The following is a 57671-nucleotide window of genomic DNA, read 5'->3' as shown; positions in this document are numbered from 1 at the left end:
TTGAGTAATGATGCTTGGTTTAAAGAACAATATATTACTCCACATCACTTTTATAATGCAAGATTAATGAGTGTTATTACCAGAAAAGATATGGTAATAAGTAATAATTGTGGTTACAATGCAATAATTAAAGGTTCTGGTGAGATCATTAATAAATCAAAAAAAAATACTAAAAGTAATATTACAGGTAATTTAGTAGCTAATACATCTGCATCTTTAAAAACACAATATCCCTTACTTTTTGCTATACTATTAAACGTGTTTTTAATAGTAAGCCTATTTTTTTTAAAAAAACAAAATTAAAACCAAACATTACAATTACATAAAATTATGAAAAACAAATTACTTTTTATTTTCTTATTTTTTATTTGCAGTAGTGCCTTTGCAAACACTACAGTTACAAAATATAGATGGAGAAATGACAATGGCTCAGAAACAACAGCCACTTGGAAAGCCAATCTAAATACATCAACTATTTTAGATGGTAGTCCTATAAGATTAAGATTTGAGGTTGAGTCAGATCCAATAGATCCAGTTAATAGAGGAATTCAGTTACAATATAAAAAAGTTGGCGAAACTACGTGGGTAGATGTTACAAATGACGCTACTACGAATCATTTTGTTTACACAACTTCGCCAAACGTATCTAATTTACAAAATACTACCCAGCAATTAAACAGTGGATCTTTTACGAGTGGAGGTTATAGTAAAATTGTTTCAAGTACAAATAGTTCTCAAATACCCATTAGTGCTGGTAGTATACTAGAGGTTGAATATGTTTTCAAGCCAACAGCTAATGCGTCTTTATCAACAGAATATGAATTTAGACCCTCATCTCATAACACGTTTAATGTTATTGCTAAAGGAACAACTGCGCCTAATTTAGTGTTTCTTCCTGATTTCGAAAACAGCACACCTTCTGCTTCGTCAATTAATAAAACTAGTTTTATATTAGAAACAGATATTAACCAAGCAGGTACCATTTATTATGTGGTAGTTGCAGATGGCGCAACTGCACCAACAATATCAGAGATAAAAGCAGGAACAGGTAGTGGTGGTTCAGGAGAAATTACAAAAGGAAATGCTACTATAAGTATTGGTAATTTTACACAAAATTTTAATGTTACAGGTCTAACATTAGGAACAAATTATGATGTATATGTAGTTGCAGAAGACACTCAAAGTACGCCAAATGTACAAACAGCAGCTACAAAATTAGATGTTACAACAACATTAGGGCTACAACTATGGCTAAAGGCTAATGATGGTTTAACAAAAAATGCTTCTAACGAAGTTACAGCTTGGGTAGACCAATCTTCATTTACAACTTCGGTTACACCAAATGGAATGCCAAAACAGACACATAGTATTAATTTTAACCCTGTTGTTTCTTTTGATAATACAGATACACAATATTTTAATATCGATTTAAGTGGAATCGATAATACCGATTATAGTTTAATTGCAGTTGCAAAAAGAACAAGTAACATTTCAAATAACCATATTTTAGGCACTAGTCCTGCAGGACCTAATAAAGGACTTCATTTTGGTTATAAGTTAAATGGAACAGCAACCCAATCGCATTTTGCGAACGATTTAGATATGTCTGTCTCTAATTTCGATGCTCCAGAAATTGCTCCAGTATTACTACATGGTCAATTAGACAAATCTGTTGGTAGAAAGCTATCTCAATTAAAAGCAGGTACCTTACAAAGCAAGACAGATACCAATACAGCTTCTTTGTCAGGTTTTACAGCATCCACCTTAGGTAGAGGCTTTAATAGCGAAAGTTTTGAAGGTGAAATTGCAGAAGTAATCGTTTACAACGCAACACTACCAAATACAGAGGTTGCTAAAATATATTCTTATTTAGCCATTAAATATGGCTTAACATTAGATAATACTGGTGGTTTCGAGAATGGAGATTATGTTGCCAGTGATGGCACAACACTTTATTGGGATGCATCAGAAAATACAAGTTATTATAACGACATTACCATTATTGCAAAAGATGATGATTTTGACTTACACCAACCAAAATCTAAAAGCGAAAATAGCAATGCACTTTTAACCATAGAAAAAACAGGTGGTATTACGAACGATAAATCTGCCATTGCTATTGGTAATAACAACCAAGCATTCGCTTTTTCTGCTACAAATGCTCCAACAGGTTTTTTAACTTCAGATAGAATCTGGAAAATGCAAAAAACAGGTGCTTTAAATACCATAGACATAAGTGTTGATGTAGCAGGAAACTCTGGTGTTTTAGCTGATTATAAATTGTTAGTAAATTCAAGTGCTGCAACTTTTTCTTCGGGAACAACTACTTTTAATGCAACTAGTATTTCAGGAAATACAATTACGTTTGGTAACATTACCACAACAAATAATGCTTACTTTACTGTTGCAGAAGCAAGTATAGATAAAACGGCTTTATTACCTGCAAATAATGCTACAAGTATTGCATTAAGCACCAATTTAGAAATAACTTTTAATAAGAATGTCTCTAAAGGTACAGGAAATATCACCATTTTCGATGCTTCAGATGACAGTGCTATACAAGTAATAGATGTAACATCTACAAATGTTGTAACTTCTAATAACAAAGCTACCATTCAAACAAATGGTAATTTATTAAAAGGTAAAAGTTACTATGTACAAATAGCCTCTGGTGCATTTAAAGACTCAGATAATAATCCTTTTCTGGGTGTTTTAGACAAAACAACATGGTCTTTTTCAACAATAGCTAATGTTGCTCCAACTTTTTCCTCAACACCAACAACAAGTGCTAGTGCCAATAACTTATATTCTTATGATATTGCTATAAATGATACAGATGATGCCAATACAATTTTAGATATTGATGCTACAACATTACCAAGTTGGTTAACATTTACCAAAAAAAAGGTAACTACTTTAGCAGGTAGTGGTAATTATGGTTTTAAAGATGATACAGGTACAAACGCCGATTTTATAAATATTGAAGACATTGTTACAGATTCAAATGGAAACATTTATGTGATGGACAATCTAAGAATTCGTAAAATTACCCCAGCTGGTGTAGTAACCACATTTGCAGGTAGTGGAAATTTAGGAAACATTAATGGTACTGGTACCAATGCAAGTTTTCAAAATATGAGAGATTTAACAATTGACTCTAATGATAACTTGTTTTTATTAGAATCTAATGTTATAAAAAAAATTACACCTTCTGCTGTGGTAACTACCTTTGCAGGTTCATCATTCGGTTATACAGATAGTACAGTTGGTACCAATGCAAAATTTTCTGTTTTAACCAGTATTGGTATCGATGCTAATGATAATTTATATGTCACAGAAAGAACTACTTACGGACGATTGCGTAAAATTACACCTACAGGTGCAGTAACTACAGTAGTAGCCAATAATATACATAACATTTACAATGCTGTAAGTACTGGTTTGGTGGCAAATTCCGATGGCTCAGAAATTTATATTTCTTACCAAAACTACAACTTAATTATAAAAATAACCAATGGTGTTGTAAGTACCTTAACTAATAGCGCATTTGGTTTTGCAGATGGTACTTTAAGTAGCGCACAATTTAACAGACCTTCCGAATTATTTTTAGATGATAACAATAACCTTTTTGTTTCAGACGTATTTAATAGAAAAATAAGAAAAATAACTCCTGCAGGTGTTGTAAGTTCTGTTATAGGAAGAGACAGTGGAGATTTAGATGGAAATGAAAACAACGCAAAATTTACTCAAATAAATGATTTTACAATAACCAAACAAGGTATTTTATACTTAGCAGATGTAAGAAAACTTAAAAAAATAGTGCCAGAATTTAAGATCTTTGGAACACCAAATGGAACACATGTAGGATCAAATGCAGTTAATTTAGCACTTACAGATGGTGTTGCAACTACCAACCAAAATTTTACAATTACAGTTTCAGATGCTGTTTTACCTACTGTAGCAAATTTGACACCTTCTGATGATGCTACAGAAGTAGCAACTGGTGATGCTTTAATTGTAAGATTTAATGAACCCATAAAAAAAGGAACAGGTAGCATTACGTTACAGAATACAACTACAAGTACAACAGAAACAATAAGTGTAGGTAGCACTAATGTAACTATTAATGGCAATCTTTTAATTATAAAACCAGCAAACAGATTAATAGACAATAATAGTTACTATGTAAACATACCTAATACAGCTATTTTAGACTTAGCGAACAATGCATTTGCAGGTTTTACAGATGCTACTACTTGGAATTTTACTACAGAAAATAATACAGCTCCTACCATTTCTTCAGCAACTTCTGCAACTGCAGAGGTAGGTTCTCCTTTTAAATATGAAGTAGCAATTTCAGATCCAGAAAAAGATTTCATTGCAACTACAATTACTGGCTTACCAAGTTGGTTGCAAAATAAAGAAGAATATAACGTTACTACAATTGCAGGTAGAAACTCTGGTGCTACAGATGGCACTGGTACAGATGCACGTTTTTCCTTTCCAAATGAGACTGTTGTAGATAAAAATGGAAATATTTTTGTTGCGGATTATGGAAATCATAAAATACGAAAAATAGATACTAATGGAGTTGTTACAACTTTCGCAGGTTCAGGAACAGCAGGTAATGCAGATGGTGTAGGCACAGCAGCTTCTTTTAATTTACCTACAGGTATAGCTATTGATAAAGAAGGCTTTTTATATGTTACAGGTTTACTATCTCATAATATTAGAAAAATTTCACCAACAGGTCAAGTAACAACAATTGCTGGTACAGGAGCTTCTGGAAGTAATAATGGTCTTGGAACCAGCGCAAGTTTTAATCAACCAAGAGGTATTGTAGTGGATGCGAGTGGAAACATTTTTGTAGCAGATACACAAAATCACATGATTCGTAAAATAGATCAAAGTGGACAAGTTACCACATATGCAGGGAGTACATCAAATGGTAATGTCGATGGCAATGGAACCAATGCTTCTTTCTCTCAACCCTATGGAATTACCATAGATTCAAATGGTAATTTATATGTAGCTGATTATATAAATCATAGAATACGTAAAATTGACATCAACAGAAATGTAACAACAATAGCAGGTTCAAGCTCAGGTAATATAGATGCAAATGGAACTTCTGCAAGATTTAAAAATCCACGAGGAATTACCATAACTCCAAATGGTATTATATACGTTTCAGATACATATAATCATTCCATTCGTAAAATAGCTACAAATGGCGATGTTACTACTGTCGCAGGCAGTGGTTTTAGAAGTTTTAGAGATGGTATTGGGGCTAATGCGTATTTTTATGAACCCTATGGAATCGCTTTAGGAGAAAACAACGATTTAATTGTTGGAGATGCAAGAAATAATCGAATAAGAAGAATAAATATAACACCCGTTTTAGAGGGTACACCTGCTCTTTCAGATGTTGGTACTGCATCTATTGCTTTGAATGCTGATGACTTAAAAGGTGCTACAGCTAACCAAAATTTAGCATTAACTATTGCAAATTTAGTACCAACTATTTCAGATTTAGCACCGTTAGATAATGCAACAGGTATAGCTATAGATAGTATTTTAAGAATTACTTTTAGTGAAAAAATATTTAAAGGAACAGGAAACATAAATATACACGATGCTTCAGATGATAGCGTTGTAGAAACCATAGATGTAACTACAAATAAGGTAAAAATAAATAATTTGGTTGTAAACGATACAAGTGTAGATATAGAAACATCTAAATTAACCTACAACAAAAACTATTATATAAATATGCCAAGTGGTGTATTTAAAGATGTTGTAAATAATGATTTTGCGGGTATTGCCGATAAAACTACTTGGAATTTTACATCAGAAATAAATTTAGACCCAACTTTTACAAGTACACCAGTAACTTCTGTAAATGAGAATGCCTCTTATAACTATACTATTACAACTACAGATCCAGAAGGAGATAACCAAACAGTAACTTCTAATACGTTACCAACATGGTTAACCCCAAAAAAGAGTGTAAGTACAGTTACTACTTTAGCAGGAAGTGGAAATTATGCAGATGTAAATGGTATAGGCACAAACGCTTCCTTTAGAGGGAATTTAAGAGGAATTGTAGTAGATAGTAATGATAATATTTTTGTTTCAGTACAACAAAATAGAAAAATTAAAAAAATTACGCCAACAGGTTTAGTTTCAGATTTTGTTGGTAATGGATCTTATGGTAATTCTGCAGGTACAGGTACTAATGTGGGGCTTGCAGATCCTACAGGAATGACAATAGATAGTAACGATAACATATACTTATTAGATAGAAATGCAAATTCATTAAAAAAAATAACTCCTACAGGTGTAGTTACCATTTTAGCAGGAGGTGGGTGTTCTGGTGATGTAGATGGAACATTACCTGCAGCAAAATTTAACTACCCAGATGGTATTGCTTTAGATAGTAATAACAATATTTACATAGCAGATACAGGGAATCATAAAATACGTAAAATAACACCTTCAGGAACTGTAACTACTCTTGCAGGAAGAGGAAGTATTTTCAGTGGAGATGCAGATGGAACAGGAACAGATGCGCAATTTAATAGGCCAACTGGTATTGCTATAGATTCAGATGGTAATGTGTACGTGGGTGATGGCTCTAATAGAAAAATTAGAAAGATTACTCCAGCAGGTGTAGTAACTACATTTGCTGGTAATGGTTCTTATGGAAATACAGATGGTACAGGTACTAATGCTACTTTTTCTTCAGAGTTAGATGATATTGTAATCGATAAATTCAATAATTTATACGTAACAGACCAAGGGAATAATTCTATTAGAAAAATTACTTCAAATGGGGTAGTTACCACGCTTGTTGGAAATGGTTCTGGAGATTTAGATGGGCCAGTTGCTACAGCTAAATTTGCTGAACCTAGAGGTATTACATTAGATAAAGAGGGTAATTTTATTATTTCTGATCAAGGCAATTACAAAATCAGAAAAATAAATAATACTATAAATTCTTTAGAGGGTAACCCTACAACAGCAGAAATTGGAAACTATCCTATACAACTAACAGTAAAAGATGGTAAAGGAGGTAGTTCTCAGCAAAATTTTACTATTGCAGTAAAAGATATTACAGTGCCATTAGCTACTATTTATTCGCCTTTAGACGACGCTACTAATGTTTTAATAAATAGTAATTTACAAATTACATTTAATGAAGATATGGCAAAAGGGACTGGGAATATTAAATTTTATGATGCATCGGATGATAGCGTGCTGCATACTATAGATGTTACCAGTAGTCAAGTTAGTATAAATAATAAAGTAGTTACTATAAACCCTTCTTTTAGCTTATTAAAATCTAAAAATTACTACGTACAAATAGATTCAGGCGCCCTTACAGATGTTGCAGGAAATGATTTTGTAGGAATTTCAGATAAAACTTCATGGAGTTTTGGAACAGAGCAAAAAGTAGCATCCACTTTTAGTTTTGCAGATATTTCTAAAACTTATGGAGATGCAAACTTTAATTTATCGGCAAGTACAAATTCTACAGGAACAATTTCTTACAGTATTGTAGCAGGAGGAACAGGAACTGCAACTTTATCTGGTACCAATAATGCAACTCTTTCAGTAGGAAATGTTGGTACTGTAAAAGTAAAAGCAACTTTAGCAGAAGATTCAAATTATTTTAGCGCATCAAAAATAATTACGCTAACGATTACTCAAAAAGCAATCACAATAACAGCAGATGCAAAAAGTAAAGTGTATGGAGAAACAGACCCAACTTTAACTTACAAAATTACAACAGGAAGTTTGGTTGGAAGTGATGCCTTCACAGGAAGTTTAAGCAGAGCAACAGGCGAAGATGTTGGAACGTATGCAATAGCATCAACATTAGCGAACAGTAATTATAATATCACATTTGTAGCTGATAATTTAAGCATTACTCAAAAAGCAATTACAATAACAGCAGATGCAAAAAGTAAAGTGTATGGAGATGCAGACCCAACTTTAACTTACCAAATCACCACAGGAAGTTTGGTTGGAAGTGATGCTTTCACAGGAAGTTTAAGCAGAGCAACAGGCGAAGATGTTGGAACGTATGCAATAGCATCAACATTGGCGAACAGCAATTATAATATCACGTTTGTAGCAGATAATTTAAGTATTACTCAAAAAGCAATTACAATTACTGCTGATGCAAAGAGTAAAGTTTATGGAGATTCAGACCCAACTTTAACGTACCAAATTACCACAGGAAGTTTGGTTGGAAGTGATGTTTTCACAGGAAGTTTAAGCAGAGCAACAGGCGAAAATGTTGGAACGTATGCAATTGCATCAACTTTAGCGAACAGTAATTATAATATCACGTTTGTAGCAGATAATTTAAGCATTACTCAAAAAGCAATCACAATTACTGCAGATGCAAAAACGAAAGTGTATGGAGAAGCTGACCCAACTTTAACCTACCAAATCACCACAGGAAGTTTGGTTGGAAGTGATGTTTTCACAGGAAGTTTAAGCAGAGCAACAGGCGAAAATGTTGGAAATTATGCCATTTCATCAACATTAAATAATGCGAATTACAACATTACATTTACTTCTGCAGATTTAAGCATTACTCAAAAAGCAATCACCATAACAGCAGATGCAAAAAGTAAAGTGTATGGAGATGCAGACCCAACTTTAACCTACAAAATTACAACTGGAAGTTTGGTAGGAAGTGATGTTTTCACAGGAAGTTTAAGCAGAGCAACAGGCGAAAATGTTGGAACGTATGCAATTGCATCAACATTGGCGAACAGCAATTATAATATCACGTTTGTAGCTGATAATTTAAGCATTACTCAAAAAGCAATCACCATAACAGCAGATGCAAAAAGTAAAGTGTATGGAGATGCAGACCCAACTTTAACTTACCAAATCACCACAGGAAGTTTGGTTGGAAGTGATGTTTTCACAGGAAGTTTAAGCAGAGCAACAGGCGAAAATGTTGGAAATTATGCCATTTCATCAACATTAAATAATGCGAATTACAACATTACATTTACTTCTGCAGATTTAAGCATTACTCAAAAAGCAATCACCATAACAGCAGATGCAAAAAGTAAAGTGTATGGAGATGCAGACCCAACTTTAACCTACAAAATTACAACTGGAAGTTTGGTAGGAAGTGATGTTTTCACAGGAAGTTTAAGCAGAGCAACAGGCGAAAATGTTGGAACGTATGCAATTGCATCAACATTAGCGAACAGTAACTATAACATCACGTTTGTAGCAGATAATTTAAGCATTACTCAAAAAGCAATCACAATTACTGCAGACGCAAAGAGTAAAGTGTATGGAGAAACTGATCCAACTTTAAGCTACCAAATTACATCAGGAAGTTTAGAAACAGGAGATTCTCTAACAGGAAGTTTAAGCAGAGCAACAGGCGAAGATGTTGGAACGTATGCAATTTCATCAACTTTAGCGAACAGTAACTATAACATCACGTTTGTAGCAGATAATTTAAGCATTACTCAAAAAGCAATCACAATTACTGCAGACGCAAAGAGTAAAGTGTATGGAGAAACTGATCCAACTTTAAGCTACCAAATTACATCAGGAAGTTTAGAAACAGGAGATTCTCTAACAGGAAGTTTAAGCAGAGCAACAGGCGAAGATGTTGGAACGTATGCAATTTCATCAACTTTAGCGAACAGTAATTATAACATCACGTTTGTAGCAGATAATTTGAGCATTACTCAAAAAGCAATCACCATAACAGCAGACGCAAAAAGTAAAGTGTATGGAGAATCAGACCCAACTTTAACCTACCAAATCACCACAGGAAGTTTGGTTGGAAGAGATGTTTTCACAGGAAGTTTAAGCAGAGCAACAGGCGAAAATGTTGGAAATTATGCCATTTCATCAACATTAAATAATGCGAATTACAACATTACATTTACTTCTGCAGATTTAAGCATTACTCAAAAAGCAATCACCATAACAGCAGATGCAAAAAGTAAAGTGTATGGAGAAGCTGATCCGACGTTAACCTATCAAATCACCACAGGAAGTTTGGTTGGAAGTGATGTTTTAACAGGAAATTTAAGCAGAACAACAGGCGAAGATGTTGGAAATTACGCAATAGCATCAACTTTAGCGAACAGTAATTATAACATCACATTTGTAGCTGATAATTTAAGCATTACTCAAAAAGCAATCACCATAACAGCAGATGCAAAAAGTAAAGTGTATGGAGATGCAGACCCAACTTTAACCTACCAAATCACCACAGGAAGTTTGGTTGGAAGTGATGTTTTCACAGGAAATTTAAGCAGAACAACAGGCGAAGATGTTGGAAATTACGCAATAGCATCAACTTTAGCGAACAGTAATTATAACATCACATTTGTAGCTGATAATTTAAGCATTACTCAAAAAGCAATCACCATAACAGCAGATGCAAAAAGTAAAGTGTATGGAGAAGCTGATCCGACGTTAACCTACAAAATTACAACTGGAAGTTTGGTAGGAAGTGATGTTTTCACAGGAAGTTTAAGCAGAGCAACAGGCGAAGATGTTGGAAAGTACTCAATAGCATCAACTTTAGCGAACAGTAATTATAATATCACGTTTGTAGCTGAAAATTTAACGATTACAAAGGCAATTTTAACGGTTACAATTACTTCTGGACAAACGAAAGTTTACGGAACTCCAAATCCAACAAATTTCAATTTTACGGTTACAGGTTTTGTAAATGGAGATTCTTTAGCAGATATTAATACTACAGGAATGAAAATTTCTAGAGAAAGTGGAGAAGATGTTGGTACTTATAAAATAAGTATTACTGGAATAGCAGATCTAAATTATGATATAAATCTAATAACAGCTGTATTTACAATAACAAAAGCTAACCAAACCATTACTTTTGGACCTTTAAGTCACTCAGATAAAGATAGTTTTGAGTTAAAAGCAACAGCATCTTCTGGTTTGGATGTGGTTTATACAAGTTCAGATACATCTATTGCAACCATTTCTGGGAATATAATTAACGTTATTAGCACTGGTACTGTTACAATTACAGCATCACAACCTGGGAATATCAATTACAATCCAGCTACAGATGTTGGTCAGCAATTAGTAATTACAGTACTAAGTGTTCAGGATGAAATTTTAAGTGATAAGAAGGTATTTATATATCCAAATCCTGCAAAAAATACTCTAAAAATTAGTTTAGGTATTGAAAAGGCAAGTGTTACTATTTACGACATTAACGGAAAACTAGTTAAAAAACAGCGCAATTATATATCAGATAGAATGTTAGATATTTCTAATTTACCAATAGGTGTATATTTAATTAAAATTAAAAGCGATAATAATATAATTACTAAGCGTTTGGTAAAAGCAGAGTAATATTGAATAGTGGTAATTTAAAAGAAGCTGTTTCAAAAGTATTAAAATTTGTCATTTCTGACTGTATTGAAGAAATCTTATGTATTGAATTCCAATATGAGGTTTTTCGACGTCGCTAAAAATGACAACCAAATTTACTTTTGAAACTGCTTCTTTTTTTTGTTTTTTAAAAATATCATATAGATTATTAAGAGTAAAAAGTGTTGGTTTTTTACTTCAATAAGTACACTATTTTAAAAGTTTTTATAAGTTTCTACTTATAAGCACAACAACAGAAAAAGAGTTTTTACTGGCAAGTTTTTTCTAATAGTTCTTTAGAAACTGCATATCCTTTTTTCTTTGAGAGTTTTAAATTTTCACAGGCTTTTTCTCTATTATTTGCCTTTAAATATGCTAACGCCTTATAGTATAAAACCTCTCCATTTTTGTTGTTTAAAACGTCTGTAACGTAATTATAATCTTTTATGGCTTGTGCTGTTAAATTTAGTTGTGTAAAACTATAAGCTCTAGACAATCGTGCTTTTTCTAAAGAAGGATTATTTTTTAATACTTCTGTTAATACAGTATTAGCATCTGTAAATTTAGATAAATTTATAAGTATCATTCCTTTATGAAGCATTGCTTTTTCAAGATTTGGTGCTAAAGTTAAAATTGCATCGTATTTTTTTAAGGCTTCTGCAAAATTTCCTTTAGAAAAAAGAGAATCTGCTTTAGTAGTTAGTTTGTGAATGTCTGCACTGTAGGGGTCATTTATTTGACTTAATAGTTGTTTTCTCAGTAGAGCTTCACTTTTCGGATTTATGGCAATAGCACTATCATAATCTACCAAAGCACTATCTAAAAGATTTAATTTTTCGAATAAAAGCCCTCTTTGAAAAAAAGCTTTCGCTTTTTTACTTCCGTTTGCTTTTATTACACGCTCAAAATCTATCTTTGCGTAGTTTAAATCTCCTTTTTCTTTAATTGCCAAACCTCTGTAATAATAAACCTCTGGTAAATAAGGGTTTATCTTTATAGCATTATTATAGTAAGAAATGGCTTTAACATACTCTTTTCTTTGCTGATATTCGTTGCCTAATTCCTGTAAAGGATAAGTATTATTAGGATTTTTTATAGCATTTTTCCAAAGACTAATTCGATCTTTCCAAATATAACTTTGGGTTCTGCTTTTGTATGCGTACACGCCTAAACTTAAAAAAAGGCCTAGATAAATTATATTTTTAAAGTATTTATTCGATAAAAATTCTGTTAGAAGTAATCCAATACAAATAAAAAGACCAATAAGAGGAATATACATATAGCGTTCTGCCCACATCGTAGGTCCAAAAGGAGTAAAATTAAGATACAGTCCAATATGAATTATAAAAATACCACAACCTAACAACCATTGTTTTTTAAATATATCTGATGATTTTAAGTAAATATAAATTGTTAATATTACCAGTAAAATTAAAAGAATTGGAGATATTAAATAAATTAGGTCTAAACTCTCTGCGTCTTTTATCTTTAAAGGATATGGGTAAAAAGTAACCAAATCGTTTGGCAATATGCCTTTCCAAACATATTTAAGTATGGTGTAAGAAGATATACTTATTTTTTCGAGAAAAGTGTAATAGCTTTTAAAATCATCTAAAGAATCTAATACTCTTCTAGAGTCTAAACTTACTAAACCAATCGCTATAGAACCTATAAAAAACGGAATTTTGTATAATACCATTTTTAAGTTTAAACGATCTTTATAATAGTAATCTAAAAGCAGTAAAACTAGTGGTAAGGTTACAGCAGAAGATTTTGTAAATAATGATAACACAAAAAATAAGCTACAGATAATAATATACTTTCTTTTTCTGTGGGATTTAATATATAAAATGTAAGAAAGAACTGCAGATAAGTAAAAAAACATTCCTAACAGCGTGCTTCTTGTAGAAACCCAACCTAAAAGTTCTGTTTGTAAAGGATGAAAAGCAAATACCAAGGTAACTAACCAAACGATAACTTTTTTCTTTAAAAATAACCTGTTTATAATGTTATAAACCAGTATAATATTTAATAAATGAAAAATAAGGTTGGTAATATGATGCACTTTTGCATTTGCTCCAAAAAAGTAGTATTCTAACCCAAAAGTTAGCGATGCTAAAGGTTGATAGGAAGCAACGTAATAAGTAGAAAAATAATTTTTAATACTTTCCCAAGAAAAATTTAAAACATCTGCATTGTTTAAAATTTGTTGATCATCATCCCAACCAACAATATAATTTCCATTAGTAGCAGGCCAATATATAAAAGTCGTAAAAATAACGACGATAAGAATTGGAAAATGTGTTTTAAACAGGTTGTATTTTGTAAAAAAAGCTTTCAAAAAAGTAAGGTTAATTATTTTATATAAAAATAAAAAAAAATGAACGAACTTTACAGTCCATTCATTCTTTTATGTATCTATTTTTTAATAAGATTTAAAAGGAATTAAAACTTTACTCTACTATTTTTAAAGAACTCGCAACAAATCTTCCATCAACAACTTTTCCAGTAATTTCTCCTTTTCGAACTACATTACAAAACCCGATTTTCTCATCGTGAGCATCTCCAAAATCGTCGATATTAAAACCATCCACAAAATAAGCTTTATCGTCTAAACGAACCGCTAAACTGCATCCATCTTCAGAATCTAAACCGAATTTGCATTGTCCACATGAAACCTCTGCAACTTGTGTTACTTCTTTCTTATTTCCACAAGAAAAAGCAATCATAAATAGGGATAAAAAAAGGATTTTTTTCATAATTATATACATTTATTAGTTCTCGACTGCGCTCGAACTGACATTTTTAAAAAACTTCCAACTTCCAACTTCCAACTTCCAACTTCCAACTTCCAACTGAGACTGAAAACAGAGACTTAACTAAATAGTAACCATCCAACTTTCCCCTTTGGGGAAATGTCCTTTTTAGGACAATGGGGATTTCCAAGAATCTCTCAATCCAACAGTTTTATTAAAAACTAATTTATCAGATGTAGCATCATTATCCACATTAAAATAACCCAAACGTTGAAACTGAAAACGCTCGCCAATTTTAGCAGTTTGCAAACTTGGTTCCACAAAAGCATTGATAATTTCTAAAGAATTAGGGTTTATAAACTCCATATAATCTTTGTCTTTATGCGAATCTGGTGCTTCATCTAAAAACAATCTGTCATACGCTCTTACTTCAGCATTAATAGCATGTTTAGCAGAAACCCAATGCAAAGTACCTTTTACTTTACGTTTACTTTCTTCAGTATCCATTCCAGATTTTGTTAATGGGTCATAAGTACACTGAATTTCAGTAATATTTCCATCAGCATCTTTTGTACAACTTTCAGCTTTAATAAAATATGCATTTTTTAAACGCACTTCGCTTCCTAATTTCAAACGGAAAAATTTCTTATTTGCTTGCTCTCTAAAATCTTCTCTTTCTATATAAATTTCTCTCGAAAATGGTACTTCTCTGCTTCCAAAACCTTCTGCATAATCATTATAATTGGCATCCAATATTTCTTCCTTTTCTTCAGGATAATTGGTAATTACCACTTTTACAGGATCTAAAACTGCCATCACTCTTTTGGCTGTTTTGTTTAAATCTTCACGAATTTTAAATTCTAAAAGCGCCACATCAATTACGTTTTCACGTTTAGAAACTCCAACTGTTTCTATAAAACTTCTAATGGATGCAGGCGTGTAACCACGTCTTCTTAAACCAGAAATTGTTGGCATTCTTGGGTCGTCCCAACCAGCAACAATTCCGTTTTCAACTAAAGTCAACAATTTACGTTTACTCATAATGGTGTAACTCAAATTTAAACGAGAAAATTCACGTTGTTTTGGCGGATTTGGATACGAATCTTTGCTATATTCATATACATTGTCTCTGAACCAATTGTACAATTCTCTGTGAGGTTTAAACTCTAAAGAACACAAAGAATGCGAAATTTGCTCTAAATAATCACTTTCGCCATGCGTCCAATCGTACATTGGGTAAATACACCAATCTGTACCAGTTCTGTGGTGCGATTTGTACATAATTCTATACATTAAAGGGTCACGCATTAACATATTATCATCAGCCATATCAATCTTGGCACGTAAAACGTGTTCTCCTTCTTTAAATTTGCCATCTTTCATTCCTTGAAATAATTCCAAGTTTTCTTCCACAGAACGATTGCGAAAAGGACTATTCGTTCCAACTTGAGTTGGTGTTCCTTTTTGTTCACGCATTTGTTCTGAAGATTGCGAATCTACATAGGCTTTACCATCTTTTATCAATAAAACTGCCCAGTTATATAATTGTTGAAAATAATCCGAAGAATAACATTCTTTCTCCCATTTGTAACCCAACCAAGAAATATCTTCCTTAATGGCATCTACATATTCTTGTTCCTCTTTTGTTGGGTTTGTATCATCAAAACGCAAATTTACAGGCGCATCGTATTTCTGCCCTAACCCGAAACTAATTCCAATTGCTTTTGTATGACCAATATGCAAATATCCATTTGGTTCTGGCGGAAAACGAAAACGTAAATTTTCTTTCGGCATTCCATTGGCCAAATCTTCCTCTATAATATGCTCTATAAAATTGAGCGATTTTTTCTCTTCAGACATTGTTTTATTTGAAAAAATTAGAACACAAAATTACGTAAAATAATGCATTGCCATTGTTGGTTTTGTAACAAAATCGTTTTTCGAGCAACTAATAAATAAACACTACAAATTATGAGCAACCAAATTAGAAACTATACCTGCCCCAAATGCAATTGCAAAACCTATAAATTAGGACAATTAAGAGCCACAGGAGGCACATTATCCAAAATTTTCGATGTTCAAAATCAAAAATACACCAGCGTAACTTGTGAAAAATGTACATACACAGAATTTTACAAAACCAAAACAAGTGCAATTAGTAACGTTTTTGACTTTTTTACGAATTAAAAATAATAGTGAGTTTTATTATTTGGGCGTTCCCTTTCAGGTCAGGCTTTCGCACTCGCTTTTTTTGTAAAAAAACAAAAAAGAGCTCAAACAATTGCTCAATCCTTAACGCAGGCATATTTGCTAGCTAAGTTTTTTAAAAGGAAGTTTTACTACTTATTTATTGTTGTATTTTTGCAATATTAAAAAATACATATGTATTCCTTTTTATTAGACCACATTGCACTTTCAGTAAAAAACGTTGATGAATCTGTTACTTTCTATCAAAAAGTTTTACAACTTAAAGAAATTGAAAATACAGCATCTAACTCTAAAACAAGATGGCTCTCTTTAGGTGAAGGAAAGCAATTGCATCTAATTCCTCGTCCAAATTTAGAAGTAAAAACAAATAAAGCAGTTCATTTTGCTTTATCTACCTCAAATCTAAATACATTCATTCAACATTTAAAAGATTTAAAAATAGAATATTCAGATTGGAAAAATACAGCAAATAAAGATTATATAAGAAAAGACGGAATTCAACAATTTTATTTCCAAGATCCAAGTGGTTATTGGATTGAAGTAAATAATGCTATTTAGTAGAAACAATAACTTGTTTTAAAGTAAATTTGCAAATAATGAAAAAAGATAGTAAAAAACCAGATTTAGTTGTTTTTAACGAAGAAACACAACAATATGATGCTTCTTTAAAACCCTATGGAACTTCGTCAAGTTCGCCAGTAATTAAACCATTAAATACGGCAAGTTGGAAAAACGACGGGATTCAGCGAGTTAATAAACAATTAAAATCGAAATTCGACGAAGTTAAAAAAGAATACGAAGCTTTAATGGAAAAGTTTCAGTATAATGATTTAATTTACAATGCAAAATTTAGTTTCGAGCCAATTTTTGGCGAGAATTATCACTTATACAACAATAAAAAAGGCGAACCATTTTTATCTATAATTGAACCAGAACAATGTAGTTTCGAGTATGTAGGTTCTTTTCGGCTAAATACGGATAAAATGTGGGAGAAAATAGAATCGTAAAATCAACCCCTAAAGGGTTTGAAACCCTTTAGGGGTTAAATACAAAATATGGGAATCATAAAAGTAAATAACATAAAACTCTACGCTTTTCATGGCTGTTTAGATGAAGAAGCAAAAATTGGAAGCGAGTATAGAGTAGATGTTGCAATAAAAGCCGATTTAAAAAAATCTGCAAAAACAGATAATTTAGCAGATACTGTAGATTATGTGCATCTAAACCGTATTGTAAAAGAAGAAATGGCAATTCGTTCGGAATTATTAGAGCAAGTTGCTCAAAGAATTTTAGATCGTTTTTTCCGAGAAATTAGAATGATTCGAAAAGCAACAGTTTCAGTCTCAAAAATAAACCCACCAATTGGCGGAAATGTAGAAGAAGTGGTTATAATTCTTACAAAAAAGCGATAACTCAAAAAAAATACTTGCAATACTTGTAAATTTACGTAAATTTGCAATCCAATTATAAAAGGTGTCTTGGCCGAGTGGCTAGGCAATGGTTTGCAAAACCATGTACAGCGGTTCGAATCCGCTAGACACCTCTAAAACGTTTCAAGAAATTGAAACGTTTTTTTGTTTATTAAACTTTGCCATGTTTTAATATTAAGTCTTATATTTCTAAAAACTTAATTTTTAGTCTAAATTAGTAGTATATCTCTAATAAAATCAATTTTATGAAACAATTATTTAAACTTTTTTTCCTTTTTAGTATGTGTTTTGGTACCAGCTTTTTTGCTCAGGAATTAGTTGCGAAAAAAGGAAGTTTTGGAGTGGATACAAAAAACAAAATTATTGTTTGGCATGTTGCTAATTTAGAGGTTTTAAAATCTGTAAATAAAAATGCGACTGCTATAAGATTTAATAAGAAATTCAATTTAAAGGAAACTACAATTAAGAGTTTTTCATATACGAATAACATTCCAGTTTCTAACGGAAATAATTATAAATTATATATTACTAAACTTCCATTGGTTCATTTAAAAGTAAATACTTCTAAAATGGGAAATGTTTTTAAATTACCATTTAATTTTTCATTTTTTAATGATAAAAATTATATCGAAAGTACTGGAGGTGTAAGATATCGTGGAAATTTATCGTTGTCTTTTCCTAAAAAATCGTTCGATTTAGAATTTTGGAAGGATAGCATTACTCGCGAAAAAAAAGATGTAAAATTAGCAGGTTTACGATCTGACGACGATTGGATTCTAGATGGTCTTTTTAACGAACCTTTACGTTTACGTTCTTATGTTGCAACGAATTTATGGCATAAAATCCATAAACCTTATTACTTAAAAAAGGAACCTAAAGCAAAAAGTACATTTAGAGCAAAGTTTGTAGAGGTTTTTAAAAATAATACATATTATGGTATTTACCAGCTTTCGGAATCTGTAGATAGAAAGCAGCTAAAATTAAAAAAGAAAGATAAAACTGAAATTAGAGGCGAATTATTTAAAGCCAATTCTTACAAAGGTGGTCCAGATTTTACAAAATCTCCTGAAAATTATGACAATCAAACAATTTTTTGGAATGGTTGGGTAACACGTTATCCGTCTGATATAAATGAATTTAGTTGGAAAAATTTAGTTGAATTTTCAAAATTAGTTGTGCAGGGTTCAGAGGAAGATTTTATTAAAAATATAGAGAGTAAGTTTCAAATTTCGAATGCGATAGATTACTATTTATTCGTTAATTTATTAAAAACTACAGATAATTTAGGTAAAAATTATTATTTAGGAAAATACGACAAAAACGAACCCTACTTTTTTATTCCTTGGGATTTAGATGGTTCTTTTGGAGTTGTGGTAGATGGGGCAACTAAATTAGAAACAGAGGGAGTGCTTCAAAACGGACTTTTAAAAAGGTTGTTAGAAACAAATCTTAATGGTTACAAAGAGAAAGTAAAAAAAAGGTGGACAGAATTAAGGTTGAAAGAATTTAGTAACGAGGCTTTATTTTCTAAAATTAATGAAATTTATAACAGCTTTACAGAAGAAAAAATTTACGAACGAGAACATTTAGTTTGGACAAATAAATTAAATGAAACTACAAACGAGAATCATTATAAATATTTTGAAAAATGGTTAACAGAAAGATTAAATTACTTAGATAACCACTTTAATAAATTATAGAACTATTTTAAAGGTTTCTTTGTAAAGTTGGCGTTAATAATAAATTCTTTATTATTTTCAACTAGCAAACCTTGGGTTTTACTGGAGAATTTTTCTTTCCCGTGAATTACGTCGGTTCTAATTACCTTTCCGTTAAAATCTGTAGATAGTTTTTTAACGTGCGTATGTCCAATAACTATTTTTTTTGCATTGTAATAATTTAAAATAGTATCCAATTCCGTAAGCGTAATTTTCTTGTAATTTCTTGTTTTAAAAAAGAGACCTCTGTACCAAAAAGGACCTTTGGAGCCAAAGAGAAACTTAGTAGTGCTATTTTTCGATTTTTTCTTACTTCGAAATTCTGAACGTGCAATATTATTTATCTTTCTTAAACTTAACTTATAATTTAAAATAGTAGGATGTAAACCAGCATGTACAAAAATATAATTGCCTATTTTTTCGATTATATTTTTTGTTTTTAACCATTTTCCTAATTCAGAATTTACTGAATACAGATATTTTAAAGCTTCTTTTTTGTTTTGAATCTTACTTATTTCTTGGGCAGCTTTTATGTATTTTTTACGATTATATCTATAATCGCCATTAAAATTCATAATCTCGTGGTTTCCTAAGATAAAATGTACCATTCCTTTTTGCTTTTTTGCTTGTTGCTCTAATTTGTAAATCAACCACAAAACCTGAGTTACATTTTTACCTCTATCAAAAAAATCTCCAACTAAAACTAAATGTCCATCACCAAACATCCAATTATGGTTGTCGTCGATTACTTTATTGGCATATAAAAAACCAGAAAAAGCATCGTAATTTCCTTCAATATCAGATATTACTATCATTTTTTTCGGTAAGCTGTAGTTGGTTTTTGGAATTCTATACTTCCTTTCTAAAGAAATAGAAAATTCATCGTTGTCTTTATTATCAACACGAACAATTATAGAGTCTTTATTAAATTTGGGGATAATAACCAATCTATTTTGCGAGTCTACCTGAAATAAAGTATCGTTAATTATGTAAGGTCCATCATTACCAGAATATACTGGAACGATTTTTTCTTTTTTCTTAATTTTAGCTTTGTAAACACTGTCTTTTTTAAGTGATTCGTGTAAACTTTCTTTTTGTGCAAAACAATTATTATTAGCTATAAACAAAAAATATATTATCAAAAAATAGAAATATGTCGCGTCTTTTTTCAAGAATTTAAATAGTATTAATTTTATAAGATTCAGAATGTTTTTTCTGATTTTTTAACACCATAAAAATACGTAGCTATTCACTTTAATTAAGTTTATTGATGTTAAATTTTAATAAGACATATAATTATTTGAGAAAATTATCTAAATTTTTCCTCCAAATCTAATTAAAAGCTTACGAATTCTAATTTATTAATTTTTAAGGTAAATAATATACTATTTTTGAGTTGTGCTTATAAATACAACAATTATGAAATCAAAAAATCTACTTTTAACCTTTGTTATTTTTCTATCAATTTTCTCTTGTAAAAAAGAAGAAATTAAAACCGATAATATCTTCAAGTTTAAAGAATACATTAGTTATACAACTTCTGGTGTGGTTTCTGTTACAGAAAAAATAAATATTAATCTTGCAAAAGAAGTAGGTTGGGAAGCTAACCAAGAAATTTCCACAGAAATTCTATCCATAAAACCATTTGTAAATGGAAAAATTAAAACGGTAAATAAACATGCTTTTGTTTTTATTCCTGATGAAAATTTACAAGCAGATACAGCATATACTGTTACTTTAAAATTGAGTGAAATTTATAAAAACACACCAGAAAAATTTGAAGAATATACATTTCAATTTAAAACATTAGCCCCAAATTTTAGCATTCAAACCAATAATTTACAGTCGTACTCTAAAGAATTTCAATATTTAGAAGGTGTTGTAAAATCTGCAGATATTATTTCTTTAGAAAACGCAAAAAAGTTGATAAAAGCTTCACAAAAAGGAGTTTCAAAAAATATTGTATGGAATGAAACCATACAAAATGGAAAGTTTTTTGAGTTTAAAATTGATAGCATCAATCGTTTTGTAGAGGATTCTAAATTAGAGGTAAGTTGGAATGGAAAAGCGATAAATGCAGATAACAAAGGAGAAAATTCTATACTAATTGCAGGTAAAAATAACTTTACAGTTGCGAGTATAAATATTGTAAATAAAACAGAACAGTATATTTCTATTAATTTTTCTGATGCATTAAAAAAACAACAAAATTTTGATGGTTTGGTAACCATTGAAAATGAAAAAAAACCAAGCTTTATTGTTAATGGAAACGAATTAAAAGTATTTTCGAACAATAAATTTACAGGAAGTGTTTTGGTAAATGTGTTTCAAGGAATTAGAAATTCAAACAATTATCAATTAAAAAAAGCACACAAAGAAACCGTTACTTTCGAGCAGAAAAAACCACAAATAAGAACCATTAGTAATGGAACAATTCTACCAAACTCTAACAATTTAAAATTCAATTTTGAAGCCATAAATGTAAGACAAGTAGATGTTCGAGTAATTAAAATTTTCGAAGATAATGTGTTGCAATTTTTACAAGAAAATAACTTAAACAGCAACAATTCGTATAGAATTAGAAGAGTAGGAAGAAGAGTTGCGAAAAAAACCATCACTTTAATTGATAAGAAGCAAAATAACACACAAAAATGGAAAGCATACAGTGTAGATTTATCAAAACTAATAGAAACTGAACCTGGTGCAATTTATAGAGTAGAGTTGAGTTTCAATAAGAATCAGGCTTTTTACGCTTGTTCAGAAAATGCAAATTCTTCAATTAATACTGATGAAATAGCCAAAGATTTCAGCAATTTAAATAATATTGAAGACGAAGAAGCAAGAGAAGAATTGTATTGGGACAATAAACTATACAACTACAAAAATTACAGTTATAACTGGCGAGAAAGAGACAATCCTTGCAGCGATGCTTATTATAATGAAGATAGAATTATCGCTCAAAATTTATTGGCTTCTAATTTGGGAATTATTGCCAAAAAAGGCACCAATAACAACTACTTTTTTGCAATTACAAACATTTTAACCACCAAACCAATTGTGGGTGCGAAGGTTACATTATTCAATTTTCAGCAACAAGAAATTTTATCTACGAGAACAGACTCAGATGGACTTGTAAATGTAGCATCACCTAAAAACGCCTCTTTTGCAGTAGTTTCTAAAGGAAATAATTTCGGGTATATAAAACTGTTTGACGGAAACTCTTTGTCTTTAAGCAAATTTAATGTTGCAGGAACAAAAACGCAAAAAGGCTTAAAAGGATACATTTATGGCGAACGTGGTGTTTGGCGACCTGGAGATTCTATTCACTTAACTTTTTTGCTGAATGATGCTGCTAATAAGTTACCAAAAAACCACCCAATAAAATTAGAAGTTACAGACCCAAGTGGAAAATTAATGTACAGAAAAGTAACCTCAGAAAACATAAATAATTTCTACAAATTTAAAGTTACCACTTCTCCAGAAGCAAAAACGGGTAATTATTCTGCAAAAATCTCTGTGGGTGGCGCAAAGTTTTACAAGACTTTAAAAGTTGAAACCGTAAAACCAAACCGCTTAAAAATTAAAATAGATTTCGATGAAGAAATTCTAACAAGCAAAAAACCAATTAATGGAACATTAGATGTAAAATGGTTGCATGGAACACCTGCAAAAAACTTAAAAGCAGCAGTGAAAGCGAAAATAAGTTCTACGAATTTTAGTTTTAAAAACTATAAAAATTATGTTTTTTCAGACCCTTCCAAAAATTTTTCTTCTGAAGAAATGAATGTGTTTGAAGGAAAATTAGACGAAAACGGATTTGCAAAAATAAACAGTAAATTAAAAGTAGGTAAAAATGCACCAGGAATGTTAAATGTTCAGTTTTTGGTAAGAGCTTTTGAAAATGGTGGTGATTTTTCTATAGATACTTTCTCAAAAAAATATGCACCTTTTTCTTCGTTTGTGGGTTTAAAATCTCCTGAGGGAAATAGATATGGTTCGTTTTTTACGGATGAAAATCAAACTTTTTCAGTAGTTTCTGTAGACGAAAAAGGAAATCCAGTTCAAAGAGACGAAATTGAAATAGAAGTGTATAAAATCGAATGGCGTTGGTGGTGGAGTTCCTCTGAAGATAATTTATCGAGATATACTTCCAGCAGCTATCATAATAAATACAAAACCTTTACAATTAGTACAAATTCCAAAGGAAAAGGAAGTTTTAATTTGAATATTTCAGACAGCGATAGAGGACGATTTTTAATAAGAGTAATCGATAAAAAAAGTGGTCATGCAACTGGAAGAACGGCTTATTTTTACAAAAATTGGTGGCAAAATTCTACTTCTGGTGATAAAGAAGCCGCTAAAATGTTGGTGTTTTCTGCAGATAAAGAAACCTATACTATTGGCGAAACTGCTAAAATTACATTTCCTTCAGGTAACGAAGGACGAGCATTAATAAGTATCGAAAACGGAACAGAAGTTTTAGAAACAAAATGGGTAAAAACGACCAAAGGAACCACTTCTGTGGAAATTCCTATCAATAAAAATATGGCGCCAAATGTGTTTGTAAATATCTCGTTATTACAACCACATCAAGTTTCCGAAAACGATTTGCCTTTGCGTTTGTATGGTGTAATTCCAATTTTAGTGGAAGACAAAAACACCAGGTTAGAACCACAAATTTCCATGCCAAATGAATTAGAACCAGAAAAAGAATTCATAATAAAAGTATCTGAGAAAAACCAAAAATCGATGACCTATACTTTGGCGGTTGTAGAAGAAGGTTTGTTAGGTTTAACACGATTTAAAACACCAAATGCCTACGATACTTTTTACGCAAAAGAAGCTTTAGGTGTAAAAACATGGGATATTTTTGATGATGTAATTGGAGCTTATTCAGGAAGTATCGACCAAGTTTTTGCGATTGGTGGAGATGGAAGTGTCGCCAAAGGAAAAAACCAAAAAGCAAACCGATTTAAACCCGTTGTAAAATATTTAGGGCCATTTAAGTTGGAAAAAGGAGCGACAAAATCACACAAAATTACCTTGCCAAATTATATTGGTTCTGTGAGAACGATGGTAATTGCTGGCGACGTAAAAAACGAAGCTTTTGGAAACGCAGAAAAAGCTGTTCCTGTTAAAAAACCTTTGATGGTTTTGGCAACTTTACCAAGAAAATTGTCTCCAAAAGAGAAAGTAACGCTTCCAGTAACCATTTTTGCAATGGATAAAAAAGTGAAAAATGTTACTGTTCAGGTAAAGACTTCCAACGGAATTTTAGTAATTGGAAATGCTAAAAAAACAGTAAATTTTAAAAAACCAGATGAGAAAATGGTGTATTTCGAATTGGATGTTTTAAAAGAAAAAGGCATAAATACGGTCGAAATTATTGCGACTGGAAATGGAGAGAAATCAACTTATAAAGTCGAGTTAGATGTTGTAAATCCAAATCCAATTACTTCAAAAATTATAGATAAAACAGTAAAAGGAAAAGAAACTCAAAAATTTACTTTCGAAACTTTTGGTGTGGAAGGTTCTAACAGTGCAATTTTGGAATTATCTACCATTCCTTCTATTAATTTTACAGGCAGGTTGCAGTATTTAATTCGTTATCCTCATGGATGCTTAGAACAAACAACGTCCAGCGTTTTCCCACAATTATTTTTGAATGATATTTTCGATTTAACACAAGATAAAAAACAAAAAGTTCAAAATAATATAGAAAAGGGAATTCAAAGATTAAGCAATTTTCAGCAAGCAAATGGAGGTATGAGTTATTGGATTGGAGAAAATTATGCAAACGATTGGGGCACAAGTTATGCTGGTCATTTTCTATTGGAAGCAGAAAAAAAAGGATTTGTTTTACCGTTAACTTTTAAGAGTAATTTTATAAAATATCAGAAAAATGCCGCAAGAAATTGGCGTCCAAGTTATGGGAATTATCATAGAGATTTAGCACAAGCTTACAGATTATACACATTGGCTTTGGCTGGCAGTCCAGATTTGTCTGCGATGAATCGTTTGCGAGAATTCAAACAAATTTCTAACGAAGCAAAATGGCGTTTGGCAGCAGCTTATGCTTTGGTAGGGCAAAAAGAAGCAAGCCAAGAAATTATGCAAAAAGCCAATTTAAATTTCGAAGGCTATAATTATTATACTTACGGTTCTGTAACAAGAAACCAAGCAATGGCTTTAGAAACAATGGTTTTAACAGACAATAATAAAGTAAAAGATTTAGCGAAATCTATCGCAAAAAAACTATCTAGTAACCAATGGATTAGCACACAATCTACAGCTTACAGTTTGTTGGCAATTGGAAAAATGGTGGTTAAAAATGGTGGAAAATCCATCAATATAAATTATACAAATAATGGAAAATCGATAGCTGTACATACACAACGTTCTTTTATTCAAAGACCCATAAATGTAAATGAAGGTAAGAATTCCATCAATATAAAAAACAATGATAAAAATGTTGTTTTTGTACGAATTATTAATTCTGGAAAATTGCCTTTAGGAGAAGAGATTGAAGAAAAAAGAGGCTTTAGTGTTTCTGTAATTTATAAAGATTTAAAGGGGAAATCCATCAACATCAATAATTTGAAACAAGGTCAGGATTTTGTGGCGGAAATTATGGTGAGCAATCCAAAAAATGAAACCGTAAAAGACATTGCTTTAACGCAAATTTTTCCTTCAGGATGGGAAATTGTAAATACTCGTTTTACCAATTTTGGCTCGACCACAAAAAGCGAAGCTCGTTACACAGACATTCGAGACGATCGTGTGAATTTCTATTTCGATTTGTATAAAAACAGAAAAAAAGCAATAACAAAGACATTTAAAGTAATGTTGAATGCTGCGTATTTAGGGAAGTATTATTTACCAGGAATTCAGGTAGAAGCAATGTATGATAATGATTATTTGGTAAGCACAAAAGGGCGTTGGATTGCCATTGTAAAGTAGGAAAATGTCTCCTCGAGCGCAGTCGAGAGATTATTGCGACTAAAGATTTATTAAGTTCTCGACTGCGCTCGAACTGGCATTGAAAACCAGAATATAAAACATTAAAATTGAAAATAAAAAACTACATATTAAAACATAAAAAGAAAACAATATTTCTTGTTGTTCTTTTAGTTTTTTATGCTTTTTGTTTGCCAAAAGAGTTGTTTACAAAAACAACATCAACCGTAATTACGAGTAAAAACAACCAATTATTAGGCGCATTAATTGCAGAAGATGGTCAATGGCGATTTCCAAAAAACGATTCCGTTCCACAAAAATTTAAAGCCTGTTTAATTCAGTTTGAAGATGAATATTTTTATAAACATCCTGGCTTTAATCCTGTTTCGATATTTAAAGCTTTAAAACAGAATTTACAAGCAGGAAGTGTAAAAAGAGGTGGCAGTACAATTACGCAACAAGTTATAAGGTTGAGCAGAGATAATAGAGAGAGAACCTATTTCGAAAAGTTGAAAGAACTTATTTTGGCAACTCGTTTAGAAATAAGGGCAAGTAAAGAAGAAATTATTGCTTATTGGAGTTCAAATGCTCCTTTTGGTGGAAATATTGTAGGTTTAGATGCGGCTTCTTGGCGCTATTTTAACAGAAAGTCTACGGATTTATCTTGGGCAGAAGCTGCAACGTTAGCGGTTTTGCCAAATGCACCAAACTTAATTTATCCAGGGAAAAATCAGCATAAATTATTAACAAAAAGAAACCGATTATTAAAAAAATTACTCGTAAAAAAAATAATCGATTCTTTAACGTATGAATTATCTATTTTAGAAGAATTGCCTCAGAAAGCATATCCAATTCCGCAGATTGCACCCCATTTATTGCAAAAAATAAACAAAACAAATAAAGGAGAATTTGTAAAAACTACGATTGATAAAAAATTACAAAATCAGGCAAATGAGATTGTAAAAAACCATTACAATGTGTTAAGTAAAAACGGAATTTATAATATTTCTGTGTTGGTTTTAGATGTAAAATCGAGAAAGGTATTGACTTATGTTGGAAACGCGCCAACAGATAAAAGCCATCAAAAAGATGTCGATATTATTGATAAGCCAAGAAGTACAGGAAGCATTTTAAAACCTTTTTTATACGCTGCTATGTTAGACTCTGGAGAATTGTTGCCAAATACTTTGGTGGCAGATATTCCCACAAATTTTGGAAGTTACAAACCAGAAAATTTCGATAAAAAATACGCAGGCGCAATTTCTGCAAAAATGGCACTATCAAGGTCTTTAAATGTGCCAACTGTTAGAATGTTGCAAAGTTTTGGTTTGGAAAAATTTCATCATTATTTACAGCAATTACAATTGAAAGACATTCGAAATAATGCCAATTATTACGGTTTAACTTTGGCTTTAGGAGGTGCAGAAAGTAACTTGTGGGATTTATGTAAAAGTTATGCTTCCTTAGCTTCCACAGTAAATCATTACACAGAAAACTCCAGTAGATATTTTAAAAATGAATTTACAGAACCTACTTTTTTTACTGATGATAAAATTGATTTCGGAGAAAAAACACCAGAAAAAATAATTTTTGATGCTGCTTCCATTTACCTAACATTCGAAAGTTTAAAAGAAGTAAACAGACCAAATACCGAAGAAAACTGGGAGTTTTTCGATTCTTCTAAAAAAATTGCTTGGAAAACAGGTACAAGTTTTGGCTTTAGAGATGCTTGGGCAATTGGCACCACAAAAGATTATGTAGTGGGTGTTTGGGTAGGAAATGCAGATGGAGAAGGAAGACCAGGTTTGGTGGGTGTGAAAACTGCAGCTCCAATATTATTTGATATTTTCGATAAATTACCCAATTCAGAATGGTTTTCAACACCTTTTGATGAAATGACAGCAATTGAAATTTGTACAAAAAGTGGTTACAGAGCCACAGAAATTTGTGAAGAAAAAAAGATGGAATTTGTACAAAATTCAGGATTAAAAACGGCTCCTTGTCCATATCATGTTTTAATTAATGTAAATCATTCAGAAAATTATCAAGTAAATACTTCTTGCGAGAGTTTAAGTAACATGAAACAGAAATCTTGGTTTGTATTACCTCCTTTAATGGAATATTATTATAAAGAAAAAAATCCGTTTTATAAACCACTTCCACCCTTTAGAAACGACTGTTTAAGAAAAACTAAAAATGCTATGAAGTTTATCTACCCAACAGAAAAAAGCACGATTTTTTTACCCAAAAATTTCGATGGAAAAAAAAACGAACTCATTTTAAAAGTAGCGCATTCTAATAAAGAAGCAACGTTGTTTTGGTATGTAAACAACGAGTTTATTACTTCAACAAAAGAGATTCATAATGTGGCAATAAACTATAAAGCAGGAATTTACAAAATATCTGTAACCGATAATTTGGGGAATGAAATTCAGCAAAAAATAACAGTAAAAGAGTAAAATGTTTAAAGTTAGCAACTTGCATTTCAACGAAATAAGAATACCATTTATCGAAAAAGAAAGTATTCATTTTTTAATCTCTTGTATTTTTGATGTACCAAACTTTAAAATTACAAACGATGCTTTTACAAATTTTACCATCAGATCCAGTTTCTACAACAGAAAACTTTTTAGATGTTCAATTGATATTAGTAATTGTAGGTCTAGCAGTAAGTGTTTTTGTGATTTTAAAATTATCGAAATTTTTAAGTAAAATTAAAATCAATAAAACAGTAAAAAAACATAGCTATACATCTTAAAGTATTAGATATTTCTTAACAGAAAATCATTATATTTTCTTCATCTTTGTACTTCATAAACGTTAAAGGTTTGTGTTTTAAAATTTTATGAATCATTAAATTTTTATTTTTATAAATAATTTTTAATGATGATTTTTAGTTTTACAGTATGAAGATTTATCCAATAGAAACAGGGAATTTTAAGTTAGATGGTGGTGCCATGTTTGGTGTTGTTCCAAAAACAATTTGGCAAAGAACAAATCCTGCAGACTCCAATAATTTAATAGACATGAGTATGCGTTGCATGCTTATTGAAGATAAAAATCGATTAATTTTAATTGATACAGGTTTAGGTTCTAAACAATCAGATAAATTTTTTGGGTATTACTATTTATTTGGTGACTTTTCTTTGGATACTTCACTAAAAAACCTCGGTTTTCATAAAGACGATATTACAGACGTTTTTTTAACACATTTACATTTCGATCATTGTGGAGGTGTAATTGAAAGAAATAAAGATGGCTTGTTAGTTCCTGCTTTTAAAAATGCAAAAGTTTGGTCTAATGATAATCATTGGAAATGGGCAACAGAACCAAATCCAAGAGAAAAAGCATCTTTTTTAAAGGAAAACATCAATCCTATAAAAGAAAACGGACAATTAAATTTTATTCATAGAAATTCAAGAGATCAAATAGGTTTCGATGTTTTATTTATGGATGGTCATACAGAAAAACAAATGTTACCAAAACTAACTTATAAAAACAAAACCATTGTTTTTATGGCAGATTTATTACCTACAACTGGGCATATACCTTTGCCTTATGTAATGGGTTATGACACAAGACCTTTGCTAACCATTAAAGAAAAAGAAGTTTTTTTAAATGAAGCCGCAGACAATAATTACTACCTTTTTTTAGAGCACGATGCACACAACGAAATTTGTACAGTACAACATACAGAAAAAGGTGTACGCATAGAGAACACACACAAATTTACAGATATATTTTAATAATAGAAAAGAGAGATGAGAGTATTAAAACCAATTATTTTTACAGTTGCAGCTGGTATTTTTTTAGCAAGTTGTAAAACTTCAGTAACTACAATTCCTGTTCCTAGTGGAACAAATAATGTAGTAAATATTCCTGCGAAAAAAGGAGCTTTATCAGAAAATGAAAGACAAACTTGGAGTCATTTAGATTTGTTAACAGACTCTATTCCAGGAATGAGTATCGATAAAGCGTACCAATTTATACAAAATAAAAAAGGCGTTCCAGTAATTGTAGGTATTGCAGATTCTGGTGTAGATGTAGAACACGAAGATTTAAAAGATGTTGTTTGGACAAACCCGAACGAAATTGCAGCAAACAATAAAGATGATGACAAAAATGGTTTCGTAGACGATATACATGGCTGGAATTTCTTAGGAAGCAAAGATGGTAGAATTGTAAATGCAGATCAGTTAGAATTAACTAGAATTGTTAAGAAAGGAATGGATAAATTCGGAGACAAAAAAGCCTCTGAAATTGCAGATGCAGACAAAGCCGAATTCGAGCAATATTTAAAATTAAAAGAAAAGTACACAAAATCTGTTGAAGCTCATAAACAAGAGTTGGAAGGATTAGAGAAAACAGAACAAAGATTAAACCAACTAGAGCAGAATTTTAACAACGTTAAAAAGTTTGTTGGTAAAGAAAACATTAGTGCAGAAGATTTAAAAAGTGCAAAACCAGATGATCCTAAATTAGCAGCACAAATTGCAGATGTTGCAAATATTTTAGGAAGAGGGATGACAGAAGCTGGCCTTTTAGACTATAAAAAGCAATTTATGGATTATAAGTCGGGTAAAGAGAAATCTAAAAGTTACGATTTAGACTTTAATGCTCGCCAGTCTATGGGAGACGATTTAACCGATATTACAGATACAGATTATGGAAATAACAACGTAATTGGTTCTAAAGAATTAGAAAGTCATGGAACACATGTTGCAGGAATTGTTGCTGCTTCAATAAATAATGGAAAAGGTGTAAATGGAGTTGCAAAAAATGTACAAATATTAACAGTACGTGTGGTTCCAGATGGAGATGAGCATGATAAAGATGTTGCTTTAGGAATTAGATATGCAGTAGATAATGGTGCAAAAGTAATAAATACAAGTTTTGGGAAACCATATTCTCCAAACAAACAATGGGTGTATGATGCTATTAAATATGCAGCAGAAAAAGATGTTTTAATTGTAAATGCCGCTGGAAATGATGGAAGTAATATCGATCAAGTAAGAACATACCCAAACGATTCTGAAGATTTAATTAACGAAATTTCCGACAATGTTCTAACAGTTGGAGCGATAAGTTTAAATTATAATGAAAACCTACCAGCAGTTTTTTCTAATTACGGGAAAAAGAATGTAGATATTTTTGCACCAGGAGTAGATATTTATGCTACTATGCCAGCAGATAAATATGCATTTAATAGCGGAACTTCTATGGCAGCACCATCTGCAGCAGGAGTTGCAGCCTTGGTTCGTTCCTATTATCCACAATTATCTGCAAGCCAAGTAAAACATATTTTAATGAATTCTGGAATTAAAATTAATTTCGATGTCGTAAAACCAGGTTCTCAATCAAAAGAAAAACCAAATGGCGAAAAAGTACCATTTTCAGAACTATCGGTTTCTGGTAGAATCGTAAATGCTTACAATGCTTTAAAAATGGCAGATAGCATTGTAAACGGAAAAAAATAAATAGAAAACAGCGATAATTACATCGCTGTTTTTTATTTTTATACCAAACTAAATAATTATACATGAAAAAAATACTCTTTTTAGGGAGCTTTTTAGTATTGTTGGCTTCTTGTGCGAATTCTAAAGAAGTGCACAATAACAAGCATAAAAACAGTGCTAAGTTCACCACATACTGGCAACAACATATAGATTATAAGATGGATGTTGATATGGACGTAAACAACCATCAATATAAAGGAATACAAAAAGCTGTGTACACAAACAATTCTCCAGACGAATTAGATAAAGTGTACTATCATTTGTATTTTAATGCCTTTCAACCAGGTTCTCAAATGGATGTAAGATCTCTAAATATTAAAGATCCCGATGGAAGAGTAGGAGACAGAATTAGCAAATTAAAACCTAATGAAATTGGTTACATAAAAGTAAACTCTTTAAAACAAAATGGAGCTGCAGTTACTTATAAAACTGTAGGTACAATTTTAGAAGTAACTTTAAATAAACCTATAAAATCTGGAGAAAGTGTAACTTTCGATATGGATTTCGATGCACAAGTTCCTATACAAATTAGACGTTCTGGAAGAGACAATAAAGAAGGTGTTGCACTTTCTATGTCTCAATGGTATCCAAAAATGGCAGAATACGATTTCGAAGGTTGGCATACACCACCTTATATTGCCAGAGAATTTCATGGAGTTTGGGGGAATTTTGATGTAAAATTAACAATTGATAGAAATTATGTTGTTGGTGGAACAGGTTATTTACAAAACCCACAAGAAATTGGGCATGGTTATGAAGACAAATCCAAACCTTTAAATGTACCAAACACAAATAAATTAACTTGGCACTTTAAAGCACCAAACGTACACGATTTTATGTGGGCTGCAGATCCAGATTATAATCACGATATTTTAAAAATGCCAGTAGGTATCGATTTACATTTCTTTTACAAGAAAACTTTAGATGCGGAATATTTAAAAAATTGGAAAGACTTACAAGAACCAACAGCCGAATTGATGAGGTATTTTAGCAAACATGTTGGTAAATACCCTTACAAACAATACTCTGTAATACAAGGTGGAGATGGTGGAATGGAATATGCAATGTCTACTTTAATTACTGGGGAAAGAGGTTTTGGAAGTCTATTTGGAGTTACAGCACACGAAATGGCACATACTTGGTTTCAGTTTTTATTAGCTTCTAACGAAAGTGAACACCCTTGGATGGACGAAGGTTTTACCAGCTACATTTCTGCAAAAGCCTCTCACGAAATTTTAAAGAAAGGTAAAGGAAACCCGAATGCAGGACCATATAGAGGTTATAATTATGTAGTAAATAATAATATTGAAGAACCATTAACAACGCATGCAGATAGATACAACCTTAATACAGCTTATAGTGTTGCTAGTTACGTAAAAGGAAGCATCTTTTTATCTCAATTAGAATATGTAATTGGCGAAGAAAATGTTGCAAAAGGGCTAAAAAAATACTTTAACGATTTTAGCTTTAAGCACCCAACACCAAATGACGTAAAACGTTCTATGGAAAAAGTTTCTGGGATTCATTTAGGTTGGTATTTAAACGAATGGACAGAAACAATACACACCATCGATTATGGAATTAAATCTGTAGAAGGCAAAACAATAACTTTAGAAAGAATTGGAAAAATGCCAATGCCAATAGATTTAGAAGTTACTTATACAGATGGTTCTACAGAAAGTTTTAACATTCCTTTACGTATGATGAGAGGGCACAAACCAACATCAGCAACCATTTTAGAAGCTTGGGGCTGGGCAATGCCAACCTATTCTTTAACAACTTCTAAAACAGTAAAATCTGTGGAAATTGATAAAAGTAAATTAATGGCAGATGTTAATTTAGATAATAACATTTACAAATAGAGAAAGAAGTTTTTCTGAAATAAAGTTTAAGACCTTACAAATATTAAAATCTGTGAGGTCTTTTTTATTATATAAATTATTTAGATGAAAAATAATTTGATTGTTCGATTTTAAAAAATAATTTTTTTAGTTCTAAAGTGTGGCAATTTTGGTTTCATTCAGTTTAACAATTTTCTAATGCAAAAACTCATCAATTCTTTCATTTGGGATAAAGCCTTTTAGCATTAGTAAAAAACCAAAAACAATTAAGAGAATACCCATAATTTTTTTTACTTTATAAACAACTAAAGGAGTCATTTTACTTTTTAGCTGTTTTGCTAAAAGAATTTTACCAATATCGGTTACAAAATAACCCAATAAAATAACGCCAAAATAAGAGAAAATTGCATTCTGATTCATGTTTAAAGTAGGTCCAATAACCAAAACAGTTCCTAGCCAGAAAGCCAAAACACCAATATTTATAAAGTTTAAGAAATAGCCTTTTATAAATAATTTTAGATAGTTATTTTTTATGGGAACTTCTACCATTTTAGAAGTTTCCAGCGCTTCTTTTTTGTTGGATTTGTCTAAATATGTAATTAGTCCATAGATAATTAAAACCAAGCCACCGATAAAAAATAAGCGAGGGTCGTCTTTAATTTCTTCTAACAAAGATCTACTTCCATAATAGGCGATTAAAATAAAAGAAATATCGCCTAAAATAACACCTAAATCGAAAGCAATTGCAGCTCTTGCACCTTTTAATATACTGGTTTGAATGAGCATAAAAAAAACAGGCCCAATCATAAAAGCCATAAAGAAACCTATAAAAAAAGCATTTTTAAAATCGTAAAGATCCATAGCTTACAAAAATACGGAATTTTATACACGATTAAAATCTATTTCGTTTTTGATTTGGAGTTTAGAATTGAAAGTGAATTTTAAAAATTAAATAGTAGTACTTTATTGTAGAAACATTTATTAATTTTTTTATGAAATCCATCTACTAATTATTTTGTCGAACTTCCATTCACCTTTTATTTTTTTATACATACAAGTGTAGCCACCTCCACTTAAATATATTTTCTGTGAATGTTTGCTAACTTTCCATGTATTATTAACTTTAACAGTTGCAGTGTCTTTTTCAATTTTTATCATACTAAAAGAAAGAAATAGAAAATCCTCCCAAGTTTTGTTCGCAATTGTTTGTAATTCAGATTTAGATTTAAGACAGAAAGCTACATTTCCAATTTTATTTGGAATCTCATTCAATTTTAAATATTTATAATCCTTTTTTACTGAATTAGATTTGGGGAGTCCTAAAGTTTCATTTAGTTGAAATTGATTCAGTACATATATTCTATTTTTTTTCCAAATAGACTGATATTCTTGAATATCTTTTTCCACTACAACTGCTCTTTGAAGTGATTTGTAAACTAATTCTTTTAAATCAGAATCCATTTCGTATCTCACTTTAGTACAATCAAAGTGTTTATCTTTTATGTATAATGGTCTTGAACAGCTTGTTAGAATTATTGCTAAGAGAAGTATTGTTTTTTTCATATTCCTAAAACTTGAAGTTATTCCTTTATGTTTTAATAATTAACCAAAACAATTACACAGTTAAACATTTCTACACATCATCAAAATCGATAGTAATTTTAGAAGTTGTTGGATGTGCTTGGCAAGCCAAAATTAAGCCTTCTTCAATTTCGCCATCTGTTAAAATAGAATTTTTAACCATAACCGCTTTTCCTTCAGTAACTTTACACATGCAAGAACTACAAACGCCACCTTGGCAAGAATAAGGCGCATCTAAATCGTTACGTAAACTTGCAGCCAAAATATCGTCGGTTTGTAGCATATTAAAAGTGGTTTCTTCATCATCTAACAGCACCGTAATTTCTGTAGTTCCTGCTTTTATTTCTGATAAAGCTTCCTCGTCAACAGAAACTGTAAATAGCTCGAAATGAATGTTTTCTTCTGGGATATTGTTGTTTTTTAAAGTTTTAGAAACTTCATTAATCATTTCTTCTGGTCCACATAAAAAAGCAGCATCAAAAGAAGTTTCTTTGTACATATTTTTAACGAAATAATTCGTTACGCTTTCATCTATTCTTCCTCTTAATTGATTTTTAACTTCTTCTCTACTAAAAATATAATGCAATTTAAATCTATTAGAAAACGACTCTTTTAGAGTGTTTAATTCATCATAAAAAATAGTGTCTGCAACAGTTTTATTTCCATAAACTAACGTAAAATTAGAAGTTGGTTCTGTTTGTAAAACTGTTTTTACCATCGATAAAATTGGTGTAATTCCAGAACCAGCTGCAAATGCAATGTAATTTTTATTTGTTTGAGAATTTAATAAAAACCTTCCTTCTGGTTCAGATATTTCAATTATATCGCCAGCTTTTAGAACAGAAGTAGCTAAAACAGAAAATGTTCCGTTTTCAACTGCTTTAATGGCAACTCTAATTTCGCCACTTTTTGGAGTAGAACAAATGGAGTATGCTCTTCGAATTTCTTCGCCATTAATTTCTTTTTGAAGGGTAATGTATTGCCCAGCAGTAAAATTAAAAGCTGCTTTTAATTTTTCGGGAATCTCAAATAAAACAGAAACCGCATTTGCGGTTTCGTGTTTAATTTCTTGTATGTTTACTTTATGAAATGTTGCCATTTTTCGTTTTTAAAAAAATTAATTCTTAAGATTTCTCCACAAGGTCGAAAATGACAAATTACAGTGTCGTTTCGAGTGAAACGAAGTGAAATCGAGAAATCTCTATAAATTAAACTAAATTGTTTTCTACTAAATATTCAGCTATTTGAACTGTATTTGTAGCAGCACCTTTTCTTAGGTTGTCTGCAACAATCCACAAATTTAAGGTATTTTCTTGAGATTCGTCTCTTCGAATACGCCCAACAAAAACTTCGTCTTTATTATGTGCGTTAATTGGCATTGGATACACGTTATTCGCTAAGTCGTCTTCCACGATAACTCCAGGGGTTTCGCTTAATATTCTACGAACATCTGCCAAATGAAAATCATTTTCGAACTGAATATTTACAGCTTCGGAATGCCCACCAGCAGTAGGAATTCTAACAGCAGTTGCAGTTACAGAAAAAGAATCGTCGCGTAAAATTTTCTTTGGTTCTTTTACCAATTTCATTTCCTCTTTTGTGTATCCGTTTTCTAAAAAAATATCGCAATGTGGCAATGCATTTCGTCCAATTTTGTGTGGATATGCCATTTCTCCATCAATTCCTGCTTCCTCGTTATCTAATTGCTGTACTGCTTTTACACCAGTTCCAGAAACAGATTGATAGGTAGAAATAACCACACGTTTCATTTTATATGTATCGTGCAAAGGTGCTAAAGCCATTACTAATTGTATTGTAGAACAATTCGGATTTGCGATAATTTTATCATCCGAAGTTAAAACATCTCCATTAATTTCAGGAACTACTAATTTTTTTGTTGGATCCATTCTCCAAGCCGAAGAATTATCGATAACAGTGGTGCCAACTTCCGCAAATTTTGGAGCCCATTCTAAGGAAGTATCTCCACCAGCAGAAAATAAAGCAACATCTGGTTTCATTTTTACGGCATCTTCTAAAGTTACAACTGTATAATCTTTCCCTTTATATGCTAACTTTTTTCCAGCAGACTTTGCAGATGCTACAGGAATTAATTGTGTTATTGGTAAATTACGTTCTTCTAAAACTTTTAACATTACTGTGCCAACCATTCCAGTTGCGCCAACTACAGCTATTTTCATACTTTTTAATTTAGGTTCCTGCTAGCGTTTATCTAAAACGATAGACGAAAGACAGGAAAGACATTTTATTTGTTTTTTTGAAAAATTTAAAAAAGCATTTTTCATTTCTGCAAAGATGCTAAAAAAAAGAACGAAATAAATCAGTAAAAACGTTATAAATCAATTAAAGTTTAAAAATAGAGCAACTATTTTTGTAATGTTTAATTTTTAACAAATTGATATAAAATTATTTTTTTGCAGCTATTTCTAGCTTTCATTACTTGCTTTTTTTTTATGCTGAATTTCTTTCAGTATAAAAAAGAGCTAAAACAAATCGTTCAATCTGGGCTGATATCTTGTTTGTTGACTTTTAACAATTAACCTTTAAATCTGTTTCTTTTTTTCTATATAGATTCATAGAAAGCATAGCAAATCTTTGCGAAAAACTTTGCGTTTTTGCGCCTTTTCGAGAATATCCTGTGTTGCCCATAACGCTGAAAAAACCGTCTAAAGTTATCATTTTGGTAACTTTTATTGTATACTTGCTACAAATAATTTGACGTGAAGATATTTTCGAGAGGAACATTACGAGATTTTTGGGAACTTTGAAAATGATTAGAAACTTGAACGCCAAATTGCATATTCCGACTGAAGTTTTAATACAAGATTATTGAGTAACATTGCGAAAAGCACTATGGACAATTGTAGCAAAACCAAAAAGTTTTGGCACATTTGTCAAATCGCCAAATTTTTAAATTTGGCTATATTTAAAGAGTAAAAATAAACATAGAAATTTAAAAATTCGGTTTGTATTCAATCGAATGGTTTGTGCTTGTTTTTAACCCTACTGTTCTTATACAGAGCCGATATCTCTGCGTTTCTTTGTAAAATTTGTGTTTTTTGTTTTTAACACATAGGAGTTGCATAGAAAACATAGCCTGTCTTTGCAAAAAAAAATTACATATCCTTGATTTTGCAAGAAAATCTCTGTGAATCTCTGGGTAATAACTCATTAAAATCAACTCCAAAAAGCATGGTAATTATCAGCAAAAATCTAACTCTAAATTCGTAGATTTGCACCAACAAAAATCAATCATTAACTAAAAAAAGTATAGCATGCAACTGTACAACAAGTTAAGCGCTACAGAACGCGCTGCATTAATTGATGAAGCTGGCAAAGACCGCCTCACAATCTCTTTTTATCAATATTACAAGATAGAAAATCCACAATTATTTAGAGACAAATTATTTTTAGAATGGAATGCTTTAGATGTTTTAGGTCGAATTTATGTTTCTTACGAAGGTATAAATGCACAGTTATCTGTTCCTTCTGAAAATTTATACGCTTTAAAAGATCAACTAGATAGTGTTTCCTTTTTAAAAGATATTCGATTAAATATTGCGATAGAACAAAATAATAAATCATTTTTAAAGTTAAAAGTAAAAGTTAGAGACAAAATTGTAGCAGATGGTTTAAATGATAATACTTTTGATGTTACCAATAAAGGAGTGCATTTAAATGCAAAAGAATTTAATAAAATGTTAGAAAACCCAAATACCATTTGTGTAGATATGCGAAATCATTACGAAAGTGAAATAGGGCATTTCGATGGTGCTGTAACTCCAGATGTAGATACGTTTAGAGATTCTTTAGATATTATCGAAGAAGATTTAAAAGAGAACAAAGAAGATAAAAATTTATTGATGTATTGTACTGGTGGAATTCGTTGCGAAAAAGCATCGGCATATTACAAACACAAAGGTTTTAAGAACGTTTTTCAGCTCGAAGGTGGTATTATAGAATACACGCGTCAAGTAAATGCAGAAGGAATTGAGAATAAATTTATCGGTAAAAATTTTGTATTTGATCACAGAAGAGCAGAGAAAATTACAGACGATGTTATATCTAATTGCCACCAATGTGGAAAACCTTGCGATACACACACAAACTGTGCAAATGAGGCTTGTCATTTACTTTTTATACAATGTGATGAGTGTTCGGAAACAATGGAAAACACCTGTTCTACAGATTGCCAAGAAATAATTCACTTGCCTTTTAAAACACAAAAAGAACTTCGAAAAGGAAAAGGAAATAGTAATAAAATCTTCAAAAAAGGTAGAAGCGAAGTTTTAAAGTTTAAAAAATAATTTTTTTTAAATTTTATGTTTTTAAAATGCTTTTTTGTTTTTAAACGATATCTTATCTAATAACAATATTTTTAAGTTTATAAATACTATTGAAACTCAATTATAATATAGCATCGTTAGTAGATACCCTTGGTCTTGTACAAGGAATAATTTTAGGGCTACTGCTTATTTTTATCAATCGTAAATCAGAAAAATCTACAATTTTTTTGGGGCTTTTTATTGTAGGATATTCATTAGATTTATTGCCTACTATTTTAAATGATATTAATGCAATAGAATTGTACCCACAACTAATAGGTTTGCCTGTTTCCGCTAGTTGGCTTTTATTTCCACTTTTTTACATATACATTCAAAAAGTATCTATTTTTTCTAAGCAATATACTAGTTATTGGGTTTTATATCCTGGTATTTTATCTTTAATAATACAATGCATTATTTTTATTTTACCATTAGAACTTAAACTAAATATTTTAAATTCTGTTTGGTATCAAGTTACAGAATTTATAAGTATTATATATGGTTTATGGATAGGTGTTTTAGCTGTAAAGTGGATAAATAGGCACATAGCAGAGTTGCAAAATCAATATACAGATACAGCATTTAAAGAATTACGTTGGGCAAAAACCTATATTGTTATTGGGCTTTTTGCTACACTAATTTTCTTTTTAACAGACAGTTTTTTTGAGTTTAAATACCAAACATTATTATTTTCAATTTTAAATGTTGTTTTATTGTATTGGATTTCTTTGAGAGGTATTTTGCAAACAAATGTTAGTTCTGTATTTGCTATTTCTACAGATAAAGTTACTGAAAAAAAGCAGGTAGAAAAAGACAATAAAATTTCTACTAAAGAAGACCAACAGCAATTGGCAATTTCTTTAGAGAGTTATTTAAAAAAAACAAAAGATTTTGAAAAGCCAGATTTAACAATCGTAGATTTGGCAGAAGGATTAGGTGTTCATTCAAGAAAACTATCTAACACTATAAATGCTGTTTATAACAAAAACTTTAATACTTACATTAATGGTTTTCGTATAGAAAAAGTAAAAAACTTATTAGACTCCGACATTTCAAACAATTTAAGTATTGAAGGAATTGGAATAGAAGCTGGTTTTAAAAGTAAAAGTTCTTTTTATGCAGCATTTAAAAAAGAATTATCCTGCACACCTTTGCAATATAAAAGAAAGGTTTAACCTTAATTTTCTTTACTTTTAATAGCTTTAAAAAGTACGAATTCCTGAAAACTGTAAAAAACAACTATAATTTCTTTCTGTTTGGTATTGATTTCTGAAATTCAAACTACTTAAACCCATTTTTTTTCTAATTCTATTTGTATTGGTTTCATCTTTGCAACATATAAATTTTAGAGTAGATGAAAAAGCAGTCTAATAAAAAACAAAACTTACTATTATTTCTTTTAGTTATTTGGTTTAGCTATGCAATATGGGAATGGCAGTTTTGCGAATGGATTGTAAATAGTAATATAGGAGATTCTATTATAAGAATTGACTTGTTATTTTTAATTCCCATATTAATTACGACAACTATTTGCGTACTATATCTATTATATAAAATAAAAAAAAAGAATAGTAATGGGTTTATTTAAAATTGCACTAATTATTTGTATTTCAAGTATTGTAATTCTTTTTATTACCTATAAAAAAGGTAGCAGACAAGATATGCTTTCTTATATATCTACATTAATGGCAACACTTTTTGGTGTGTTGTTAGCAGTTACATTATCTAATAGATCTAATATAAATAAAGAAAAAAAAGATACAATAAAGCTTATTAATACTGCAAATACTATTGTTAGCTCTTCTTACAATTACTCTAGAGTAATTCATAAATATGTAGAAGAATTAGCTAAAGATAGTATTGCCAATTCAAACAAAATAAAAATAGTAATTAAGAGAAACCCATTGCCTTACCCAGAAATGTTAAAAAGTATATTAACGAATCAAATTGTATCAAAAAACATAAGTGAGTACATGCAAAAAGTTATCTATAACAACCTTTATAATTTAAAGAAAACCCACAATTTTGCTGATATTTTTGATTATGAAAATGTACTTGAAGAACTTAAACTGGCACTAGAATTAGAAGCAAAATATCAACAAGAAAAAATTAGTCTTTCTGTAATGATAGATACTTATAATAAAGAAATTAAGTTATTAGGTGAAAAATACAGTATTTACAATTCAAACACAATAGATTACATTTATAATGAACAAGAAAAATAACATCATGAAAAAAAAGAATTATTTATTTTTTGTACTACTAGTGGCTATCAGTATCATAAGCTGCAAATCTGCAAGTGGATTAGAAGAGGTTTTAAAAACCTATTCTGTGGCCAATAAAACCGAGTGCGAAACAAAAGATGGTTATTGGTATAAAGATAAATGTTGGGCAAACTTTAAAGAGACAAATAATAATATTACAGCCAGTGAAATTGATGCAGAAGTAGATAAACAATTAACTTCAGTAAAAGATTTTGGTTTAGAATTAAACAACAATAACTACAAGTTAGATTTGTTTTTACCACAAATAGATGAAGAGGAAAATGAATTTACTTTTATTAGTGTTTTTACTAATAAAAATGGTAAAAAGCAAACACTTGTTCAAGTAGCACCTTTAAAAGCTATGGAGAAAGAGAAGAAGAAATTTTCTGTACAATCGGTATTGTTTGACGCAGACCTATCAGTACTTAAAGACAATCAAGAAGCCAAAATATCTTCTTATATTATTGCAAAAGGTAAAGCTGAAGTTATAAAAACAGGTGATAACGAAGAAACGATGCTTTTAGATTTTAAAGGTAGCTTAAGTTCAAAAAAAGACAGTAGCACTATGCCATACACAGTAAAAGCAGGTATGATGCTTACAGGTATAGGTAACACAACTTTAGAGGTAAAAGGTAATGAAGTTTATTTAAACGGAATTTTAGGAACAATTTCTTACAAGCAATTTAAAAATCTTATAAAAGAACATCCAGAGGTAAAAACCATTGTATTAGAAAAAGTACCAGGCTCTATAAACGATGCTGTAAATATGCACACAGGTAAATTAATAAAAAATGCAGGTTTTACCACTAAGGTTTTAGCAAACAGTCAAATATCTTCAGGAGGTGTAGATTTGTTTTGTGCTGGAAGAAAACGTGTGGTTACCAAAGGAGCAAAAATAGGAGTTCATTCTTGGAGTGGTGGCTCTTTTTCTGCTGGAGAATTGCCAAAAGATCATCCAGCACACCAATATCAAATAGCATACTTTAATGAAGTTCTAGGCTCACCAAATGGCGAAGATTTTTATTTTTATACACTACAATCTGCATCATTTAACGATATACATTGGATGAGTATTGACGAGGTAAAGACGTGGAACTTAGCAACCGAAATAAATAAATAAAATTTTTAATATGAAAATAACAAAATTAATATTTTTAATAGCTTTAGTAAGCCTTACAGCGTTATTTGTAAGTTGTAGTAAAAGTGATTATGAAGAATTTCTTGATGCTGGTGTAGGTAATACTACTTTAAAAGTAAAAGGTAATGAAGTTTATTTAAATGGAATTTTAGGCTCAATTTCTTACACTCAGTTTAAAGATCTAATTAAAAACCATCCAGAGGTAAAAACAATCGTATTAGAAAAAGTACCAGGCTCTATAAATGATGACGTAAATATGCAGACAGGTAGATTAATAAAAAATGCAGGTTTTACCACTAAGGTTTTAGCAAACAGTCAAATATCTTCAGGAGGTGTAGATTTGTTTTGTGCTGGAAGAAAACGTGTGGTTACCAAAGGAGCAAAAATAGGAGTTCACTCTTGGAGTGGTGGTAGTTATACAGCAGCAGACTTGCCAAAAGACTCCTCAGAGCATCAGGCTCAAATAAATTATTTTAATGAAGTTCTAGGCGCTCCATTAGGGAAAGAATTTTATTTTTATACAATAGAAGCTGCACCATTTAAAGGAGTTCATTGGATGAGTATTGAGGAAATAAACAAATGGCAAATTGCGACACAAATAAATAAATAAATAAATAAATAAATAAATTTTTAATATGAAAAAAGTACAATTAATTTTTGCAAGTATTTTATGTAGCTTTACAATACTATTTGTTAGCTGCAACCAAAAAGATGATGACACATTAGAGAGTAGCAATTTATTACCAAAGGAAATACAACAACTAGTAAGTATACAAGGTAATAAAGATAGCGATTTAGTTATAATTAACACACAAGGAGGTCCTGTAACTACCCTTTTAGAGAAAGAATTAACAGCAATTATAGATAAAGCTGATGCTAAAAATGTATTATGGGTAAACGTACACCAAGTACAAACTAAAAACCCTGAATTATTTAAAGATAAAGATATTACTTTTCAACAAGCAAAAGATTACGATCAACAAAGTATAGACGATCTTAAAAAAGTAATTACATATTATAAAACAAAGACTAACAAACGAGTGGTTGTGTTAGGAATTTCATTTGGAGCTTTCATGACCCAAGGTCTTATCGAAAAATATGGTATAGACGTGGCAGATCAATACTTTATAATGGTAGGGCGTTTAAATATTGAAGAAAACCTTTGGAAAGGATTTCAACGAGGAGAAATAGGTGGTTATACTTACGACGAGAAAGGCGCCTACAGCATTATTTTATATAATCAAGAATCTGTTGAAGATAGAAATACTAGTCGTTTAGCAGCAGGTCTTGGTCACAAACGTTTTGTAACTACATTATCAAAAATAGAGGACTTGTCAAAAATTACCTATGTTTATGGAACTAGAGATGAGCAGGTAGGTAATTTTACACAACCAGAAATAGATTTTTTAAAGGCTAAAAAAGCAACAGTTATTAAAGTAGAAGGAAAAAACCATTCTGGAGCGATAAATCATGGAATAACAATTCTAAAAGAAACTTTTAAAATCAAATAAAAACTAACAAAACCTTAACAAAAAAACACAACTAATTTTAAAACTGGTATTATTTTTGATTAAATAATACCAGTTTTTACAGTTATTTTCTGTAAAATAATTATAACTATTAATTAAAAATGTATTTTATATGAAATTAAATAGAGTTTTTACAATATTACTTTTAACCATAGTGGGTATTACATCTTGTAAAAAAGAACCCAATTTAAAGTTGCCAGAAACAGGTTCTTATGTAGCTAAAAGCGATGTATTTCCATACGTAAACCATTTAAATATTAGTAAAGAAGATAATATATACAAAGTAGAATTTTACGAAACTAAAAATGGTACAAAAAAATGCACGCTAGAAGCAACTGGAAAAGAAAGTGTGCATGGAATTGAGTTAAATTCTCCAGAAATAAATGGAGCTACCATACTTATTCGTAAAGAAGCAAATGGCATTTTAGCAGGCCCTAAAGGACCAGAAGTAGCTAGTGAAGTATTTACATTTTGCGATTCTAATAGAACACCTGCTGGGTTGTATCAAAAAAACGACTCAACTAAAATTGCAAAAACTAAAGATATAGATTTTTATTCAGAATTTTCAATAGATGCCAAAAAAGCAGAGGAAGTTGAAACTTTTCTTAGAGAAAAAGTGTACGACACCCCAGGTGAAGTGGAAGATATGGAAAAATCAAACAGAAAATTTCAATTTTACAAAATCGATTTGAATGACGATGGTAAAGAAGAAACTTTTGTACGCCCTGTAAATAATCAATTTTGTGGTTCTGGAGGCTGTACATTTTTCTTATTAGATAGTAATAACAATTTAATAAATAGATTTACAGTATCTCGTGCACCATTTTTTGTAGAAAAAAATAAAGTAAATGGTTGGCGTACTATTTTGGTTCATTCCAATGGAGGTCTTAGATTGCTTGAATTTAAGAACGGAAAATACCCTTCCAATCCATCTAGAGTTTCTCTAGTCGATTTTAAACCAAGTGGGCACGCAGAAATTATATTTGATGATGATAATTACCCCGCAAAAACGTATAAATTTTAATAAAAAGTAATTATAAATAAAATAATCTACTGCTTTGTATTTCTATTATAGTAAAATAAACATTCTAACAATAGCAGTAGTTATTTTACTTTTTAAAATATTCATAAATTCGTTATCCTTAAAACATATTTTTTCTTCAAAAAAATATTTACATTAGCAAAGTATTATAAATAATAAATGTTTTTTTGAAGAAAATTGTTGTTTTTATAAAAGTAAAATATAGAAGAATTCTTAGGTAATGGTTGTAGATATTCTAGGCTGGATTGGTTCATTTTTAATAATTGTTGCTTATGCAGTAACCGTTAAAACTAAGAGTAGATATTTAAAACTGTGCAACTATTTAAATTTAATTGGAGCTATATTAGTAGGGTACAATTGCTATGTATACCAAGCTTTTCCTTCGCTTCTTATAAATATTTTTTGGGTAGCTATTGCAACATTTGGTATTGTTGAAAGTTTTAAAGAAAAAAATAGTAAAAAATAAACATATTATATCTTTTAAAAATGTATTTACGTAAAGATGCAGATGCACCACAAATTATAGAAGAATGGGGGTGGAAATACCATCATATAGGAATACCAACCCATCAAAAACTCGAAAATGAAAAATACATTCCACATTTAAAATTTTACGTATCAGGTTTTAGTAAAAGTCCTTATGGTATAGAGTGGATGCGATTTGAGCAAGACAGCCCTATCCATCCATTAATCCAACAAGTGCCACATGTTGCTTTTGAAGTAGAAGACCTCGATGCAGAATTGTTAAAAAGAGATTTTGAAATATTAACAAAGCCAAATTCACCTTCAGACGATGTTAGAGTAGCCATGATAAAACACAATGGAGCACCTGTAGAATTGATAGAATTTAAAAAGTCGAGTAAAAAATAAATATTAATGAAATAGGATTACAAATTGAATCGAGCTACTTAGAATTAAAAATTTTAAAAACCTATTATTCTTTAACTTTTTTATAAAACATAAAATACCTCAATTTTGAGGTTTTTTTTATAAAAAAAATAAAACTTTAAACGAATCCTAATTCAATCCGTACAAATTCTAAGAAGCACAATAATTAATAAACCTTCCAAACTATATTTGTTATTTAACCCAATAACATAAAATAATTTTAAGAACTCGTATTTAGCTGTTTTATCATTCTTCCAGAATGTGTATATTTACAGATTAGTGAAGATGAGATTGTGTATTTGTATTCATCTGATAATCAAAATTATGAACAGTAAAAAGCTTCGAGCTTTTCTAAAAATATAAAATTACATGGCATGTGGAAGTTGTGGTACAATAGAAAATGGCGTACCAAAAGGATGTAAGAGTAATGGTAATTGTGGTTCTGGAACCTGTGGAAGTGGTAGTAATAAATTAGCCGTTTTCGATTGGTTATCGAATATGACCTTGCCAAGTGGACAAGAGAGGTTTAATATTTTCGAAGTTCGTTTTAAAAACGGAAGGAAGCATTTTTATAAAAACACAGATAATTTGCCCATAACAATGGGCGATATTGTGGCTGTAGAAGGTTCTCCAGGACACGATATTGGAACCGTCTCTTTAGCAGGAGAATTGGTAAAAGTGCAAATGAAAAAGCGCAAAATTACCGAAGATCACGAAGATGTTAAAAAAATCTACAGAAAAGCAAGTCAAAGAGATATAGATATTTGGCAACAATCTAGAGCCAAAGAAGAAGAAACACAAAGAAGAGGAAGAGAAATTTTAGGACGTTTAGGTTTACAAATGAAACTTTCGGATGTAGAATATCAAGGAGATGGAAACAAAGCCACCTTTTATTACACAGCAGATACTCGTGTAGATTTTAGACAGCTAATTAGAGATTTGGCAAGCGCATTTTCTATTCGTGTAGAAATGAAACAGGTAGGCGCAAGACAAGAAGCTGCAAGATTAGGTGGTGTTGGTTCTTGTGGAAGAGAATTATGCTGTTCTACTTGGTTAACAGATTTTAGAAAAGTAACTACATCTGCAGCTCGTTACCAACAATTGTCTTTAAATCCGTTAAAATTAGCAGGACAATGTGGAAAATTAAAATGCTGTTTAAATTTTGAATTAGACACCTATCTAGACGCTTTAAAAGCATTTCCAAAACAAGACATTGTTTTAAAAACAGAAAAAGGAGAAGCTGTTTTTGTAAAGATGGATATTTTTAAACAACATCTTTGGTACACGTATAAAGAAGAACGCTTTAAGTGGTTTCGCTTAACATTAGACCAAGTTTTAGAAATTATCGACCTGAATAAAAATAACGAGAAATCTGCAACATTAGAAGAATATGAATCGGATGTTGAAGTTCCTGTAAAAGTAGATTTCGAAGATGCAGTTGGGCAAGATAGTTTAACACGTTTCGATACTCCAAAAAAGAGCAAACGTAGAAGAAACAACAGAAATAAAAATAAGAAAAAACTTGTGGGTGCAGTTGCCAATAAAACGCAACCAAATTCTAATCAGAAAAGAAAACCTACTGCAAAACAGCAACAAAAACAAAAACCGAAGCCAAACCCAAATGCAAAACAAAATCAACAAAAAGCTGAAAACCGAAAGCCAAAACCTAGGCCAAGACCAAAATCGAATGCAAAATTAGATGAAAGTAAACCAAAAGGAGAGGTAAAAAAGACGAACAAACCAAGAAGAAATAATAGAAATCGTAAAAATAACAAACAAAATAATGCTGGCGATTCCGAGAATAAATAATTTTTTTTTCTTAATTTTAATATCGATTTTCCTAACTTCTTGTGATGGAAATACGGAGTTTAATCAATATAAATCATTAGAAAACGGAGCTTGGAAGGCAAATGAAAAGGTTTTTTTTAATTTCGAAGTAAAAGATACCATTCAGGCTAAAAATCTATTTATCAACATACGAAATAACAACGATTTTCAGTTTAGTAATTTGTATGTAATTACAGAATTAAAGTTTCCAAACGGAACAGAGGTTATAGATACGTTACAATATGAAATGGCAGACGCTTCTGGGCGTTTTTTAGGAGATGGTTTTACGGAAATAAAAGACAATAAATTATTTTACAAAGAAAACAAAGTATTTCCCATTTCTGGTAAATATGAGTTTACTATTCGACAAGCAATGCGAAAAAATGGCGAAGTACATCCAATTCCTTTTTTAGAGGGAATTATAGATGTTGGGTTCAGTATCGAAAAAATAGAATAAATATCCGTTTTCACGGGAAAGACAAATTAAAGAAATCTCAACAATGTTGAGAAGCAAGTTTTATTATGGCAAAAGAAAAAACAACAAACTTTAAAAAATATATAAAATGGTTCTGGGGAATCGTTTTAGGAGGTTTTGGTACCTTAATACTATTATTTTTATTTGCTTCTTGGGGTTGGTTAGGAGCTTTACCAACTTTCGAAGAATTAGAAAACCCAGAAACAAATTTAGCAACAGAAGTAATTTCTATCGATGGAAAAACTATTGGTAAGTATGCTACAGAAAACAGAACACCAATTCATTATAGTGAGTTGCCTGAAAATTTAGTAAATGCTTTAGTTGCAACAGAAGACGAACGTTTTTACGAACATTCTGGAATCGATTTTAGAGGAACAGCAAGAGCCGTTTTAAAACCTGGCAGTGGAGGAGCAAGTACCATAACACAGCAGTTAGCGAGAATGCTTTTTACAGGAGAGAAATCTAGAAATAAAATTGTTAGAGTTCTTCAAAAAGTAAAAGAATGGGTAGTTGCCACTAAATTAGAAAGACAATATACAAAGCAAGAAATTATTGCGATGTATTTAAATAAATACGATTTCTTAAATCAGGCAGTTGGTATTCGCTCTGCAGCCAGAATTTATTTTGGAAAAGAACCCAAAGAGTTAAAATTAGAAGAATCTGCAATGTTGGTTGGCATGTTAAAAAACTCCTCTTACTTTAATCCTTTAAGAAGAGAAGCAAAAGTAAAACAACGTAGAAATGTTGTTTTAAAACAAACCAATAGAAATGGTTTTATTACAGAAGCAGAAAAAGATTCTTTACAACAATTACCATTAAATATCAATTATACTCCAGAAAGTCATAACGAAGGATATGCCACTTATTTTAGAGGTCATTTACAAAAAGTAATGCGCAAATGGGTACAAAGTCACCCAAAACCAAATGGCGAAGAATACGATATTTTTAAAGACGGATTAAAAATTTATGTAACCATAGATTCTCGAATGCAACAATATGCAGAGGAAGCTGTAAAAGAACATATGGCAAATTTGCAAAACTATTTTTTTAAAGAGCAAAAGAGAAATAAAACTGCGCCTTTTTACGATATCGAAAAAAGTGATATCAATGCAATTTTAGAAAGAGGAAAGAAAAATTCCGACAGATACAAACGTTTAAAAATCGCAGGAAAATCAGAAAAATACATCAACGACGTTTTTAAGAAGAAAACTAAAATGAGCGTGTTTTCTTACAAAGGAGATATAGATACAATTATGTCGCCAATAGATTCTATAAGATATTATAAATACTTTTTAAGATCTGGTTTGTTGTCCATAGAACCTCAAACAGGGCACATAAAAGCGTGGGTTGGTGGTGTAAATTACAAACATTTTAAATTCGATGCTGTAGAGCAACAAAAACGTCAAGTAGGTTCTACCTTTAAACCTTTTGTTTATGCAACTGCAATTAATCAGTTAAAACTGTCTCCTTGCGATATGTTCCCAAATATTCCTTATACAATTCCAAAAGGGAAATATGGCATTCCAGAAGATTGGACACCAGAAAATTCTAACTTGAAATATGGAGGAATGTTAACCTTAAAAAAAGGATTGGCAAGATCTATAAATACTATGTCTGCAAGATTAATAGACATGGTAACACCAGAAAATGTGGTGCGTTTGGCAAAAGCAGCAGGAATCGAGAGTGATGTTCCAGCAAATCCATCCATTGCTTTAGGAGCTGTAGATTTATCGTTATTAGAAATGGTAAGTGCCTATTCTACTTTTGCAAACAGAGGTTTGCGAGTAAATCCTATGATAATTACAAGAATCGAAGACAAAAACGGAACCGTTTTAGAAGAATTTACACCAGAAACAAAAGAGGTTTTAAGCGAAGAATCTGCCTACGTAGTTTTAAATCTATTAGAAGGAGTTACACGATCGGGTTCTGGTGCAAGATTACGTTCTGGTTACACAGGATATCCAAAGATAGTAACAGGTTTTCCATATAAATTCACAAATGCAATTGCAGGTAAAACAGGAACTACCCAAAACCAATCAGACGGTTGGTTTATGGGAATTGTACCAAACTTAGCAACAGGGGTTTGGACGGGTGGCGAAGACAGAGCAACCCATTTTCCTGGAATTGCTTACGGGCAAGGAGCAACCATGTCTTTGCCTTCTTGGGCGTTATATATGCAAAAATGTTATGCAGATAAAACCTTGAAAATAAGTAAGGAAGATTTCGAAAAGCCAGCTAATTTATCCATCAATATAAATTGTAAGGATGATAAAAAAGAAGGAAATAACGAAAAAGTACCAGAAGAAGATACAGACTTTTAATTCTATTTAGAGTTTTAAAATAGAGAATTTGTTTAAAAATAAAATACAAAATACATGATTAACAAAAAAGTAGAGAACGTTCAAGAAGCATTAAAAGGTGTTAAAAGTGGAATGACTTTAATGTTAGGAGGCTTTGGGTTGTGTGGCATTCCAGAAAATGCCATTGCAGAATTGGTAAAACTAAATGTTAGAAATGTAACTTGTATTTCTAACAATGCTGGAGTAGACGATTTTGGTTTAGGTTTGCTTTTACAAGGAAAACAGATAAAAAAAATGATTTCTTCTTACGTAGGAGAAAACGACGAATTTGAAAGACAAATGTTGTCTGGAGAATTGGAGGTAGAATTAATACCACAAGGAACTTTAGCCGAAAAATGTAGAGCAGCACAAGCTGGTTTTCCTGCATTTTATACACCTGCAGGTTATGGAACCGAAGTTGCAGATGGAAAAGAAACAAGAGAATTCGATGGTAAAATGTATGTATTAGAACCCGCTTTTAAAGCAGATTTTGCTTTTGTAAAAGCTTGGAAAGGAGATGCTGCTGGGAATTTGGTTTTTAAAGGAACCTCAAGAAATTTTAACCCTAATATGTGTGGAGCCGCAACAATTACAGTTGCAGAAGTAGAAGAATTGGTAGAAGTTGGCGAGTTAGACCCAAACAATGTTCATATTCCTGGAATATTTGTACAAAGAATTTTTCAAGGAAAAGAGTATGAAAAGAGAATTGAACAACGAACAGTAAGACAAAAAAAATAAGTCTGTCATTCCTGCGAAGACAGGAATACCTTATTTTATAATTTGAAAATTATCAAATTGTCAAATTAACAAATTATCAAATTAAAGTTATGTTAGATAAAAATGGTATCGCAAAGCGAATAGCACAAGAAGTTCAAGATGGTTTTTACGTAAACTTAGGAATTGGGATTCCTACCTTGGTTGCGAACTATGTTCGAGAGGATATAGAAGTTGAGTTTCAAAGTGAAAACGGAGTTTTAGGAATGGGACCTTTCCCTTTCGAAGGAGAAGAAGATGCAGATATTATAAATGCAGGAAAACAAACCATTACAACAATGCCAGGAGCAAGTTTTTTCGATTCTGCAACCAGTTTTTCCATGATTCGTGGTAAACACGTAGATTTAACCATTTTAGGAGCCATGGAAGTTGCCGAAAATGGAGATATTGCCAACTGGAAAATTCCGGGGAAAATGGTAAAAGGAATGGGTGGAGCCATGGATTTAGTAGCTTCTGCAGAAAATATTATTGTGGCAATGATGCATACAAACAAGCGTGGCGAATCTAAAATTTTAAAAAAATGTTCATTGCCATTAACAGGTGTTGGTTGCGTAACAAAAGTAGTTACCAATTTAGCGGTTTTAGAAGTAAAAGATAATAAGTTTTACTTGTTGGAAAGAGCTCCAGGAGTTTCTGTTAAAGAAATAGAAGAAGCAACAGAAGGTACTTTAGTTGTAAATGGAGAAGTACCAGAAATGATGGGATTATCCTAAACCCCTTGAAGAAAAAACACAAAATAAAATGGCATTATTCAAAAAAATATATTGGTTAATTTTTCCATTAACACTCTTTATTTGCCTACTTATTCTTGATAAAGTATTTAATGTCGATAATTTTTTTATTAGAACTTTTATATCTGGTGCAATTGCCTTTATTTTATCACCAAGAAAACGAATAATTCAAACGCAAACTGGAAAAATAAAACAAATTACTTGGATTTTTTTAAAGAAGTCAGTAATTATAGAATAATTTAGAGAATGATTTTTCTTCCCTTTGGGAAGAAGTAAAGATGGGCTTAATGAAAATAATATCATACAACGTAAACGGAATTAGAGCAGCGATTAAAAAAGGATTTTTAGATTGGTTGGAAGCTGCAAATCCAGATGTAATTTGCATACAAGAAACAAAAGCGCAGGAAGATCAATTAGATGTCGAAGCTTTTAAAAAAGCAGGTTATCCTTATAATTACTTTTATTCTGCACAAAAGAAAGGATATTCTGGAGTGGCTATTTTCAGCAAGAAAAAACCGAATAAAATAGTATATGGAACAGGAATTGAAACCATGGATTTCGAAGGTAGAAATCTTAGAATCGATTTCGATGAAGTTTCTATAATGAGCCTCTATTTACCTTCTGGAACAAATCTACAGAGATTAGATTTTAAGCTAAATTTTATGGCAGAATTTCAAGAATACATTAACGAGCTTCGACAAGAAATTGCGAATTTGGTTATTTGTGGCGATTACAATATTTGTCATGAAGAAATAGACATTCATAACCCAAAAATGAAAGGAGTCTCTGGTTTTTTACCAGTAGAAAGAGAATGGATTGGAAATTTTATAGATTCTGGCTTAACAGATAGTTTTAGATACTTAAATCCCGATTTACAGCAATATTCTTGGTGGAGTTACAGAGCAAATTCTAGAGCAAATAATAAAGGTTGGCGTTTAGATTACGCTATGGTTACCCAACCATTAAAAGACAAAATTTCGAGAGCATATATTTTATCTGAAGCAAAACATTCCGACCATTGCCCAATTGCAGTTGAGTTAGATTTTAACTAAAATGTTTTCTCGAACGAAATAGAGAGGTTATATTTAAGCCTTGGTTGATTTCGATTAAACAACTATTTTTATGAAAAAACTAATTATATTTTTACTGTTCTCTGCAACTGTTTTTGCACAAGAAAACGACTCTATTCCTCAAAAAATAACTCAGGCAGATTTATTTTCCGACTACGATATTGTGTTGATTGATAGTTTATTAATGAACTCTAAATACAAATCTCCATTATACGAAACAGCAATTTATATTCTTAAAGATACCGAAAAAAAAGATGTTTCTTCTGTGGAATTATCTACAGAGATTTTAAAAGAAAGACTTCAAAAAATCGATGCAAAAACGCCGTTTCATTTAGCATACAATCCTGCTTTAGAAAAAGTAATAAAATCGTATTTAAAATATCGAAAAAAATATTATCCAGCATTAATGGCAAAAGCGGAATATTATTTTCCAATGTTCGAAAAGTATTTAGATCAATACGATATTCCATTAGAAATGAAATATTTAGCAATTGTAGAATCTGCTTTAGATCCAACTGCAAAATCGAGAGTTGGTGCAACAGGATTGTGGCAATTTATGTATGGTACTGGAATACAGTATAAATTAAAAGTAAGTTCTTATGTAGATGAGCGCCAAGATCCATTAAAATCTACGATTGCTGCTTGCCAATATTTGTCTGATTTATTCAACATTTTTGGTGATTGGGATTTGGCATTGGCAGCCTATAATTCAGGTCCTGGAAATGTCGCAAAAGCCATAAAACGTTCTGGAGGTTACCGAAATTATTGGAATATTCGTCCGTTTTTACCAACAGAAACAGCTAGTTATGTACCTGCTTTTTATGCAACTATGTATTTGTTTGAATATCAAAAAGAACACGAATTAATTGCAGATGCACCTCAAATTCGCCATTTCGAAACAGATACTATTCATGTTAAAAAAACAATTACTTTCGATCAAGTTTCGGAAACTACTGGAATAAGTTCAGAATTAATTCAATTATTAAATCCGTCTTATAAATTAGACGTAATTCCATTTGTAGAAGGAAAAAATTATTCAATTACCTTACCAAGAAAAAATACATTTCAATTTTTGGATAAGGAGCAAGAAATTTATGCTTTGGCAGAAACAGATGCTGCTAAAAGAGAAAAACCACTTCCAAAATATTTCGAGATGGATAAAAGAATCCGTTATAAAGTTCGAAGTGGAGATTTTTTAGGAAAAATTGCCAATAAATTTGGAGTACGAGTAAGCGATATAAAAAGATGGAATCGTCTAAAAACAAGTCGATTAAAAATAGGACAAAGATTAAGTATTTATCCTAAAAAGTTAGCAATAGCAAAAGATGTTGTAAATAAATCTTCAAAAAAAGTTGCTTCAAAAAACTATAGAAAAGGAGATTTTGAAACCTATACAGTTAAAAAAGGAGACTCTCTATGGATAATTTCTAGAAAATATAAAAATGTTTCTATCGACCAAATTAAAAAGTGGAACAATATTTGGGGGGTTAAAAGTTTAAAACCTGGAACAAAACTTAAAATCTATAAAAGTTAAATCATGAAGAAAATAGGTACGCTTTTTGCAATTTCAATATTTCTATTATCCTGTAAAGGAAACGATAAATTCGTTCTAAGAGGCTCTATTGGAAAAATTAACAAAGTTATGGTGGTTACCAATGCTAGCGATTGGAATGGCGATTTAGGGAAAGAAATTAGAAATTCTTTTGGAGAATTAATGGTGGGTTTACCACAGCCAGAGCCCATATTATCCGTGTCTCAAATTGCGCCAAATGGTTTTGGAAGCATGATGAAGGTAACTAGAAATATTTTAATAATTGGAGAAAGCGATCAAGAAAAATTTTACATTAAAAAGAACGTGTATGCACAGCCACAAACCATAATATATGTTTATGGAACAGATGATGAAAGCGTTATTAAAATGTTTAAAAAGTACGAAAAACAAATTATAGATGCTTATATCGAGTCGGATATAGAAATGACACAGCATATTTTTAACTCAAGAAAAATTGATAATTCTATTTATAAAACCTTAACCAATTTAGGCGTTTCTTTTATTATACCAGACAATTTTAAAACAGTAGACGATACAGGAGAATTTTTATGGCTAAGACAACACTTAACAAGTGGTATTGCCAAAACAGGAAGTAATAATATTTTAGTGTATTCTATTCCTTTAGTAGATGAAGATAAGGTAGCAGAAAATATTGTGGCTGTTAGAGATAGCATTGGAGAAAAATACATTCCAGGCTCGGATCAAGAAACCATGTACATGATTACAGAAGAAGCGTACACCCCTTTTACATCTGAGGTAAAATTAGCAGGTAAAAGAGCATTTGAAACAAGGGGGAAATGGGAAGTGAAAAACGATTTTATGGCAGGGCCTTTCTTAAACTATTCCGTTATTGATAAAAAAAACAACAGAGTTATTGTTTTTGAAGGATTTACCTATGCACCTTCTGTAAATAAAAGAGCATTTCTTTTTGAGTTAGAAGCTATTGGAAAATCGATGCAGATTAAGTAAAACTCCTATTATTATTAAAATAAATTAAAACTCAAAAAGATTCTTTTTTTTGAGTTTTTTTTACGTAACTGGTTTACTGTCAAAAACTTATTTCCTATATTTGGTATTCAACCAAAACTTTTTTATCATGGAAATGAATTTTTACATCTTTTTTGTAGCGGCATTAGTGCCTATGATTGTTGGCTTTATTTGGTATGGACCTTTATTTGGAAACGCTTGGATGGCTCAAATGAGATTCACGAAAGAATCTTTAGAAGGAACCAATATGGTTAAAACTCTAATTATTTGTTTTGTTTTAAGTGTTTTAATAGCATTTGCTTTAATGCCTATGGTTATTCATCAAATGGGTGTTTATTCCACCTTGGCAGGCGATCCTGGTTTTAACGAACAAACAGGAGAAGCATATTCTTATTTCGAGAATTTTGTGGCAACTTATAGCGATCGCTTTAGAACTTTTAAACATGGGGCTTTTCACGGAGTTTTATTTGGTTTATTTTTAATAATGCCAATTTTAGGAATCCAAGCAATGTTCGAAAAAAAATCATTTAAATATGTAGCAATAAATGCAGGGTATTGGATGGTAACTTTAGCAATTATGGGGGGTATTGTTTGTCAGTGGATGTAATAAATAAAACATCTAAACAACATAAAAAAAGCTCGTTTCTAATTTTAGAAACGAGCTTTTTTGATAGTTAATAAGGGGTTTAAACCTCTTTTTAATAACCAATTTTTCCTCTAACTCTTTGCAAAACTTCTTTTGCCGTTTTTCTTGCTTTTTCTGCACCAATAGTTAAAGAATCGTCAATCTCGTTTTTATTTTCCATATAATGATGATATTTCTCACGAACCGTTTTAAATTTTTCTACGATTAATTCATACAAGGCTTGTTTTGCATGTCCATAACCATAATTTCCACCTAAATAATTGGCTCTCATTGTTGCAATTTGAGTGTCTGAAGCTAATAACTTGTAAAGTGCAAAAAAAACAAAGATATTTCTGATAATTTTATTGAAATAACCGAAGGAAGATTTGACTTCAATAAAAACACAATTAACTCAACAAGATTTCGATAAAAAAAAAGAGGTTGCGCCAACAACCTCTAAAAAAAATTAAACATTCATCAAACTAATTATAAACACTTAATACTTTCAAAATTATGGAAAAAACATACATCAAGCCGTCCTTTTCATCCCAAAAAGAGTCCAGAATTCTTAAAAACACTAAAATTTAACAAAAAACATGAAATTTATAAATAATTAAAAATCAATTATTTAAAAAATAAATGAGTCCAAAATTTTGCAAATGAGTCCAGAATTC

Annotated in this window: 41 protein-coding genes, 1 tRNA gene and 1 pseudogene (1 of these 43 running past the window's edge); 33 read left to right on the top strand and 10 right to left on the bottom strand. The window is 31.0% G+C overall.

What is annotated here, in order from left to right:
* On the top strand, positions 1-303 hold the end of the coding sequence (gene lnt / locus J3359_RS08775) for an apolipoprotein N-acyltransferase (RefSeq protein WP_208080309.1). It extends 1215 nt beyond the left edge of the window; 303 of the gene's 1518 nt are visible here — the last part of the coding sequence; its start codon lies beyond the left edge, outside the window; the stop codon is at positions 301-303.
* 27 nt (positions 304-330) lie between these two features.
* The gene (locus J3359_RS08770; RefSeq protein WP_208080308.1) at positions 331-11388 is read left to right on the top strand and encodes an MBG domain-containing protein; all 11058 of its coding nucleotides are present in this window, start codon (positions 331-333) and stop codon (positions 11386-11388) included.
* Positions 11389-11674: 286 nt separating this feature from the next.
* Here J3359_RS08770 and J3359_RS08765 read toward each other — a convergent pair whose 3' ends face one another.
* The 3 genes from J3359_RS08765 to J3359_RS08755 all read right to left on the bottom strand — a co-directional run bounded on the left by J3359_RS08765 (position 11675) and on the right by J3359_RS08755 (position 16022).
* The gene (locus J3359_RS08765; protein WP_208080307.1) at positions 11675-13747 is read right to left on the bottom strand and encodes a tetratricopeptide repeat protein; all 2073 of its coding nucleotides are present in this window, start codon (positions 13745-13747) and stop codon (positions 11675-11677) included.
* A 112-nt stretch (positions 13748-13859) separates the two neighbouring features.
* On the bottom strand, positions 13860-14165 hold the full coding sequence (locus tag J3359_RS08760; protein WP_208080306.1) for a DUF6370 family protein: 306 nt from the start codon (positions 14163-14165) through the stop codon (positions 13860-13862).
* Between the two features lie 165 nt (positions 14166-14330).
* Positions 14331-16022: a glutamine--tRNA ligase/YqeY domain fusion protein gene (locus J3359_RS08755; RefSeq protein WP_208080305.1), complete on the bottom strand. Its 1692-nt coding sequence runs from the start codon at positions 16020-16022 to the stop codon at positions 14331-14333.
* Between the two features lie 111 nt (positions 16023-16133).
* On the opposite strand from J3359_RS08755, the gene J3359_RS08750 reads away from it, so the two are divergent.
* From J3359_RS08750 to J3359_RS08725, 6 genes are all read left to right on the top strand, one after another.
* Entirely contained in the window at positions 16134-16349 is a 216-nt protein-coding gene (locus J3359_RS08750; RefSeq protein WP_208080304.1) for a zinc ribbon domain-containing protein, read from the top strand.
* 195 nt (positions 16350-16544) lie between these two features.
* Positions 16545-16928 carry a VOC family protein gene (locus J3359_RS08745; protein ID WP_208080303.1) on the top strand — a complete coding sequence of 128 codons (384 nt, stop codon included), beginning with the start codon at positions 16545-16547 and terminating at the stop codon, positions 16926-16928.
* A 38-nt stretch (positions 16929-16966) separates the two neighbouring features.
* On the top strand, positions 16967-17377 hold the full coding sequence (locus tag J3359_RS08740) for a DUF2452 domain-containing protein (RefSeq protein ID WP_208080302.1): 411 nt from the start codon (positions 16967-16969) through the stop codon (positions 17375-17377).
* A 48-nt stretch (positions 17378-17425) separates the two neighbouring features.
* Complete coding sequence (gene folB / locus J3359_RS08735; RefSeq protein WP_208080301.1) at positions 17426-17782, top strand: dihydroneopterin aldolase; 357 nt, start codon at positions 17426-17428, stop codon at positions 17780-17782.
* A 60-nt stretch (positions 17783-17842) separates the two neighbouring features.
* Positions 17843-17913, top strand: a tRNA-Cys gene (locus J3359_RS08730).
* A gap of 132 nt (positions 17914-18045) precedes the next feature.
* A complete protein-coding gene (locus J3359_RS08725; protein WP_208080300.1) occupies positions 18046-19500 on the top strand; it encodes a CotH kinase family protein in 1455 nt (484 codons plus the stop codon).
* 2 nt (positions 19501-19502) lie between these two features.
* Here the strand turns inward: J3359_RS08725 and J3359_RS08720 are convergent, their stop codons facing one another.
* On the bottom strand, positions 19503-20645 hold the full coding sequence (locus J3359_RS08720) for a metallophosphoesterase (protein WP_243766011.1): 1143 nt from the start codon (positions 20643-20645) through the stop codon (positions 19503-19505).
* 292 nt (positions 20646-20937) lie between these two features.
* On the opposite strand from J3359_RS08720, the gene J3359_RS08715 reads away from it, so the two are divergent.
* The 6 genes from J3359_RS08715 to J3359_RS08690 all read left to right on the top strand — a co-directional run bounded on the left by J3359_RS08715 (position 20938) and on the right by J3359_RS08690 (position 33853).
* Positions 20938-26478: an alpha-2-macroglobulin family protein gene (locus tag J3359_RS08715; RefSeq protein WP_208080298.1), complete on the top strand. Its 5541-nt coding sequence runs from the start codon at positions 20938-20940 to the stop codon at positions 26476-26478.
* A 107-nt stretch (positions 26479-26585) separates the two neighbouring features.
* A complete protein-coding gene (pbpC, locus tag J3359_RS08710; protein WP_208080297.1) occupies positions 26586-28934 on the top strand; it encodes a penicillin-binding protein 1C in 2349 nt (782 codons plus the stop codon).
* A gap of 119 nt (positions 28935-29053) precedes the next feature.
* A complete protein-coding gene (locus tag J3359_RS08705; RefSeq protein WP_208080296.1) occupies positions 29054-29233 on the top strand; it encodes a hypothetical protein in 180 nt (59 codons plus the stop codon).
* 148 nt (positions 29234-29381) lie between these two features.
* Positions 29382-30221 carry an MBL fold metallo-hydrolase gene (locus tag J3359_RS08700; protein WP_208080295.1) on the top strand — a complete coding sequence of 280 codons (840 nt, stop codon included), beginning with the start codon at positions 29382-29384 and terminating at the stop codon, positions 30219-30221.
* Between the two features lie 15 nt (positions 30222-30236).
* On the top strand, positions 30237-31952 hold the full coding sequence (locus tag J3359_RS08695) for a S8 family serine peptidase (RefSeq protein ID WP_208080294.1): 1716 nt from the start codon (positions 30237-30239) through the stop codon (positions 31950-31952).
* A gap of 62 nt (positions 31953-32014) precedes the next feature.
* Positions 32015-33853: a M1 family metallopeptidase gene (locus tag J3359_RS08690; protein ID WP_208080293.1), complete on the top strand. Its 1839-nt coding sequence runs from the start codon at positions 32015-32017 to the stop codon at positions 33851-33853.
* A gap of 174 nt (positions 33854-34027) precedes the next feature.
* On the opposite strand, the gene J3359_RS08685 is transcribed toward J3359_RS08690, so the two are convergent.
* The 5 genes from J3359_RS08685 to J3359_RS08665 form a co-directional block, all read right to left on the bottom strand.
* Positions 34028-34693 carry a LysE family translocator gene (locus J3359_RS08685; protein WP_208080292.1) on the bottom strand — a complete coding sequence of 222 codons (666 nt, stop codon included), beginning with the start codon at positions 34691-34693 and terminating at the stop codon, positions 34028-34030.
* 129 nt (positions 34694-34822) lie between these two features.
* Positions 34823-35395 (bottom strand): hypothetical protein, encoded by a 573-nt coding sequence (locus J3359_RS08680; RefSeq protein ID WP_208080291.1) that lies wholly within the window; start codon positions 35393-35395, stop codon positions 34823-34825.
* A 70-nt stretch (positions 35396-35465) separates the two neighbouring features.
* The gene (locus J3359_RS08675) at positions 35466-36512 is read right to left on the bottom strand and encodes a ferredoxin--NADP reductase (protein WP_208080290.1); all 1047 of its coding nucleotides are present in this window, start codon (positions 36510-36512) and stop codon (positions 35466-35468) included.
* A 109-nt stretch (positions 36513-36621) separates the two neighbouring features.
* Positions 36622-37611, bottom strand: a complete 990-nt coding sequence (locus tag J3359_RS08670) for an aspartate-semialdehyde dehydrogenase (protein ID WP_208080289.1) — start codon at positions 37609-37611, stop codon at positions 36622-36624.
* A gap of 349 nt (positions 37612-37960) precedes the next feature.
* A complete protein-coding gene (locus tag J3359_RS08665) occupies positions 37961-38110 on the bottom strand; it encodes a hypothetical protein (RefSeq protein WP_208080288.1) in 150 nt (49 codons plus the stop codon).
* Between the two features lie 596 nt (positions 38111-38706).
* Here J3359_RS08665 and trhO point away from each other — a divergent pair.
* The 19 genes from trhO to J3359_RS08570 all read left to right on the top strand — a co-directional run bounded on the left by trhO (position 38707) and on the right by J3359_RS08570 (position 56979).
* Positions 38707-39738: an oxygen-dependent tRNA uridine(34) hydroxylase TrhO gene (trhO, locus tag J3359_RS08660; protein WP_208080287.1), complete on the top strand. Its 1032-nt coding sequence runs from the start codon at positions 38707-38709 to the stop codon at positions 39736-39738.
* Between the two features lie 89 nt (positions 39739-39827).
* Positions 39828-40931, top strand: coding sequence for a helix-turn-helix domain-containing protein (locus J3359_RS08655; protein WP_208080286.1), 1104 nt, complete (start codon positions 39828-39830; stop codon positions 40929-40931).
* A 399-nt stretch (positions 40932-41330) separates the two neighbouring features.
* Entirely contained in the window at positions 41331-41981 is a 651-nt protein-coding gene (locus tag J3359_RS08650) for a hypothetical protein (RefSeq protein ID WP_208080285.1), read from the top strand.
* A gap of 4 nt (positions 41982-41985) precedes the next feature.
* Positions 41986-43140 (top strand): hypothetical protein, encoded by a 1155-nt coding sequence (locus J3359_RS08645; protein ID WP_208080284.1) that lies wholly within the window; start codon positions 41986-41988, stop codon positions 43138-43140.
* A 10-nt stretch (positions 43141-43150) separates the two neighbouring features.
* On the top strand, positions 43151-43768 hold the full coding sequence (locus J3359_RS08640) for a hypothetical protein (RefSeq protein WP_208080283.1): 618 nt from the start codon (positions 43151-43153) through the stop codon (positions 43766-43768).
* A 25-nt stretch (positions 43769-43793) separates the two neighbouring features.
* Positions 43794-44669, top strand: coding sequence for an alpha/beta fold hydrolase (locus tag J3359_RS08635; protein ID WP_208080282.1), 876 nt, complete (start codon positions 43794-43796; stop codon positions 44667-44669).
* 130 nt (positions 44670-44799) lie between these two features.
* Positions 44800-45711, top strand: a complete 912-nt coding sequence (locus tag J3359_RS08630; RefSeq protein ID WP_208080281.1) for a COG3650 family protein — start codon at positions 44800-44802, stop codon at positions 45709-45711.
* Between the two features lie 238 nt (positions 45712-45949).
* Entirely contained in the window at positions 45950-46195 is a 246-nt protein-coding gene (locus J3359_RS08625; protein ID WP_208080280.1) for a CBU_0592 family membrane protein, read from the top strand.
* Positions 46196-46215: 20 nt separating this feature from the next.
* Complete coding sequence (locus J3359_RS08620; RefSeq protein ID WP_208080279.1) at positions 46216-46599, top strand: VOC family protein; 384 nt, start codon at positions 46216-46218, stop codon at positions 46597-46599.
* Between the two features lie 387 nt (positions 46600-46986).
* On the top strand, positions 46987-48426 hold the full coding sequence (locus tag J3359_RS08615; protein WP_208080278.1) for a PSP1 domain-containing protein: 1440 nt from the start codon (positions 46987-46989) through the stop codon (positions 48424-48426).
* Positions 48401-48901 carry a gliding motility lipoprotein GldH gene (locus tag J3359_RS08610; protein ID WP_208080277.1) on the top strand — a complete coding sequence of 167 codons (501 nt, stop codon included), beginning with the start codon at positions 48401-48403 and terminating at the stop codon, positions 48899-48901. The genes J3359_RS08615 and J3359_RS08610 overlap by 26 nt, the downstream gene beginning before the upstream one ends.
* A gap of 65 nt (positions 48902-48966) precedes the next feature.
* Entirely contained in the window at positions 48967-51240 is a 2274-nt protein-coding gene (locus tag J3359_RS08605) for a penicillin-binding protein 1A (protein ID WP_208080276.1), read from the top strand.
* 54 nt (positions 51241-51294) lie between these two features.
* Positions 51295-51996, top strand: coding sequence for a CoA transferase subunit A (locus J3359_RS08600; RefSeq protein WP_208080275.1), 702 nt, complete (start codon positions 51295-51297; stop codon positions 51994-51996).
* An 89-nt stretch (positions 51997-52085) separates the two neighbouring features.
* Complete coding sequence (locus J3359_RS08595) at positions 52086-52745, top strand: CoA transferase subunit B (RefSeq protein ID WP_208080274.1); 660 nt, start codon at positions 52086-52088, stop codon at positions 52743-52745.
* A gap of 28 nt (positions 52746-52773) precedes the next feature.
* On the top strand, positions 52774-53001 hold the full coding sequence (locus tag J3359_RS08590; RefSeq protein WP_208080273.1) for a hypothetical protein: 228 nt from the start codon (positions 52774-52776) through the stop codon (positions 52999-53001).
* A 49-nt stretch (positions 53002-53050) separates the two neighbouring features.
* Complete coding sequence (locus J3359_RS08585; RefSeq protein ID WP_208080272.1) at positions 53051-53815, top strand: exodeoxyribonuclease III; 765 nt, start codon at positions 53051-53053, stop codon at positions 53813-53815.
* Positions 53816-53885: 70 nt separating this feature from the next.
* Positions 53886-55367 (top strand): LysM peptidoglycan-binding domain-containing protein, encoded by a 1482-nt coding sequence (locus tag J3359_RS08580; RefSeq protein WP_208080271.1) that lies wholly within the window; start codon positions 53886-53888, stop codon positions 55365-55367.
* Between the two features lie 3 nt (positions 55368-55370).
* The gene (locus J3359_RS08575) at positions 55371-56354 is read left to right on the top strand and encodes a DUF4837 family protein (protein WP_208080270.1); all 984 of its coding nucleotides are present in this window, start codon (positions 55371-55373) and stop codon (positions 56352-56354) included.
* Positions 56355-56481: 127 nt separating this feature from the next.
* Complete coding sequence (locus J3359_RS08570) at positions 56482-56979, top strand: DUF1761 domain-containing protein (RefSeq protein ID WP_208080269.1); 498 nt, start codon at positions 56482-56484, stop codon at positions 56977-56979.
* 91 nt (positions 56980-57070) lie between these two features.
* Here J3359_RS08570 and J3359_RS08565 read toward each other — a convergent pair.
* Positions 57071-57334, bottom strand: a pseudogene (locus tag J3359_RS08565) (tryptophan--tRNA ligase); the annotation flags it as partial.
* Positions 57335-57671: the final 337 nt, after the last annotated feature.

It is taken from the genome of Polaribacter cellanae (assembly GCF_017569185.1).
Classification (GTDB): Bacteria; Bacteroidota; Bacteroidia; order Flavobacteriales; family Flavobacteriaceae; genus Polaribacter; species Polaribacter cellanae.
Note: the sequence above shows the minus strand (reverse complement) of the source record. Positions and strands in the feature narration are given on the sequence as shown.

What these genes read in the sequence shown, in the direction of transcription:
- J3359_RS08770 (WP_208080308.1), top strand. Translation starts at nt 331, where the DNA reads ATGAAAAACAAATTACTTTTTATTTTCTTATTTTTTATTTGCAGTAGT.
- J3359_RS08760 (WP_208080306.1), bottom strand. Translation starts at nt 14,165, where the DNA reads ATGAAAAAAATCCTTTTTTTATCCCTATTTATGATTGCTTTTTCTTGT.
- J3359_RS08755 (WP_208080305.1), bottom strand. Translation starts at nt 16,022, where the DNA reads ATGTCTGAAGAGAAAAAATCGCTCAATTTTATAGAGCATATTATAGAG.
- J3359_RS08750 (WP_208080304.1), top strand. Translation starts at nt 16,134, where the DNA reads ATGAGCAACCAAATTAGAAACTATACCTGCCCCAAATGCAATTGCAAA.
- J3359_RS08745 (WP_208080303.1), top strand. Translation starts at nt 16,545, where the DNA reads ATGTATTCCTTTTTATTAGACCACATTGCACTTTCAGTAAAAAACGTT.
- J3359_RS08740 (WP_208080302.1), top strand. Translation starts at nt 16,967, where the DNA reads ATGAAAAAAGATAGTAAAAAACCAGATTTAGTTGTTTTTAACGAAGAA.
- folB (WP_208080301.1), top strand. Translation starts at nt 17,426, where the DNA reads ATGGGAATCATAAAAGTAAATAACATAAAACTCTACGCTTTTCATGGC.
- J3359_RS08725 (WP_208080300.1), top strand. Translation starts at nt 18,046, where the DNA reads ATGAAACAATTATTTAAACTTTTTTTCCTTTTTAGTATGTGTTTTGGT.
- J3359_RS08715 (WP_208080298.1), top strand. Translation starts at nt 20,938, where the DNA reads ATGAAATCAAAAAATCTACTTTTAACCTTTGTTATTTTTCTATCAATT.
- J3359_RS08705 (WP_208080296.1), top strand. Translation starts at nt 29,054, where the DNA reads ATGCTTTTACAAATTTTACCATCAGATCCAGTTTCTACAACAGAAAAC.
- J3359_RS08700 (WP_208080295.1), top strand. Translation starts at nt 29,382, where the DNA reads ATGAAGATTTATCCAATAGAAACAGGGAATTTTAAGTTAGATGGTGGT.
- J3359_RS08695 (WP_208080294.1), top strand. Translation starts at nt 30,237, where the DNA reads ATGAGAGTATTAAAACCAATTATTTTTACAGTTGCAGCTGGTATTTTT.
- J3359_RS08690 (WP_208080293.1), top strand. Translation starts at nt 32,015, where the DNA reads ATGAAAAAAATACTCTTTTTAGGGAGCTTTTTAGTATTGTTGGCTTCT.
- J3359_RS08685 (WP_208080292.1), bottom strand. Translation starts at nt 34,693, where the DNA reads ATGGATCTTTACGATTTTAAAAATGCTTTTTTTATAGGTTTCTTTATG.
- J3359_RS08680 (WP_208080291.1), bottom strand. Translation starts at nt 35,395, where the DNA reads ATGAAAAAAACAATACTTCTCTTAGCAATAATTCTAACAAGCTGTTCA.
- J3359_RS08675 (WP_208080290.1), bottom strand. Translation starts at nt 36,512, where the DNA reads ATGGCAACATTTCATAAAGTAAACATACAAGAAATTAAACACGAAACC.
- J3359_RS08670 (WP_208080289.1), bottom strand. Translation starts at nt 37,611, where the DNA reads ATGAAAATAGCTGTAGTTGGCGCAACTGGAATGGTTGGCACAGTAATG.
- J3359_RS08665 (WP_208080288.1), bottom strand. Translation starts at nt 38,110, where the DNA reads ATGATAACTTTAGACGGTTTTTTCAGCGTTATGGGCAACACAGGATAT.
- trhO (WP_208080287.1), top strand. Translation starts at nt 38,707, where the DNA reads ATGCAACTGTACAACAAGTTAAGCGCTACAGAACGCGCTGCATTAATT.
- J3359_RS08650 (WP_208080285.1), top strand. Translation starts at nt 41,331, where the DNA reads ATGGGTTTATTTAAAATTGCACTAATTATTTGTATTTCAAGTATTGTA.
- J3359_RS08645 (WP_208080284.1), top strand. Translation starts at nt 41,986, where the DNA reads ATGAAAAAAAAGAATTATTTATTTTTTGTACTACTAGTGGCTATCAGT.
- J3359_RS08640 (WP_208080283.1), top strand. Translation starts at nt 43,151, where the DNA reads ATGAAAATAACAAAATTAATATTTTTAATAGCTTTAGTAAGCCTTACA.
- J3359_RS08635 (WP_208080282.1), top strand. Translation starts at nt 43,794, where the DNA reads ATGAAAAAAGTACAATTAATTTTTGCAAGTATTTTATGTAGCTTTACA.
- J3359_RS08630 (WP_208080281.1), top strand. Translation starts at nt 44,800, where the DNA reads ATGAAATTAAATAGAGTTTTTACAATATTACTTTTAACCATAGTGGGT.
- J3359_RS08625 (WP_208080280.1), top strand. Translation starts at nt 45,950, where the DNA reads ATGGTTGTAGATATTCTAGGCTGGATTGGTTCATTTTTAATAATTGTT.
- J3359_RS08620 (WP_208080279.1), top strand. Translation starts at nt 46,216, where the DNA reads ATGTATTTACGTAAAGATGCAGATGCACCACAAATTATAGAAGAATGG.
- J3359_RS08615 (WP_208080278.1), top strand. Translation starts at nt 46,987, where the DNA reads ATGGCATGTGGAAGTTGTGGTACAATAGAAAATGGCGTACCAAAAGGA.
- J3359_RS08610 (WP_208080277.1), top strand. Translation starts at nt 48,401, where the DNA reads ATGCTGGCGATTCCGAGAATAAATAATTTTTTTTTCTTAATTTTAATA.
- J3359_RS08605 (WP_208080276.1), top strand. Translation starts at nt 48,967, where the DNA reads ATGGCAAAAGAAAAAACAACAAACTTTAAAAAATATATAAAATGGTTC.
- J3359_RS08600 (WP_208080275.1), top strand. Translation starts at nt 51,295, where the DNA reads ATGATTAACAAAAAAGTAGAGAACGTTCAAGAAGCATTAAAAGGTGTT.
- J3359_RS08595 (WP_208080274.1), top strand. Translation starts at nt 52,086, where the DNA reads ATGTTAGATAAAAATGGTATCGCAAAGCGAATAGCACAAGAAGTTCAA.
- J3359_RS08590 (WP_208080273.1), top strand. Translation starts at nt 52,774, where the DNA reads ATGGCATTATTCAAAAAAATATATTGGTTAATTTTTCCATTAACACTC.
- J3359_RS08585 (WP_208080272.1), top strand. Translation starts at nt 53,051, where the DNA reads ATGAAAATAATATCATACAACGTAAACGGAATTAGAGCAGCGATTAAA.
- J3359_RS08580 (WP_208080271.1), top strand. Translation starts at nt 53,886, where the DNA reads ATGAAAAAACTAATTATATTTTTACTGTTCTCTGCAACTGTTTTTGCA.
- J3359_RS08575 (WP_208080270.1), top strand. Translation starts at nt 55,371, where the DNA reads ATGAAGAAAATAGGTACGCTTTTTGCAATTTCAATATTTCTATTATCC.
- J3359_RS08570 (WP_208080269.1), top strand. Translation starts at nt 56,482, where the DNA reads ATGGAAATGAATTTTTACATCTTTTTTGTAGCGGCATTAGTGCCTATG.